Below are 55,005 nucleotides of genomic sequence, written 5' to 3' on the forward strand. Positions count from 1 at the left end.
GGCCCGGGATGAGCACTATCAGACCAGGTCAACCCATCCTGACCAGCACAAACCACGATGAAACAACCCCATTGGGGCGCTCGGGCCCAGCGTCAGCCGCGCTCGCCTGCCGCAGCAGAGCCATGGCCGCCTCCGACGGTGACCCGGCGGGCGTCGTGCACACCACGACGGACTGCCCCGGCGAACGCGCGAGGACGAGGGTCTGCTGGGTGACCGTCACCGTGCCGACGACCGGATGGCGCAGCTCGTAGGTGTCGGCGTCGCACGGCGTCACCCGGTGGTCACGCCACAACGCCACGAATTCCGGGCTCTTCATCGTCAGCTCGCCGATCAGCTCGGCGAGCAGCCGGTCCTCCGGATGACGGCCGACGGCGATCCGCAGGTTGCCCACGACCGCGCGCACCTTGCGCCGCCAGTCCCCGTAGAGCTCCCGGCAGTGCGGGTCCAGGAACAGCATCCGGCTCATGTTCGGCCGGCGCGCGGGGTCCTCCGGGCTCAGCGGGTCGACGTGCCCGGCGAGCAGCGCGTGGCCGAGCGGGTTCCACGCCAGCACGTCCGTGCGCCGGCCGAGGACGAGCGCCGGGACGCCGTCGAAGGAGCGCAGCAGGTCCCGCGTCTCGTCGGCGAGCTTCTCGGGGCGGGGCCTGCGCGCCTGCGGTGCGCGGCGGGAGGCCCCGGCGAGGCGTTCCAGGTGCTCCCGCTCGTGGTCGTCGAGCAGCAGGGCGCCGGCGATCGCGTCGAGCACCTCCGCCGACGCGCCACGGGACAGGCCCTGCTCGAGCCGGGTGTAGTAGGACACGCTGACCCCCGCCAGCTGCGCCAGCTCCTCCCGGCGCAGCCCCGCCACCCGCCGGCGCGGCCCGAGGTCGTGGAGCCCCACGTCTTCCGGGCGCAGCCTGGCCCGCCGTGCCTGCAGGAAGTCGCCGAGCGGGCTTGGTCCGTCCATGACTCCACTATCCACGCCGGCGACACCGCCCAGCCACACCCTGCCGGGGGTAGGACAAGGCGGGGCTGGTTGGCGCGCGCGGACGCGGTCAGGCTCGACGTGGTCAGGGCGGCTGGCGCGACTCACGAGGAGTGATCATGGATCAGATCAAGCTGGGCGACGTGACCGTCACCCGCGTCAAGGAGTACTACGGCTCCGTCGAGATGAGCCCCGCGGAGTTCTTCCCCGACAGCCCCGACGGCGCCTGGGACGAGCACCGGAGCTGGCTCGCCCCGGACTTCCTGGACGACGGCACCGGCGAATGCCGATCGGCCATCCAGTCCTGGCTGCTGCGCAGCGAAGGCCGCACCATCCTCGTCGACACCGGGGTCGGCAACCACAAGGACCGCCCCTACGCGCCCGTCTGGAACCGGCTGGACACGAACTACCTGGACAACCTCGCCGCCGCCGGTGTCCGGCCCGAAGACGTCGACGTCGTCATCAACACCCACCTGCACATCGACCACGTGGGCTGGAACACCTACCTCGACGGCCGGACCTGGGTGCCGACCTTCCCGAACGCGACGTACCTGATGACGCGGCAGGACTTCGACTTCTGGAACCCGGCCAACAACCACGAACCGGTGCTGGGCCGCGGCAACCAGAACGTCTTCGAGGACAGCGTCGCCCCGGTGCACGCGGCCGGGCTGACCCACCTGTGGGACGGCTCGTACCGGATCGACCGGAACCTCCGGCTGGATCTCGCGCCCGGCCACACCCCCGGGTCGTCCGTGCTGACCCTGGAGTCGGGCGGCGACCGCGCGCTGTTCGTCGGCGACCTGGTGCACACCCCGCTGCAGCTCGTGGAGCCGGAGACCAACTCCTGCTTCTGCGAGGACCCGGCCGAGGCCCGGGCGACCCGCCACAAGCTCCTCGGCCGCGCGGCCGAGGACAACGCGCTGGTCTTCCCCGCGCACCTCGCCGGCCAGGGCGGCGCCGAGGTCGAGCGCGACGGGTCGAAGTTCGCCATCAAGGAGTGGGCGGGCTTCTCCCGCATCGCCTGAGCCCACCCCGCAGCAGCCCGAGAGAGGAAGCGTTTCCGTGTCCCAGCAGGCAGATCCGATCGTCGAGACCCCGGCGGGCGCCGTGCGCGGTGTTCGTGACGGCTTCGGCGAGCTCTACCGCGCCGTCCCGTACGCGGCGGCACCCACGGGCGCCGGCCGGTTCGCGCCGCCGGCGGCCCACCCGGGCTGGTCCGGTGTCCGTGACGCCACCGCGCCGTCGCCGACCGCGCCGCAGCCCGCACGGGACTTCGGCCGGCTCGACATGATCCCCTACTTCGGCCCGGGCTGGGTGCGCGGCGAGGAGTACCTGACCGTCGACGTCCGCACGCCCGGCACCGACGGCGGGAAGCGGCCGGTCATGGTCTTCGTGCACGGCGGCGGGTTCGTCACCGGCTCCACCCGCGCAGCGCTCTACGACGGCCGGGCGTTCGCCCGCGACGGCGTGGTGCTGGTGACGGTGAACTACCGCCTCGGCATCCCCGGCTTCCTCGACCTGGACGGCGCCCCCGCCAACCGCGGGCTGCTCGACGTCCTCGCCGCGCTCGGCTGGGTGCGGGACACGATTGCCGCGTTCGGTGGCGATCCCGGAAACGTCACGCTGTTCGGCCAGTCCGCGGGTGCCACCATCACCGGAGCTCTGCTGGCGACGCCGGAAGCCAAGGGACTGTTCCGGCGCGCGATCGTCCAGAGCGGCAGCGGCACCGGCGCCTTCACCCCCGAGCAGGCGCAGCGGGTCACGGCCGTGGCCGCGCGGGCGCTGGGCGTGCCGCCGACAGCGGAGGCCTTCGCCGAGATCCCGGACGAGAAGTTCCTCGAGATCCTGCCGCAGCTCGCGGGGATCGACCTGCGGACCGCGACGGCCACGGACCCGCTCGTCGAGCTGAGCCCGTTCTCCCTGGTCCTGCCCGCGCAGCCGGCCGACGCCCTGGCGGAGGGACCGGCCGGAGAGGTCGACCTGCTCATCGGCACCAACACCGAGGAGGGCCACCTCTACCTGGTACCGCAGGGCAAGCTGGAATCGTCCACGGACGACGACGTGCTCGCCGTCGCGGCGAAGATCGGCGCGGACCCCGCCGCCGTCGTCGCGGCCCAGCGCGCGGCCCGGCCGGGGGCGACCCCGGGCGAGCTGCGCTCCGCGGTGCTGGGCGAAGGCCTTTTCGGGGCCGGCACCGCGCGGCTGACCGAGGCCCACGCCCGGCTGTCCGGTGGCCGCACCCACGCATACTCGTTCGGCTACCGCTCGACGGCGTTGGACGGGCGGCTGGGCGCCACCCACACGGTCGAACTGCCCTTCGTCTTCGACATCGCCGACGAACCGTGGCTGCACGGCGACACCGGTCTGCTTGGTCCCGACCCGGCGCCCGCCGGGCTCGCGGCCCGCGTGCACGGCGCCTGGGTCGCCTTCGCGACCCACGGCGACCCCGGCTGGGCCGCGTACGACCCCGCGGCGGCCGCAGGCGGAAGCCCTGGGTGGCTGAAAGATCCACCGGGTCCGGGGCAATCGATTGCCGTGCACCGGGGCAATCGATTGCGCCGGTAGACTCACCGCCATGCCCACGCTCCAGGACGTCGCCGACGCGGCCGGGGTCTCCCGCTCCGTGGCGTCGCGGGTGCTCACCGGCGACTCGCGGGCCCGGGTCAGCGAGGCCACCCGCACCCGGGTCCGCGAAGCCGCCGAAGCCCTGCAGTACGTGCCGAGCCACCGGGCCCGGGCCCTGCGCTTCCGGCGCTCCGGCGCCGTNCGGCCGGGGTCTCCCGCTCCGTGGCGTCGCGGGTGCTCACCGGCGACTCGCGGGCCCGGGTCAGCGAGGCCACCCGCACCCGGGTCCGCGAAGCCGCCGAAGCCCTGCAGTACGTGCCGAGCCACCGGGCCCGGGCCCTGCGCTTCCGGCGCTCCGGCGCCGTCGGCCTGATCGTCCCGGACGTCACCAACGCCGTCTTCGCGGACATGCTCGGGGGTGTGCAGGACCGGGCCCGGGAAGCCGGCATGTCGGTGCTGCTCGGTCAGGTGGACCCGCCGCCGTCCGGGCACGGGCGCCTGCGCGAGCTGGTCGCCGAAGGCCGGGTCGACGGCGTGCTGCTGCAGCGTCGCGAGGACCTCGACGACGCCGCCCTCGCCGAGGTGCTCGGCGACGACGTCCCCGTCGTGCTGATCAACTCCCGGCTGCCGGGCCGGTCCGGCTCGGTGGTCCTCGACGACGTCGCCGGCGCCCGGCTGGCGACCCGGCACCTGGTCGAGCTCGGCCACGAGCGCATCGGCCACCTCGCCGGCGTGCCGCACCACGACACCGCGGTTCGCCGGCACCAGGGCTACTCGGAGACGATGGCCGAAGCCGGGCTGACGATCGAGCTGGAGTGGGTGGTGCGGGCGGGCTGGGAGGCGGCCGCCGGGGCGGAAGCCGCCCGCCGGATCCTGGGCGCGCCGCGGCGGCCGACCGCCCTCGTCGTGTCCAGTGTGAACGCGGCGGTCGGCGCGGTTTCCGCGCTGGGCCGGGCCGGCGTCCGGGTACCCGACGACATGTCCGTCGTGACCGTGCTGGACACCTGGGTCGCGCAGTCCTGGAACCCGGCACTGACCACGGTGCGGCTGCCGCTGCGGGAACTCGGTCAAGCGGCGTGCGGAGTGCTGATCGAGCACCTCGGCGGCGCACCGCTGCGTGATCTCGTGGTGGCCGACCCGGCGCCGCGGCTCATGCTGCGGGAGTCGACCCGCGCACTCTGACCGCGAACGGCCGGCGATCAGCGTCCGGTGAACCTCGGCGGGCGCTTCTCGACGAAGGCCGTGATGCCCTCGCGGCCGTCGGCGGACGCGAACAGCTCCCCCAGCGCCGCGCGTTCGCGCCGGAAGCCCGGGCCGTCGGATCCTTCGGGCCCACCGTGGACGGCCGCGACGACCGCGTCCCGGATCGCGGCCACGGCCAGCGGCGCCCGCCCGGCGAGCAGGTCCGCGACCTCCAGCGCCCGCGGGACCAGCTCGTCCCCTTCGCACAGGTGGGTCACGATGCCGGCCGCCTCGGCGGCCACGGCGCCCAGGCGGTCGCCGGACATCGTGAGCCAGCGAGCCCGGGTGGGGCCGACGTGCCAGGTCAGCCGCTGGGTGCCGCCCCAGCCCGGCAGCAGCCCCAGGGTGACCTCGGGCAGGCCGAACGCGGCGCCACGCTCGGCAACGACCACGTCGCACGCCAGCACGAGCTCGAACCCCCCGCCGAGGGCCAGGCCGCGCACCGCCGCCACCACGGGTACGCGGCACCGCGCGATCCGATCGCACAAAGCGTTGCAGCGCTTGGTGAAGACAGCGAACTCGCCGTGGTCCGCGCCCGCGTAGAAGGCGATGTCCGCGCCCGCGGCGAAGGCCTTGCCGGCACCGGTGAGCACCACCGCCCGCACGTTCCGGTCGGCCTCGATCCCGTCGAGCGCGACGGTCAGCGCGTCGACGGTGGCGTGGTCGATCGCGTTGTACTTCGCCGGCCGGTTCAGGGTGAGGACCGCGACGGCGCCGCGGCGCTCGACGAGCACCGGGCCGGCGCCGTCTTCAGGACTGGGCACCGAACGCACCCCCCGCGACCAACGCGTCGACGGCGGCCGGGCTGTAGCCGAGCTCGCCGAGCACCTCCCGGGTGTGCTCACCCAGCGCCGGTGGCACCCGGCGCAGCCCTGGGCGCTCCCCGCCGTAGCGGATCGGGTGGGCGGGCACCCGGACGTCGCCGGCCTCCGGGTGCGGGATGGTCAGGATCGTCTCGTTGTGCCGGACCTGCGGATCGGCGGCCACGTCGTCGAAGTCGTGAACCGGCGCGTGCCAGACCCGGAACTCGGTGAACCGCTCGATCCAGTACGCCGTCGGGCGCTCGGCGAGCAGCGCGGCAACCCTCTCGTTGACCTCCTCGCGACGCGCGTACTCGTCGGCAGGCGCGACGCCGGTGAACCACGGCTCGTCGAGCACCTTCGCCAGCACGTCGGTGCTCGTGAGGGAGATCGTCAGGTGCCCGTCAGCGGTGGCGAAGACGCCGTACGGCGCCTTGTAGAACCGTGACGAGACGCCGGAGGGGCTTCGCTCGCCGCGAAACCCGTTGAGGTGGTAGGAAAGCGGCTCGACCTGCAGGTCCAAGGCCGCGCTGAGCAGGTTGCTCTCCACCCGGGTGCCTTCGCCGGTCCGCGCCCGCCCGTGCAACGCGGCCAGGATCCCGAGCGCCCCGAGCGCCGCACCGTGCGCGTCGACCACGGAGGCACCGACCGGGGTGGGCGGCCCGCCCTCGGCCCCGGTCGCCGCGGCGAGGCCGGACAGCGACTGGACCAGGACGTCCTGCCCCGGCCGGTCCTTGTAGGGGCCGTCGGACCCGTAGCCGGAGAGCGAGCAGTAGACCAGCCGCGGGTTGGTGGTCCGCAGCTCCTCGTAGCCGAGCCCGAGCCGGTCCATCACGCCCGGCCGGAAGCTTTCGATCAGGACGTCGGCGCCGTCCAGAAGCCGGCGTAGCACCCGGCGGCCCTCGTCGGACTTGAGGTCGACGACCATGCTGCGCGCGTTGCGGTTCGCGAGCAGGAAGAACACCGAGACGCCGCCGACGAACGCGTCGGGGCCCGACCAGCCACGCTCGAAGGCGCCTTGCGGCGGCTCGATCTTGATCACGTCCGCACCCAGGTCCCCGAGGATCTGGGTGGCGGAGGGGCCCTGCAGGAAGTGCGTGAAGCTCACGACTTTGGTTCCGGAAAGCATGTGTCGTCCCTGTCTGTACGTGCGATGTGGTCTCGGGAACGAGTGAGTGCTCCGGGCACGCTACGTCCGCGGCGGTTCCCCGGTCAAGATGCGCAATCGATTGTTCTTCTGTGAACAATCGGTTGCGCACGACCGCTCCGGTGTGCTTCGATCCTCCGCGTCCCGGTAGGACATCGACAAAGGAGTCGTCCCCGATGCCGAGCACCGAAACCGCGGCCACACCCCCGTTGACCGGGCCCCGCAAGGTCGTGGCCGCGTCCATGGCCGGCACGGTCGCCGAGTGGTACGAGTTCCTGCTGTACTCCGCGTCGTCGGCCCTGGTCTTCGGCACCGTCTTCTTCCCGGACAACGGAAATCCGCTCGACGGTGTCATCAACGCCCTGCTGGTCTACGCAGTCGGCTTCGTCGCCCGCCCGCTCGGCGGGATCGTCTTCGGGCACTTCGGCGATCGGGTCGGCCGGAAGAAGCTCCTTCAGCTCAGCCTGCTGCTGGTCGGCGCCGCCACCTTCCTGATCGGCTGCGTGCCCACCTACTCGAGCATGGGCTTCTGGGCACCGACGATCCTGGTGGTGTTGCGCTTCGTGCAGGGCTTCGCGGTCGGCGGCGAATGGGGCGGCGCGGTCCTGCTCGTCGGCGAGCACAGCCCGGACGCCCGGCGCGCCTACTGGTCGAGCTGGCCCCAAGCGGGCCTGCCGCTCGGCAACCTGCTCGCCACGATCGTCCTGCTGACCTTGTCGTTCTCCCTCACCGAGAGCGCGTTCGCCGCCTGGGGCTGGCGAACGGCGTTCTGGGCGTCGGCGATCGTCGTCCTGATCGGCTACTACATCCGGACCCAGGTGGAGGAAGCGCCGATCTTCCTCGATTCGCTGAAGCGGGCGAAAGAGCGCGAGCCGGAGCGCTCGTCCGTCATCGAGGTCCTGAAGCGCTACCCGCGCGGCGTGCTGATCTCGATGGGGGCGCGGGTCGCCGAGAACATCCTCTACCAGGTCGTGGTGACCTTCTCGATCACCTACCTGGCGCTGCGCGTGGGCAGCGGCACCACCGACATCCTGCTGCTCCTGGTGGCCGCCCACGTCGTGCACCTGGCGATCGTGCCGTGGTTCGGGCACCTCGCGGACCGGTTCGGGCGCCGCCCGGTCTACCTCACCGGCTCGGTCCTGATGATCGGCTGGGGCTTCGTGGGATTCCCGTTGATGGACACCGGGAATCCGGGACTGATCGTGCTGGCGCTCGTCCTCGGCGTGGTCGTGCACGGCCTGATGTACGCGCCCCAGCCGGCGATGATGGCCGAGCTGTTCCCGACGCGGATGCGCTACGCCGGCGTCTCCCTCGCCTACCAGACGACGTCGATCTTCGCCGGGTCCGTCGCCCCGTTCATCACCGCCAGCCTGCTCAAGGCCTACGGTTCCGCAGTCCCGATCGCGGTCTACCTGGCAGGCGCCGCCGTGCTCTCGACGGTCGCGGTGCTGGCCGCCAAGGAGACCCGGGGCATCTCCCTGTCCGCGCTGGACGACGTGGACGAGCGGTCACCCGGCCGCGTCCGATCGCGCTGAACGAGGCCGTACCTCAGGGGACTCGTCGCGCACCGCGCGATTTCTTGACGGGTGGATGAGCGGCGGTGATGCCCTTGAGGACCAGGTCGATGCCGGTGCGGAACTGCCGGCGGTCGTCGTGTTCCCGCATCTGGCCGGCGATGGCCCTGACGAACGGGTAGTCGCCGGGGTCGACGTCCTGCCACGCCCTGGCCGCGGCGTCGAGGAACTCGGCGCGTCCGGCTTCGCCCCCGGGCGCCGCGCCGCCACCGGCGCCCTGGGGGGCCTGGGAGTTCTGCGTGGTGGCGCCGAGGATGTAGTGGACCAGGGTCGAGGTCGTGGCGAACCAGTCGCGTCGCGGCACGCCCAACGCGAGCATCGGCCGGCCGATGCTCTCGAAGACCCGCAGGGTCACCGCCCCCCACGGGTTGCGGGTGATCTGCACGGCGAGCTGGGCAGCGAGCCACGGGTGTTCGGTGACCGCGTCGAACAGGGCGAGCGCGGCGGCGCGGACCTCGTCTTCGGGCGTTCCCCCGGCCCCGGTGCCCGTCGCGGCCAATGCGTCGCCGATGACGGTCTCGATCGCCGCCTGAAGCAGCTCGTTCCGGCGGCCGACGTGGTGGTAGATCGCGCCGGACCCGGTGGCGAGGCGCTCGCTCAGCGTCCGGACCGTCAGCGCGCCCTCTCCGGCCGTGTCCAGCAGCTCGACAGCGGCCACGACGATGCGCTCGCGGGAGAGCACCTGCCTGCACCGCTGTGACTGACGTGTCGGGGTGACCATGCCCCCATCCTGCCAGACTTGGAACAATGCTCCAACTTGGAGTACTGTTCCAATATTGGAGCAGTGCACCAACGTCCGCACCGGACAACGCCGGTGTGCGGCAATGAAGGAGGTTCGACGGTGTTCGACGTCGTGATCGTGGGAGCCGGTCCGGTGGGCCTGTTCCTGGCCGGTGAACTCGCGCTGGCGGACTGCTCGGTCCTTCTACTGGAACGCGATCGGGAGCCGGCCTCGCCGGTGAAGGCGTTACCGCTGGGCTTGCGGGGGTTGAACGCCGGATCGGTCGAGGCGTTCTACCGCCGGGGAATGCTGGACGGGCTGCTGAAGGCATCCGGAGCCGACAAAGACCAGGTCGGCGCCCGGCCCGACGCGCACGAGCCGTTTCTCCCCCGCGACGTGAGCCACTTCGCCGGGATGCGGCTCGACGCCGCGAACATCGACTCCTCCGCGGTGGAAGGCCGACTGCCCGGCCCGGCGATGGAGGGCATGATGACCAGCCTCGAAGCGGTCGGGACGGTGCTGGAGGAGCGGGCAGTCACCCTCGGCGCGCAGATCCTGCGGGCGGCTCCCGCCGAGGCCGTGACCCAGGATGGCGACACCGTCCTCGTGCGGGCCGGCGGGCGCGAGTACCAGGCACGCTGGCTCGTGGGCTGCGACGGCGGCCGCAGCACGGTCCGTCGGCTCGCCGGCTTCGACTTCGCCGGCACCGAGCCGCTGTTCACCGGCTACGCCGCCCACGTCACCTTCGATGACCCTCAGCAGCTGAACCTGGGCTTCACCCTGACACCGACCGGCATGTACCTGCGGACGCCCTTCGAAGGTCACCTGGGCATGATGGACTTCGACGGAGGCGCCTTCGACCGCTCCCAGCCGCTGACGCGCGAACACCTCCAGACAGTCCTGCGCCGGGTTTCCGGTACCGGCACCACGATCAGCGAGGTCCACCTCGCCACCAGCTTCACCGACCGGGCGATGCAGACCACGGCTTACCGCAAGGGCCGCGTCCTGCTCGCCGGCGACTCCGCCCACATCCACTCCCCGCTCGGCGGTCAGGGACTCAACCTCGGTATCGGCGATGCCATGAACCTCGGCTGGAAACTCGCCGCCACCGTTCACCGAACCGCGCCCGAGCACCTGCTCGACACCTACACCGCCGAGCGCCACCCCGTCGGCGCGGCGATCCTCGACTGGTCACGCGCGCAAGTGGCCGCGATGCACCCCGGACCCAACGCCCCGGCCTTGCGGGGGCTGCTCCACGACCTTCTCGACACCCGCGACGGCACCACCCATGTCTTCCGCGCCACCTCCGGCCTGTCCCACCGCTACGACCTGGGCAGCGACCAGCCGCTCGTCGGCGGCACCGCCCCGGACTTCCGCTTCCGTGACGGCACCCACCTCGGCGACCTGCTGCGGGACGGACACGGCGTCACCCTCGACTTCACCCCCGACCAGCGCCTGCGCGACGCGGCGGCGGCCTGGAAAGGCCTGCGCTACGCGGCCGGGCCGGTGAGCGACGACCTCGGGTTCGGCGCCCTGCTGATCCGGCCGGACGGCGTCGTCGCCTGGACCGGCGACCACGACCCCGGCTCCGAGGACTTCGCGCGCGCCGCGAAACGCTGGTTCGGCGAACCGGCCTCCTGACCGGCCGGCATCCGGCACACCACCTTCGCAGCAAAGGAAACCTGTCATGTCGAGTGGGCATCTCACCCAAGCCGAACTGAACAAGGACGTGGTCCGCCGCTTCTACCAGGCCGTCGTCCGGCCGGGCGGCCCGGACTTCGCCACCATCGAGGAACTGGCTGACTAGAAGGAAGTCGAACTCGACTGGGGCCACCCAGACAGCGGCGTTCACAAGGGTGCCGCCGACGGCCCTGCCTCGGCCAGGCTCGGCAACCCCTGCCCAAAGGTCTTGAATGAGTCATTCAGGACCTCCGAAGACCTGAGTGAGTCATTCAAGACGTTGGCACTCGCCGCCCTGTCGACGAACCTCGGACGCGCGACGCTAGCCCGCCATGACAGGAGGATCGAAGGCGGCCCAGTTGTGCAGCTCGTAGCCCTCCCCCGATTTGCGGACCTCGGCGGCACCCCGGCCGGGGAAATGCGCCGGCACGACCAACGCACCGGTTTCGGCGGCCTCGCCGAGCAACCGGAACCGCGTTGCCCGCGCTTCTGCCTGGTTCTCACAGAAGCAGCTGTTGGCCGCCGGCTCGGCCACCTGGACCGGGCTGTGCAGGAGGTCTCCGACGAAGAAGGCCCGGTCCGTGCCGGAACTCAGCTTGAGAACCGACGATCCGGGCGTGTGCCCGGGCGCCGGCGCCAGCGTCAGGTTCCCGTCGATGGTGTACCTGTCCTCCCACAACGTCGCGAGCCCCTGCGCGAGGATCGGTGCGACGCTGTCGGCGAAGACGAGGTGGCTGCCCCGGCGGCGCAAGCGGTCGGCGTCGGTGTGCACCGGGGGACGGCGGTGTTCGTTCTCGGGGTCGAAGTAGTCGCGGTCGACGCGCGGAATGAGGTAGCGGGCGTTGGGGAACGTCGGTGCCCACTCCTCGTTGTCCAACCGGGTGTTCCAGCCGACGTGGTCGTAGTGGACATGGGTGTTCACCACCAGGTCGACGTCCTCGGGCTCGACGCCGGCCCGGCGGAGGTTCTCCAGGAATGGGGTTTCGAGGTGGTCGAACTGCGGGACCTGCGGACGGTCCCGGTCGTTCCCCGCGCCGGTGTCGACGACGATGGTGCGCCCTTCGCTGCGCAACACCCAGCTCTGGATCGCGCAGTGGTACGCGTCGTCGTCCGGGTCGCGGAACTCCGGGGCCAGTGCCGCACGGCCTTCCGGGGTGCTGTCGGGCACGAAGTCGCTCACCGTCCTGATCGACCCGCTCCACTCCACCACCCGGGTCACCGTCACGTCTCCCAGCTGGATCGTGTCGCCGCTCATGCGCCCACCACCGCCAGCGGACGAATCGGCGCGCCGGTGGCACCCACCACGTTGAGCGGTGCGCCGATGAAGAGGAATTCGGCGGTGCCCGCGGAAGCCAGCGCCTCGGACAGGGTTTCCAAAGCCATCACCTCGATCAGGTTGATTCCGTGTTCGTGCAGGAGAAGCCGGTGCACCGGCAGCGGAGCGGGCCCACGGCCGGGTGGGCGGTGTTCCAGGGCGATGGTGTCGGCACCGACGGCGGCGACGCCGTGTCCGGCGAGCCATTCCGCGGCACCGAGATCGATGCCGGGCACGCCGGCCTCGTCGCCGACGTAGGCCCGCGGGTCGTGCCACAGCTGCGCCCACCCCGTCCGGATCAGCGCCACGTCACCGGGTTTCGGCTCGGGTCCGGCCGCGAGGTCCGCCACTCCCACGGCCGTGCCCGGGTCCAGGCGCGTGACCTTCCGGCTGCGTGGCACGTCGTACAGCACCCCGCGGCAGACGAGGGGACGCACGTGGTCGATGCCGTGACTGCGATAGCGGCCAGCGTGCATCGCTTCGGCGACCGGCACCCCGCCGTGGAGCTTGCCGTCCACGGCCACGTGGCTCACCGCGTCCATGTGGGTACCGACGTGTCCGCCCAGCACCATGATCTCGTGCGAACCGGTGAATCCGCCGGGGTAGGCGAAGTCTCCGTGCCGGTGGCGCAGCGCGAACTCGAAGGGCGGGTGGGTCGGCGACGCGGGCATCCCGACCTCGAACGGGTGCGCGAGGTCGACGACCGTGACGCCGTCAGCCAGCATTTCGAGCGGTGTCATGATCTTCAGCCTTCCTCATGCTCTGGGGAGCCGCCTGGTGAAGGGTGGCCAGGTCCGCCCCCCGTCCTTCGCGCAGCGTCAGGACAGTCGCCGCCGACACCAGCAGGAGCAGGACGACGTAACCGGTGAAGAACGCCGGCCCGAACGTCTCGCCGACCCACGTCTGCAGGTAGGGCGCGGTTCCCCCGAAGGCGGCCACCGCCACCGAGTACGGCACGGCCAGCCCGGCTGTGCGGATGCGCGTCGGGAACAGCTCCGCGTAGGCCGCCGGCAGGATCGACACCCCGGCTCCGATGAAGACCATCGCGATCGACATCGCGATCCCCAGCTGGACGGCGTCCCCGAGATCGAGTGCCTGGAGCGGGAACAGGGTCGCGGCGGTGCCCAGGTGGCTGATCAGCATCACCGGCCGCCGGCCGATCCGGTCCGAAAGCGCACCCCAGAACGGCAGCACCGCGATGAGCACGAGGCTGGACAGCACCCCCGTCAGCAGGGCGGAACTCGAGTCCAGGTGCCGGGTCGTGATGGCGTAAGCGGGTGCCGCGATGACCCACGCGTAGTAGACGACGGTCGGTCCGACCGACATGCCGATCACCTGCAGCGCCGCGCGGCGGTGGCGGAGCAGGTCCGGCCAGAAGGGTTGCTTCCGCGCCCTTTCCCGCTCCTTGACGAACACTTCGGACTCGGCGAGCGATCGCCGGACCCACAACGCGACCACCCCCAGCACCCCGCCGACGACGAACGGGATCCGCCAGCCGTAGCCGAGCATTTCCTCGTGCGTCAACGTCAACGACAGCACCAGCCCGAGCAGTACGCCGACCGAATTGCCCCCTACGCTCGCGATGTAGATGAGGCTCGACCAGAGGCCTCGGCGACGGGCGGGCGCTTCTTCCGCCAGGTACGTCTGGGCCGACGGGAGTTCTCCGCCCGTGGCGAGTCCCTGGATCACCCGGCAGGCCAGCAGGATCAAGGAAGCACCCACGCCGGCGGTGGCGTAGGTCGGCGCGACACCGATGAGCAGGCTGGCGACCGCCATGCCGCCGACGGTGAGGCTCATCATCGGGCGCCGGCCGACCCGGTCGGACAGCCGGCCCACGAGCAGGCCGCCGAGCGGCCGGGCCACGAAGCCCACGGCGAAGACCGCGAGTCCGGAAAGGACCGCCGACCCCGGCGCGCCACCGGGGAAGAACTGACCGGCGAAGAACGGGACGAAGATCGTGTAGATGCCCCAGTCGTACCACTCGAGCGCGTGGCCGAGGCAGATGCCGAGCATGGTGCGGCCGGTACCGGCCGGTGAACTCGTTGTCATCGTGAACGCTCCGGAATCTCGGTGGGCGCGGCGGTTCGGGCACGGCGCAACGCAAGCTCCGCGAGGAGGGCCGCGCCGAGGGGAAGCACCGCTTCGTCGAAAATCGCCCGTCCGCTGTGGTTGAACGGCGCCGTGTCCGGATCGGCACCACGGGGCAACGCGCCCAGTGCGATGAACGCACCGGGCACCTCGCCCAAGACCCGCGAGAAGTCCTCCGACCCGGTGAACGGATGCTCCAGCCGGCTCAGCCGGCTCCCCCCGAAGACCTCGGAGATCGTCTGCCCGGCGAACGCGGCCTCGCCGGGATCGTTGACCGTGGCCGGACGCTCACGGTCGAACCGGACGTCGGCCTCGAGCCCGTGCGCCGCGGCGATGCCCTCGACCAGCCGCCGGGCTTCGGCGCCGACCCGGACCGCGGCCGCGTCGGAGAGGGTGCGCAACGTCGCCTCGAACCGGGCCGTCGGCGGGATGACGTTGCGCCGCGTCCCCGCCTCGACGACACCGACCGTGAGGACGACCGGGTCGAACACGTCCACCCGGCGGGTCACCAGTGCCTGCAACGCCGTGATCATCTCGGCGGTGGCCGGCACCGGATCCCGGGCCAGGTGCGGGGTGGCGGCGTGGCCGCCGCGGCCCGACACGCTGACGTCGAGAGACGAGGAAGAGGCCAGCACCACCCCCGGCCGGAGGTGAAAACCCTGGGGCAGGGTCGAGAAAACGTGCAGGGCGAAAGCGGCGCCGACGCGCTCCCCCGCGGCGTCGAGCACCCCCTCCTCGAGCATCGCCCTGGCGCCTTCCCAGCCCTCCTCCCCCGGCTGGAACATCAGCACGACGTCGTTCGCCAGCTCCGCCTGGCGAGCAGCCAGCAGACGGGCCGCCCCCACGAGCATGGCGGTGTGCAGGTCGTGCCCGCACGCGTGGGCCGCACCCGGCACGGTGGAAGCGAACGCCAGCCCGGTCTCCTCCTGGACCGGCACCGCGTCCATGTCCCCTCGCAGCAGGACCGGGCGCCGGCCGGACACGGCACCGCTCGCGCGCAGCACCGCCGTGACGGATGTGCTCGCCCGGCCCGTCGAGATCTCCAGCGGCAAGCCGTCGAGAGCGTCGAGCACCGCTTCCTGCGTGCGCGGCAGGTGCAGGCCGAGCTCCGGCTGGGAGTGCAGCAACCGCCGAAGCCGGACGACCTCTGCACGCATGGCGTGCGCGTCGTCGAGCACAGTCATTTCGTCCTCCGAGCGTCTGAGAGGAGCGAGTATGCGATCCGGCGAGATACGATGGCTTGATTTCGACGGATTCGTGCAACAGAGAGACTGGTTCGATGATTTCCGTGCATCCGGCCCTCGACGAGAAGGAGCTGCGGCTGCTCCACGGTCTCCAGGTCGCGCCGCGGATCCCGTGGGCCGAGGCCGCCCGCATCCTGGGCACCACCGCGGCCGGCGAAGCGGCCAGGTGGGCCCGGCTGCGGGAGCGCGGGCTCGCGTGGATCACCGCCCACCCGGGCGGCAGCTACCGGCGGGTCACGCTCGCCCTGGTCGAGGTGGACTGCCTGCCCGGCGCCCGGCGGGCCGTCGTCGACGCCGCGTGCGCGGACCCGCGCGCCGTCACCGTCGAAGAGTCGACGCGCGGCCGGGACCTCCTCCTGACCGTCATCACCGAGGACCTCGCCGCGCTCACCCGGTACGTGCTCGACGAGCTCGAGACGCTTCCCGGAGTGGCCCGCCAGCGGACCTTCGTCGCGACGGCGGTGCACCGGCACGGCAGCCATTGGCGCCTCGACGCGCTCCGCCCGGTGGAGGAATCCGCGTTCCAGGCGGCGGCCCGCGAACCGGCTCGCGTCCCGGCGGCACCGCCACGGGACGCGTGGCCGCTGATCGAGGCGCTCGCCGTCGACGGCCGCAGCACCGCGGCGGACCTGGCTCGCTCGACGGACCGGAACCCTGCCACCGTGCGCCGGCAGCTCGGCCGGCTGCTCGCCTCGGACCTGCTGTCGTTCCGCTGCGAACTCGCCTCGGAAGTCTCGAGCTGGACGGTGAGCAGCACCTGGACGGCGCACGTCGAGCCCGCCGACCACCGCCGGACCGTGGCGGCGCTCGCCACCTTCCCGGAGTTGCGGATGTGCGTTTCGACCACCGGCGACGCCAACCTCGCCATGACCTTCTGGACGCGGTCGCCGCACGACATGCTCCGCATCGAGCGGAAGCTGGGCGAGCACCTGCCGTGGCTGCGGATCCGGGACAACGCGATCAACCTCCGCACGCCGAAACGCATGGGCTGGCTGCTGGACGGCGCCGGCCGGGCGACCGGAACGGTGATCCCGCCGACCGCGCTCGCGGCCTACTGAGCCGGCCTGCCGGCCATGAAGTCGGGCAGGGTGAGGGCCGAATGGGCCGGTCGCGGCTCGGCGGCGGGCCTGGCGCTGAGCTTGCGGAGCCGGTCGTTGCGCTGATCCAGAGCCTCGGCGGTGGTCGGGAAGAGCGTGGCGCCGCCCGCGCCGACCAGCCCCTGGTTCGCGGCCACGAACGCACGCGTGCTGTCTTCGTAGGCGGCGAACCCGGCGGTGTGGTCCCGGCCGGCCAGGGAACCGGCGAGCATGTACGCGCCGACGAGCGCGAGGCTGGAACCTTGTCCAGTGAGGAAAGAGGGCGCGTACGCGGCGTCACCCGCCAGCGCGACCCGGCCGCGGTGCCAGCGGGGCATGCGGATCTGGCTGACGCCGTCGAAGAACACGTCGTCCGCCTCGCGCATGGCGGCCAGCAGTGCGGGGACCTCCCATCCCGCGTCGGCGAAGACAGCGGCGACGAGATCCCGCTGGGCCTCCGGGTTCGCGAACACGTCGGACGGCGGCTCCGGCCGGGCGAAGTTCAGGAAGGCGTGCACCTCGTCGTCCTCCCCCACGGCGTAGAGCGCCGCCGCCCGGCCCGGGGTGTTCCACATGACGGTCTCGTGGGAGAGCCCGAAGGTGTTGCGCATGGGGAACACGGCGAAGCAGTAGCCGAGGTACCGGTGGAACCGCGCTTCCGAGCCGAACACGAGCTCCCTGGTGCGTGAGTGCGCACCGTCTGCGCCGAACACCAGGTCGTACGTCTGTTGGCCGCCGCCGCGGAACGTGACGTCGACCCCGTCGCCGGACTGGACCAGGGTGTCGATGGAGTCGTCGAACCGGAACTCCACGTCGTCGCGGACCGCCGAGTAGAGCGCGTCGGTCAGATCCCCGCGCCGCACCTCCAGGTCCCGTCCCTCGACACCGCCGGTGACCGCGTGCGGGTGAACCGAGGCCACCTCGCCGCCGTTCCCGTCGAGAAAGGTCAGCCGTTGCAGGTCGATGTGCGCGTCCCGCAGTCGTGGCAGGATCCCCATCCGCCGGACGACCTCCAACGCGGTGCCGCGCACGTCGATGGGATAGCCACCGCTGCGCACCGCGGCCGCCCGCTCCACCACCGTGACCGCGTATCCGTGGCGGGTCAGCCAATACGCGAGCGTAGGACCGGCGATGCTGGCCCCGGAAATCAGGACCCGGCTCTTGGGCGTGGTGCTGGTCATGCCTTGACTCCCTTGTGCATGGTGCGGGTGACGAACAGGGCCAGCGCCGTGACGACGCCGGCGATGACGAATCCGGTGGTGTATGACGATTCGGCCGCGACGTCCGACCCGGCCGGGGTTCCGGCCGCGAGCAGCACGCCACCGAGCATCCCGCCCGAGGCCATGCCGAGCACGCGGGTCACGAGGATCAGGCTGGTGGCGACGCCGGTCTCGGTCGCCGCGACGGAAGTGGCGATGCCGGTCGTCATCGCGGTGACGACCAGGCCGTTGGCCAGTGCGACCAGTGCCTTGCCGACGACGAGGTACCACGCCTCGGAATGCACGACCGCCATGGCGATCAGGGCGACGGACATCAGGACGACCCCGGCGGTGGCCACGGAACGTGCGCCGGAACGCCGCTCCCAGGTCCCGCCCAGTGGTCCGGCCAGTGTCGCGACCACGGTGCTGGGCAACAGGAACAGGCCGATCTCGGTGGCGCCGGCCCCGAAGCCGTACCCGTCACCGGACGCGCTCCACAGCTGGGTGACGAGGAAGATCGCCATCGAGGTACCGACGCAGATCGTGAACGTCAGCACGCTCGACTTCCACATCATGGGCCGGGCCAGCAGGCGCAGATCGATCATCGGCGAGGCCGCGCGACGCTCGACGGCGATCCAGCCGGCCACGAGCGCGGCCAGCAGCACGATGAGGCCGCACAGCAGGAGGGGCTGCGAAGCGAGGTCGGGGGCGAGGTTGAGCACGAGCATGAGCGTGATCAACACCCCGCTCAGCAGGACCAGCCCCGGCCAGTCGACCCCGGCGTCGTCCGACCGGTCCGCCGAATCCGCCGGCACCAGCCGGTTCACGAGGAGGGTGGCCACGATGACGGCGATCGTCGGGAGCGCGAACATCCAGTGCCGGGACAGCTGTTCCGCCACGGGGCCGGCCAGCAGCGTGCCCAGCATCCCGCCGCCCACGAACAGCCCGCTGACCACCCCGATGGCCACCTTCGACTTTCCTGCGGGCAGGTGCTTGCGCACGACGATGAACGACAGGGGCAGCGCGCCCACCATCGCGCCCTGCAGGACCTGGCCGGCCAGCAGCACGGGCAGGCCCGGCGCCAGCGCGGACACCATGCCGCCGACGCACACCACGATCATCAGCCGGACCAGGACTCGTTTTCCGCCGTAGCGGTCGCCGAACCGGCCCGCCAACGGCGTCACGAGCGCGCCGGTGATCGGGAGCAGGATGCTGAGCAGCGCCCCTCCGGTGGGCCCCATGTCCAGTTCGCATTGCAGGAGCGGGAGCGTCGGCTGCACCACCGATTCCAGGGCACCGCTGGCGAGGGCCAGCATGCCCAGCGCGCCGACGGAGGCCTTCCCGATTCGCACCGGGGTAGCCAGGGTTGTGGTCATGAGCGTCCTTTCGGTGATCGCAAGGAAAGCTGGGGGCGCCGGCGCTATTCGACGGCGAGCGCCGCCTCCGCCGGCCGGCCGCGGGTCGCCCGCCAGGCGGGCAGGAGCGCGGCGCCGAGCGTCAGCAGGACGGTCAGCGCGGCCGTCGACACGTAGATCCACGGGGACCCGGCGGGCAGCACCGAGCCGAGGCGCTTGAGGCTGACCGGCACCAGGATCCCGAGCACGGCGACGGTGCCCAGCGCGATGCCGCCGAAGGCCAGGATCGCCCCCTCCAGGCCGGCCATCCGCAGCACCTGGCCCCGAGTCGAGCCCGCGAGCCGCTGCAGCCCGAACTCCCGCCGCCGCGCCGTCATGCTCGACGCCAGCGTGGTGATCACCGTGATCGCCGCGTACCCGGCGATCATGATCACCATGAGGTAGATCGCGAAGCCGGCGGTCGTCTTCTGCTCGTCGAACTCCCGGAGCAGGACGTCGCGGCCGGACACGGTCAGACCGCTCCCGGCTGACGTCACCGTGGTCAGGTCCGCCACCAGCTTTTCGGGGTCGGTGTTCTCGTCGGCTTTGACCAGGATGCGCGTCGCGTGTCCCTCGGTGGTGTGCGCGGCCAGGGTGTCGGCGGGGAGCAAGAGGGTGTCGTAGCCGTCCGGGGCGGAGAACAGTGCCGCCACCCGCACGTCGAGGGTGGTGTTGTCGCCCATCCGCAGCGTGATGGTGCCGCCGACGCCGACGCCCAGCTGCTCGGCGTGCCGGTCCCCGATCGCGATCGTGTCGTCGTGCAGGTCGGCCAGCCGGCCCGCGGTGACCCGGACCGGGGTGGTGGCGTCGGCGCCCTCGGCGGTGACGCCCTGGAGGGTCCAGCCTTCGTTCGTCGGCGAGCTGTCCGCCGGCTTCTCGATGAAGCCGACGCTGGTGACGTACTCCGAGGCGCCGGCGACGTGCGGCAGGTCGTCGATCAGGCCCACCAGGCCCGGGTCGAAACGGTCCTGTGTGGTCACCACGGCGTCGGCGACCAGGTTGCCGGCGAAGGCCTGCCGATCGGCCTCGTCATTGGTCGTCTGCAGGTACAGCATGCCGGTCGACACCGCGGTCAGCAGGATGACCGGCCCCAGCACGGCCGCCATCCGGCCGCCGCGGCCGCGTGCGTTGAGCACGGCGAGCTGGCCGGTCACGCCACCCAGCGCGCGCACGGGCCACTGCACGGCGAAGGTCGTGACCTTCGTCAGCACGGGGGCGAGCACGGCCAGCCCGATGGCGAGCAGGATCACGGCGGGCGCGGCGGTGGCCGGCGTGAGGGGTCCGCTCATCACGGCGATGGTCACGATGGTCATGGCGATGCCACCGGCGAGGAGGGAGGCAGCCAGCAGCACGCGTCCGCGGCCGATCAGCCCGCCCTCGACGGAGACCTCCGCGAGCGCCTGCGCCGGCTTGACGCGCGACGCCCTCCGGCCGGCGCCCAGCGCACCGGCCAGTGCCGCGAGGATCGCCATCGCCATGGCGGCCACGGTCGGGATCCAGCCTTGCCGGAACGCCAGGCCCTCGGCGGCGATCCCGCGCTCGGTCAGCCGGTCGAACACGAACCCGCCCAGCCACCGGCCCGGGAAGTACGCCAGCGCGGTGGCGACCACCGCCAGCAGCAGCGTCTCACGGGAGATCAGCCGGCGCAGGTGCCGAGGTGTCGCTCCCACGGCTCGTAGCAACGCCAGATCCCGCTGCCGCTGGGCGATCGAAAGGCCGAGCATAGAAGCCACGCCGAAGATGGACACCAGGACTGCGAAGGCGGTGAGGACGCCGGCCAGTGCCATCACGGTGACGCCGCTCGACTTGGCCTCGCGCAGTTCGGCCTGTCCCCGCTCGTCACCGACGAGGGTGACGGTTCCGTTGCCCAGCTTGGCGTCGATTCGCTCCTGGAGCTCGTCGACGGCCACTCCCGGCTCGGCCAGCACGCCGATCGCGTCGACCGTCCCCGGCGGCGGCGCTCCCTCGAAGACGAAGCTCTCGGTCTCCCGCACGCCCGGCAGCGCCGCGATCGTGTCCGCCAGCCCCGCGTCGACGCGAACCCGCTCGGGCAGGATCGGCGGCTCGTCGGAGTCGCCACCCGAGTCGTGGTACTCCTGGTCGCCGGTGACGACGACGTCGGCCGAGGCCAGCCGTTGTGGCGGCACCGCCGTGCGGATGCCGGTCTCGATCAGGCCGCCGCAGGCCATCATGATGGCCGCCGCGAAGAACACGGCGAGAAAGGCCGCCACGAACAGGCCCGCGCGGAACCGCAGGGTGCGCAGTGCGAGCTGCAGCATCAGCGCTGCCCTCCCCGGTTCCCCGCCGGCTGCGGGCGGAGGCTTTCGCCGGCGAAGGCGCCCAGGCGGGTCATCCGGTCGGCCACGGATTCGGCGGTCGGCGAGTGCAGCTCACCGGCCAGCCGCCCGTCGGCGAGGAACAGGACACGATCGGCGTACGACGCCGCGACCGGATCGTGGGTCACCATCACGATCGTCTGACCGGCCGCCCGCGACGAGTGCCGCAGCAGGCTGAGGATGTCCCGCGCGGTCTTGGTGTCCAGGGCGCCGGTCGGCTCGTCGGCGAAGATGACGGCGGGATCGCTGATCAGCGCCCTGGCGATGGCGACCCGCTGCTGCTGCCCGCCGGAGAGCTCCGACGGACGGTGGTTGCTCCGCTGGGCGAGGCCGACCTGGTCGAGGATCCGCGCGACCCGGTCCCGGTCCGGTTTGCGCCCGGCGAGCCGCAGCGGCAACGTCACGTTCTGCCGCACGGTCAGGACCGGAAGCAGGTTGAACGACTGGAAGACGAACCCGATTCGGTCCCGCCGCAGCTTGGTCAACTCGGTCTCGCTCAGCTCGCTGAGTTCGTGCTCCTCGAGCAGCACCGAGCCGGACGTCGGCTGGTCGAGCCCGGCCGCGCACTGCAACAGGGTGCTCTTGCCGGAACCCGACGGCCCCATGATCGCCGTGAACGTTCCGCGGCCGAACCGCGTCGTCACCTCCTCCAGCGCGACCACTTGGTTGTCGCGCCTTCCGTAGAGCTTGCGAACGGCCGTCAGCCGAATCGCGTCGCTGCTTTCTCCGGTGTTCATCAACGCTTCTTTCCTGCCGCTTCGCCGCCCGAGCCGGTGCCGGACGATTCCGCCACCAACTCTGTCGCGCACCGCGGCGGCGAACATCGTTTGCCGAGACCGTCTTCGCCTGGTGCGTCCGCACCGGTCCGGCCCGCTTCTGGTGCGAACGCACTACGCGTAGGCGGGTCCCCTCGATCGATGCGATGATCGACTCGTGGAGTTGCGTCAGCTGGAGTGCTTCGTCGCCGTCGTGGAGGAGCCCGGCTTCACCCGCGCCGCGGCCCGGTTGCACGTCGTCCAGTCCGCCGTGTCCGCGACGATCGCTTCCCTGGAACGGGAACTGGGTGCTCCGTTGCTGGTGCGCGCCGGCCGGCAGATCACGCTGACCGATGCCGGCCGGCAACTGCTGCCGAAGGCACGGGTGACGCTGGACGCCGCTCGCGCCGCCCGAGACGCCGTGCACGAGGTCATCGGTGGCCTCCGCGGCACGTTGCGCGTCGGCACCATGAGTTCCTTGGGAATGATCGACCTGCCCGCCGTGCTGGGCCAGTTCCACCGTGAGTACCCCGAGGTGTCCGTGCAACTGGCGATCGTGGGCACCGGATCCCCGGGACTCGTGACCGAGCTGACGGAGGGCCGGCTCGACTTGGCCTTCATCTCCCTTCCGGGCCGGCGTCCGGCCGGGGTGCGCGTGCGGGACCTCACGTCCGTCCCGCTGGATCTGGTCGTCCGGCGAGATCACGCGCTCGCGGCACGAACGGACGTGGCGATCTCGGAACTGGCCGACGAGTCCTTTGTCGACTTTCCGCTCGGCTACGGCAACCGCGTGGTGACCGATCAAGCGTTCGCCGCCGCCGGGCTCGAGCGCCACGTCGCGATCGAGATCGCCGACATCACCGCCGGCAGGGACTTCGTCCGCCACGGCCTCGGCGTCGCCCTGCTCCCGCGCGTGGTCCTGGTGCCCGACGAGGAGCTGGCCGTGGTGCGTGTCACCGGCGCCGACCTGGACTGGCCCATCTCACTGGCCACGGCCGCCGGCCGTGCTCCGGGTGCCGCCGCCCGGGCCTTCGAACGTGTTGCGCGGCAGTACCTGAACGCGCACAACTGAACGCACCCACCCATCTGCCGGAGCGATCCGCGCCATCGAAATACGTCGTTGGACACGGCGAGATTGCCGCGACACAGTATTCCTGTGACGAAAACCAGCGATGTTCTCGGCGGACGCCTGCCCTTGATCGACCCGTCCGCAATGACGCCGGAGCAGCAAAAACTGTTCGATTCGGTAATGGCGAACCAATTGCCGTGGGCGAATGACTCGGGATTCGAGATCAGCACCGAGGACCGCCGGTTGATCGGCCCGTTCAACACGTTCCTGCGCCACCCGGAGATCGCCCTGCGGTTCCTCGAATTCGCGGCCGCGGAGTCCGAACACACGTCACTGACCGAACGCGTGCGCGAGGTCGTGATCGTCGCCGTCGGCGCCGTGTGGGGCACCGGTGCCCAGTACGAGGTGTACGCGCACAGAATCGTCGCCGCGCGAATGGGCCTCTCGCCGGATGTCATCCACGCCATCGCAGAGGGCGAAGTGCCCGGCGAACTGGGCGACGAAGAGAAGCTCGCGATCCGGGTCACGCGGCAACTGCTGACCGAACACCGGCTCGACGACGATCTGTACCGCGCCGCCGAACAGGCTTTCGGCCAGCGGGGCCTTTATGACATCGGCGCGGTCATGGGTCAGTACCAGACGGTGTGCACGTTGCTGGCCATGTTCCAGGTGCCCGCTCCCGAATGACCACTATCAAGGAGAACCAAATGACAGTTGTGGACAAGCCGACACTGACGACCGTCGCGACCTTCCCGGAGCACTACTTCCTGGAGAACCTCGCGGTCCGAGCGGACGGTTCGATGCTGGTGACCGCGCTCAATCGACGGGAACTCTGGTGGGTGCCCGCGCCGGCCGAGGACGCGACCATCGGCGCCGTGCTGGTGGACCGGCTCGACGGCCTGCCCATGAGCATCGTCGAGGCCGAGCCCGACGTGTTCTACGTCTCCTCCATGGCCCCGGCCACCCTGGACCGCTACGACCTGCGCGGCTGGACCCCCGGCGCGCCGGTGAACCGGACCCGGACGCTGTCCTTCCCCGCGGAGGCGGCGGGGCTGAACGGCAGTGCCGTGCTGGCTCCCGGCGTCCTCCTGATCGCGGACTGCGCGGCCGGCCTGATCTGGCGGGTCGACCTGACCGAAGACGGCCTCGCCGGGAAGGCCAGTGTCTGGCTGCAGCACGACACCATGGTGCCGGGCCAGGACGCGGACAAGGCCGTCCACCTGACCCAGACCTTCGCCATCCCCTACCCGGGCGTCAACGGGGTCCGGGTCGCCGAGAAGTCCGGCTACGTGTACTACACCGGCTCGTGGGAGCAGGTTTTCGCCCGCGTGGCCGTCGACCCGGTGACCCACCAGCCGGCCGGCGAGCCGGAGGTGGTGACGAAGGGCATTCACGCGGTCGACGACTTCTGCGTCGACGAGACCGCCGGCGTCGCGTACATCACGACCCACATCGACAACACCCTGTGGCGCGTCCCCCTCGATCCGGTGGTCGCGGCGACGGAAAGCGAACTGGTCATCGGCGAGCCGATCGACCACCGGTTCCTCGGGCCCTCCAGTGCCGCCTGGGGCCGTCAGGACGGTGACCACGGCCGGGTCGCCTACTTCACCACCGACGGCGGACACACACCGCCGAATCCGGCCGGCGTCATCAAGCCCGCCGCGGTCGTGCGCGTCGAATTTCGCGCTTCTCAAGCAACGTCGGAGCTAAGCTGATCTTGTGCTGCGGTCGAGGGACATGTCGTGGTGGCGGGAGGGAACGGTCGTCGCGGTGGCGTTCGCGCTCTGCCTGCTCGGCGGCGCGCTGCGGGTGGACGACACGGTGACACCGCCGCCGGTGGCCGCCTACCTCCTCGCCGCGGTGTCGTCCGGGTTGCTCCCGGCGCGGCACCGCGCGCCGGTGGCCACGGTGATCGCCACGACCGTGTGCGGCATGCTCGTCGCGCCGATCGGTCTGCTGTCGACCCCGTTCACGGTGGCCCCGGTCGTCATCGGCGCCTACTCGCTCGCCGTCGGCGCCGAACGGCGGGTGGCGCTCGCGGCCCTGCTCCCGGCGGCGGCGCTGCTGGTCACCGTCCCCCCGTTCTTCGAAACGGACTTCTCGTGGGCGGACACCAGCAGGCTGGCGACGGTGGCCGCGGCGCCGCTCGTGGCCGCCGTGTTCGGTCGCTCGACGCGGCACCGGCGGGCCTACCTGACGATCATGGAGGAGCGGGCGCGCCGGGCCGAGGAAAGCCGGGACGAGGAGGCCCGCCGGAGGGTCGCCGGGGAACGGCTTCGCATCGCCCGCGAGCTGCACGACCTGGTGGCCCACCAGATCACCCTGGCCAACGCGCAGGCCACCGTCGCCGCCCACCTGTTCGCGACCCGGCCGGAGCAGGCCCGCAAGAGCCTGGACGAACTGGTCGGGACCACCCGCCAGGCCCTCGACGAACTGCGGGCCACGGTCGGCCTGCTGCGCCACCCCGAAGAAGACACCTCCGGCACCTCCGCGCTCACCGAGCCGGCGCCCGGGCTGGCGCAGGTTCCCGAGCTGCTGAGCACCTTCCACCGCGCTGGCCTGGCGGTGTCGATCCACGAGGACGGCACGGCCGGACCGCTACCGCCGGCCGTGGACCTCACCGCCTACCGCGTCATCCAAGAGGCCCTGACGAACGTGGCCAAGCACGCCGCCACGGGTGGCGCCGAGGTGCGCCTGGTCCGGGACCGCGACCAGGTGACCATCACGGTCACCGACGACGGCGGGGGCGCCCGCGAGACTCAGGAGCGCCCGCCCGGCTACGGTCTGATCGGGATGCGTGAACGGGTGGCCGCGGTCGGCGGGACCCTCGACGCCGGCGCGCGTCCCGAAGGGGGTTTCCGCGTCTCCGCCCGCCTGCCTCTTCCCGCCGCCGGCAAGACAGCGCGGAAAACCGACGGAGCGACCGATGGCGAGGGCCGATGATCCACGACACCCCAGGCGACGGACCGGAAACCGGGGATGACGCTGCGCCGCTGCGGGTCCTCCTCGCCGACGATCAGGCGTTGCTGCGCGGCGCTTTCCGCACTCTCCTCGACAGCGCCGACGACATCGCCGTGGTCGGCGAGGCGGGCGACGGCAAGGAGGCGGTGGCCCTGGCCCGCAAGCTGCGCCCGGACGTGGTGATCACGGACATCCGGATGCCCGGCACCGACGGCCTCGCCGCCACCGCGGAGATCTGCGCCGATCCGGATCTGCGGGCCACCCGCGTCCTGATCCTCACCACCTACGAGACCGACGAGTACATCGCCCAGGCCCTGCGCGCCGGGGCCAGCGGCTTCATCGGCAAGGGGATCGAGGCGCAGGGCCTGCTCGACGCCGTGCGCACGATCGCCGCCGGCGACACCCTCCTGTCCCCGGCGGCGACCCGCTCCCTGGTGGCCCGTTTCCTCGCCACACCGGCCGACACCCCGCCACGCCATCCCGAACGGCTCGCCGCACTCACCCCGCGCGAACGCGAGATGGTCGAACTCGTCGCGACCGGCCTGTCCAATGTGGAGATCGCCGATCGGATGTACCTCAGCCCCTTCACCGTCCGCGCCCACGTGCAGCGCGCCATGTCCAAACTGGACGCACGCGACCGCGCGCAACTCGTCGTCATCGCCTACCAGACCGGGCTCGTGGCCGCTGACTGATCGTCAGGCTCGACGGGGCGGGCGTCTCCAGCCGGAAGGCCGTACCGCCGCGGCTGCGTGCTTCGCTGCGGTAGCGCCCGGGCGTGCGTCCGTGGGCCCGGGTGAAGGCGCGGGTGAACGCCGGCACCGACCCGTAACCGACCGCCTCGGCGATGGTCTCGAGGGAGCCGTGGCTGTCGCGCAACTGCACGGCGGCCAGATCCATGCGCCAGTTCGCCAGGTACGCCGCGGGGGTGTACCCCGTCGCCGCCGGGAAACGGCGGGCGAGGGTCGCGCGGGAGACCGAGATGGCTTCCGCGAGCGTCGAGGTCGTCCAGGGAATGGCGGGATTCTCGTGCAGGTGCCGCAGTGCCTTGCCGATGACCGGGTCGTAGAGCGCCCCGAGCCAGGTGCCGAAGCACTCGGGGGGATTCACCTCGAGCCAGGCACGCAGCATCTGCACGAGCACGATGTCGACGAGGCTCTTCAGCACGGCGGACGTGGCGAGCTGCGGATGGGCGAGTTCCCGGGCGAGCATGCGCACCGCATCGGCCAGCCCCGGCGTCCCCGCCTCGGCCCGCACGTGCACGAGTCCGGGCAGCAGGGTCAGGATCTGGGTGAGCGCCGCCGGGTCGCAATCGTAGTGAATGGTGACGATCCGCGTAGTCGCGGGCTGCGTCCCGAGGCTGATCACCTCACCGGTCCCGCGCCCGCGAGCGACCACGTGCTCGCACCGGCCGCGTCCGGCGCCGCCCGTGTCCGTGGGGTCGTCGGTGAGGCCGTGCGGGGTGCCGGCGGGCAGCAGGACCACGTCGCCGGCCACCAGTTCCACCGGTTCGCGGCCGGGGACCGTGAGCCAGGCACTGCCCGCGGTCACGGCGTGCAGGGCCGTCCCGGGAAAGTCGTCCAGGGCGACCGCCCAACGGCCGCCCGCCTCGACCCGGGTGCTCAGTGCTCCTTTGACGCCGGAGATCGCCAGGGCGTCGGCCAGTGGATCCACAAGGTGACATTAGCACTTGGATCAGGCGCCAGATGAGACAGGTAATCAATTTTCTGAGCTGCGTGGGCATGGTCTGCCTCATCGATTGCTACATATGGTCTTGGGAGCCGGAGCCTTCGATCCGGCATCACCGAGAAGGAGTCACCATGGACTACGGCAACTGGCCAGGCCTCGAGATCACCGTCGCGGCCGGGGTGGCCACCGTGACGCTCGACCACCCGCCCCTCAATCTGATGGACGGCGTGCTGCTGCCGTCATTGCGCGGGTTCGCGCATCAGGTGCGCACCGACGCGGACGTCCGGGTGATCGTGTTCCAGAGCGCCGATCCGGAGTTCTTCAGCGCGCACGGCGACATGGCCTACGTCACCGACCCGGAGGCCCTGCCCGCCGCGACCCAGGCCGCTATCGACGCCGCACCGGGGGCGGTGCTCCCCGACGGCCTGAACATCCTGCAGGCCTTGAGCCTGGAGATCCGTGACCTTCCGCAGGTCACCATCGGCAAGGTGGCCGGGTTCGCCCGGGGCGCCGGCAACGAGTTTCTGATGTCCCTCGACATGCGGTTCGCCGCGATCGGCAAATCCGGTCAGGCCCAGCCGGAATCCACCCTGGCGATTATTCCCGGCGGCGGCGGCACGGTGAACATGACCCGGCTGCTCGGCCCGGCCCGCGCCCTGGAACTGCTCATCGGCGGCCAGCTCGTCGGCGCCGAAGTGGCCGAGCGCTACGGCCTGGTGAACCGGGCGCTGCCCGCCGACGAGATCGACGCCTTCGTCGACACCCTGGCCCGGCGGATGGCGGGAGTGCGCCCCGAGGTCGTCGCCGCGATCAAGACCACCGTCCGAGCCGCGACCCCGCCCGCCCCCGACGAGGCCTACGCCGTCGAAAACGCCGCCCTGTACTCGCTGTTCACCGAGGACATGGTCGAGGTCGCCCGGAAGCAGCTGGCAGCGGGCGTGCAGACCCGTGCGGGCGAGCGCGATCTCGAGGGGCTCGTCGACAGCCTGTCACCCGGCTTCCGGCCCGTGGCTCAGCGGTAGGGCCGCACGTCCCGGTCACCGCGCGGTTCCGGTGTTGTTGTGCTCGTGGATCAGCCGCCGGGTAGCGCGCGGCGACGTAGTCGGGCAGGGGCTGCGTCGCCGTGCCACCGACCCCGCGGGTGTGCGCCTGGATCAGTTCCAGGAGGGAGATGTGGACCGAGCGCACGATCGCGCTCGGACTGACCTCCGCGATCCGCCGGTGCAGCGCCCAGTTGGCGTGGACGAACGCGACGGCATCGCCGCCGTCTCGCGCGGCGGCCAGCTCCTCGAGACACCCGCGCATTTTGCGGATGTCGGTGGCCGAGGAGTGCCAGAGCGCGTCGTCGACCAGGAGCGGGTCGAGCGCGTCGCGCATGCGCACGGCTATCGTCGTGATCTCAAGAAGAAAACCCGCGGTTCGCTTTCCCGCTATTCGGCTCGTGACGCCAGAACCTACGAACGCTGCAAGGCCATTTGCCGACCGGTTCACGCCCGCGTTGTCCGGGCTGTTCTTCCCGTCGCCCCGCGCGGCGGCGTTCGCCGGCTACCTCGACCGGATCTCGACGGCGTTCCGCGGCCTGGTCGATCCGGAGAGTCTCGGGCGGTTTTCCGCACGGGACCTGATCGACCGGCTCTTCGAAACCGACGAGGTCCGCACCCTGTTCTACCTGCTCGCCACAGAGTTCTCCGGAGACCTCGACGAGCCGGGCGGGGACGTCGGCCTGCTCGGCTACTGGACCGCGATTCGGTGTCCGCGTCCGAACGGTCGGCACTGTCCCGGTTCCAGGACACGAGCACGAGCGTGCTGGGGAGCTACGCGGCGTGCCTCGACCGAGCACCCGAGTACAAGAGCGGCGCGCACAACCCGGACATCAACACCTGCGCAAGATGCTGGTGCGGGAGGGCGACGCCCAGTACCGAAGTGGCGTCCGGGGCATCTACTTCGGTGGTTCCTCGACACATCCCGGCGGCGGAGCGCACGGCGCCTGCGGCGGCAACGCCTTCCGGGTCATGATGGCGGACCGGGCGAGCCGATGACGGCCACCGTCATCTCCCGGCGAGCTCGGCGAGCCGGCTCCGGACCGTCTCGATGACCGCGTCCACCGCCGGTGCGGACTTGCGTCCCGCGCGGGTCACCGCCACCAGCTCCCGCGTCAGCGCGGGCTCGAAACCCACCGCCGACAGGGTGCCCGCTTCGAGATCTTCCCTGACGAACGCGTACGGCAGGACCGACCGGTACTCACCCCGCGCCACCAGATCCCGGACCATGTGGATGGAATCGGTTCGCGAACCCATGCCATCCGGTACCTGCCGGGGTTCGAGGCTTGTGCGCAGGAGGTCCCGGAAGCCGGGCGTCAACACCAGCCGCAGGGACGGAAGCAGGTCCGGGGTGACGCGCTCTCCGACGTCGGGGAGCGTGCCCGGCTTCGCGACCAGCAGCAATTCGTCGGCACCGACCGTGGTGACGGACAGACTCGGATATCCGCGAGTCGGCTGGTGGGTGAAGACGCCGAGGTCCAGCCGCCCCTCCTCGACCCATTCCGCCAAGAACATCGGCAGGGCCTCGACGATCTCGACGCGCAGCCGCGGGTGCTTCTCGGCGAAACTCTCCTCCAGGTGACCGGCCAGCGCGGAGACGAGCGATGGCGACATACCGAGCCGCACCGTCCCCGTCAGCGACGCGGCCGCGTCCCGGACCGCCGATCGGATGTCGTCCAGGTAACCGAGGAGAGCGGGGCCCATCTCCGCCATGCGGGCGCCCGCGGCCGTGGGACGGACCCCGCCGGGCAGCCGGACCAGCAGCTCGGCACCCAGCTCACGCTCGAGCGCCTGGATCTGCTTGCTGAGTGCCGGCTGGCCGATGTGCAGCTTGCGGGCCGCCCGGCTGAAGCTTCCCTCGCGGACGATCACCGAGAAGTACTCGATCTGCCTGATGTCCATGGCGCCGCCCGCTTCCGACCCGTGGGCCGTACGACCGCACTCCGCCACCGTAGCAGACCTATTCCACAAAGGAATGTCACGGCACAGCGCACCGCGGGCTCGCGACGTTCGCTTCGGGCGAGGCGTACTCGCTCAGCCGGCCTCGGCCGACGTCCGCCTCGAGTCGGGGTGCTCGGCCACCGGCAGGCCGAGGAAGGTGAGGGCGTTGGGCACCTCGACGGCGCGGCGCGGCGCGCTCGGCAGGACGCCGGCGATCCGGGCGGCGTCCGCGAAGTGCTCCGGCAGGAAGGGGCTGTCGGTACCGAGGAGCAGCCGGTCCGGTCCGAACCGGTGCGCCAGCAGGGGCAGGTGCGCGGCGTCGAGGACGAGCGTGTCCACGAACAGCCGCCGGACCAGGGCGTCCCACTGCTCGCCGGGCCCTTCGGCGGCCATGCGCAGCCGCGGGTAGACCCACGGGAAGGCACCGCCGCCGTGGGCGAGCAGGACGCGCAGGCCGGGGTACCGCGCCAGGACACCGCCGAACACGAGCGCGGTCGCCGCCACGGCCGTGTCGGCCGGCATGCCCAGTCCGATCTCCACCTGCGGCCCCGACCGGCACAGCACGCCCCGTCCGTGGTCGACGGGATGGACGAAGACGCACGCCCCGGCCTCCGCGCAGCTCGCCCACAGCGGGGAGAGTCCGGGGACGTCCAAGCCGTCCCCGGCCATCCGGGTGCCGACCAGCACGCCGCGCAAACCGAGGCTCAAACACCGGGCCAGCTCGGTCGCCGGATCCGTCCGGGGCAGGCACCCCAGGCCGAGCAGCCGCCCGCCCGATTCCCGGCAGGCCCGCGCGATCGAGTCGTTCACCGCGCGGGCGTAGGCGGGATCCTCCGGCCACGCCCGCGTCATGATCTCCGGGACCGGCGAGATCACCTGGTGCGACAGCCCGGCCGAGTCCATGGCGCGCAGTCGTTCCCGCACGTCCCACAACGCGGATGGGACAGCGCGAGCGCTGCCGTCACCCCGGACGATCCGGCCGTCCACCAGCCGCGGCGCTCCGCTGGGCAGGGACGGCAGTCCCGGCCCCAGGTAGTGGGCGTGGGCGTCCACCGCGCGATAGGGCGTCACGGACGGTCGCCGCCCGGCGGCATGGGCGACACCTCTCCGCTCAGCATCGACAGGTCCTCGCCGAGGACGACGTCGCCGACGCGGACGGGCTGCGCGTCGATGAGCACGAACAGCACCCGGACCGGCTCGTCGCCCCGGGGAACCCAGGAGTGCATGGTGCCGCGCTGGACCAGGACGTCGCCCGCGGCCAGCTGCTCGACGACCTCACCGCTGTCGAGGACCATGTCCAGCCGGCCCGAAAGCACCACGGCGACGTCCTGGGTCTCCGTGCGGTGCATGTTCGTGTGCTCGGCCACCGCCGGGTCGAACTCCGCGACGCGGAAGAGCACGCGGGATCCCTTCGGACCGGGCGCGCCGTCGTCGAACCGGTCGTCGTCGTTGCTCGCCGGGAACTGCCCCGTGCACCACACGACCCGCGCCTCGTACCCCGGCAGCCGCGGGGCCGAACCGACGACCGCGTCCGAGCGGACGACCGCCTTCCCGTCCGCGGCGTGGCCGGTGACGACCCGCCGGAAGCGGAAGCTCATCGTGGTGTCCCCCCTTGCGCGGCCGGCCGCAGCGGGATCACGTCGATCCCGCGCGTCACCGTCTGCCGGGTCTCCCCCAGCCCTGTTCCGCTGAGGCTCACCACGTCCCCCGGTCGCAGCCAGCGTGCGAAGTCGGCCGGATCGGGGGTGTCGACGTGTTCCAGCAGGCAGCCGCCGGGCACCGTGCCGGACCCGATCACCGCCCCGGGCGTGAGGTCGGCCCCGCGCGAGACGTACGCGAGGAGCTCGCCGAAGGTCCAGTCCATCCGGTCGAGACTGCCGCGGGTCAGCTCGGCACCGTTGACCGTCGCGGACAGTTCGAGGGCCAGGCGCCCGTCGCGGCGGTACGGCTCGAGTTCGTCGACGGTGACCAGCGCCGGCCCCAGCGTGATCGCGCCGTCCTTGCTCTTCGCCATTCCGATGCCCTGCGCCAGATCCACGAGCTGGTGGTCCCGCGCGGTCCAGTCGTTGAAGAGGGTGAAGCCGGCGATGTGTGCCTCGGCGCGGTCCGGGTGCAGGTCGCGGCCGCCCCGCCCGATCACGGCGCCGACCTCGAGCTCGAGGTCGAACATCGTGGAGCCCGGCGAAATCGGGACGTCGTCGTACGGTCCGGCGATCGCGTCCGCGTTGGCGAAGTAGAACGCCGGGCTCCGCGACCACACCTCGGCCAGCTCGACGTCCCGGCCGAGGGCCCGGTAGCACCCGCGGAGGTGGTCGAGGAAGCACAGTCCGTCACGCACCGAAGGCGGACGACGGAGCGGGGCGAGCAGGCGGACTTCGGCCAGGGGCCGCACTTCCGCGGGCGCACGCGAGGCGTCCTCTCCGGCCTCCGTGAGACGACCGCTCGCCAGCAACCCTTCCAAGGTCGTGCCCGCGGCGAGGCCGCGGACGGACTCGCCGTCGAGGACACCGGTGCGGACGTCGGCACCCGCTTGGTAGGTAACCCACTTCACGGCAATCGCTCCTTCGTCTTCGGGACGCTTCCGGTCGTCAGGGCACCCGGACCGAGGTAGGTGCGGATCCGGGGGACGACGGCCGCGGCGACGACCGTCAGGCCGCACGCGAGCAGCACGACGTACATCGGCGCACCGAAGCCGACGGTCGTCACCAGCCACACCAGGATCAGGTTGAGGAAGCCGCCGAGCACCGCGACGACGACGTTGTACGGCAGCGAAAAGCCGGTCTGCCGGACTTCGGTCGGGAAGATCGCCGAGAGCAGGCCCGGGACGGCGGCGGGAATCCCGGCCGCGGCCAAGGCGGCCGGCAACTGGATCCACACGGCGAGGCCGGAGCCCGCGGGGAGAGCGGGAAGAACCACCAGCAGCAGCGCCGTGGTCGCCGCGGTCGCCAGCCCCGCCCAGAGCAGCATCCGGCGCCAGCCGTGCCGGTCGGCGACGCGGCCCCAGGCGGGCATGGCCGCCATCGCGCCCGCGATCGAGATCAGGCTCGCGACCAGCGACGCCGTCGGGGAATACCCGAGGACCGTCTGCAGGTACGTCGGCCAGTAGTTGAAGTAGGTGACGTTCACCAGGGTCAGCGCGACCGCGAGGAGCACCGCGAACAGGACCGGGCGACGGTGGCCGGCGAGCACCTCGCGGACCGGCGCGGACCGGCGGTTGCCCGCCGCTTCGGTCTCGCGCACGAAGGCGGGTGTCTCGTCGATCTTGCGGCGCAAGTAGAGCGACACGACTCCGAGCACTCCGCCGGCGAGGAACGGCAGCCGCCACGCCAGCGAGGGCACGCCGGGCGTCAGGTGCGTGGCCACCAGGCCGGCGCCGAAGGCCGCGCCCGCGCCGAGCAGGAATCCGCTGTAGGCCGTCAACTGCTGGAACGCGCCGGCACGCGCGACGCCGCCCGGCCGGGCGTGCTCGGTGACGAAGACCGCGGCGGCGGGGATCTCCCCGCCCACCGCGCAGCCTTGGGCGACCCGCATCAGCACCAGCAGGACCGGCGCGGGCCAGCCGATCTGGGCGTACGTCGGCAGCAGCCCGGTGACCAGCGTGGCCGCGGACATGACGACGACGGTCAGGATGAACAACCGCTTCCGGCCCACGCGGTCGGCGACCCTGGCGATGAGGATGCCGGCGAGCGGCCGGATCAGGAGACCGGTCGAGTAGACGGAAAGGGTCTGGACCAGCCGCACGGCCGGCGAGGTGTCCGCGGGGAAGAAAGCTTGCCCGATCAGGGTGGCCACGTAGAGGTAGACCACGAAGTCGTAGTACTCGAGAGCCGCGCCCAGCGAACCCAGGCGGATGTTCCGCCTGGCTCTGCGTTCGAGGTCGGCCGGTGATGGTTGCGTCATTGCAGAACATCCTTCGAGGTCGAGCGGCCCGCTTCTAGTCGTCGAAGTCGACCGCGGCGTGCGGCCAGTCCACTTCGGAGAGCAGGTGGTCGTGGCTTTCCCGCACGCGCCGCCGGACCTGGTCGAGGTCGACGCCGAGCAGCCGGCCGTCCCACTTGGCGAAGCGGCCGTTCACCAGCACGGCGGTGACGGACTCGACGCCGGCGCCCTGGACGACGGAGGCCAGGACGTTGTTGCGGGGAAACAGATGTGGCGCGGAAGTGTCGACGAGGATGACGTCGGCCTTCTTGCCCGGCGTCAGGGATCCGGTGACGTCCCCCACCCCGCAGTTGTCCGCGCCGTGGCGGGTGGCGGACCGCAGGATCTCCCGCAGCGTCGCCGAAGTGCTTCCGGACCGGTGGTGGTCGATCCGCTGAACCAGGTGCAGCGCCCGCATCTCGGCGAACATGTCGATCGCGTAGGTCATCGGGTTGTCGTTGCTCAAGCCCGGCCGCAGCCCCTGCTCGACCCACTCGGTGTAGGGCACCCGCCCGTAGCGGAACTGGGTTTCGATGCGCGGGCAGACGTTCACCTGGGCGCCGTTGTCGATCACGATCCGCCGTTGTTCGGGCGAAAGGAAGTTCGCGTGGTTGATCGCCTCGCGCCCGTCGAAGGATCCGTCGGCGTACAGCCGCGCGAGGTCCTGCTTCTCGATCCCGCTGTCGAAGGAAAACCACAGATCGAGGTCCCGGCGAACCGGCAGGAGATCGGTGAGGTCGTCGAAGCCGGGGGCGTAGAGGCGCAGCGAACACAGGTCGTCGTCACCGCGGAAGTACTGGTCCCGCAAGCGCCGGACGTCCGCCGGGAACGAGCCGGCCCACCGGCCCGCGCGAGGGCGCCCGACGGCGTGCACGCCCCGCACCCCGGAGGCGAAGAGCGCCTCGACCGCGGCGTCCGAATGCTCGGGCGAGCGGGCGTTGTGCATGTTGTCGACCACCGTGGTGATCCCGCCGTTGAGGGCGGCCAGCAGGGTGTTCAGCGTTCCCGCGTAGATGTCTTCGGGCCGGCAGGCCGGGGCGAACGCCCGGTGGGCGGCGTACATGTAGCTGCGGCCCGAGACCGGGGCCCCGCCGATGGCGTCCTCGGTCGACTGGGCGACGTTCTCCGGGATGATCCGGCCGAGCGCGCCCTCCCAGCAGTGGATGTGCGGATCGCAGAAGCCCGGCATGACGACGTGGTCCCGCGCGTCGACGACGACCGCGTCCGGAGCGGAGATCGACGGCCCCACCTCGGCGATCCGGTCACCGTCGATCAGCACGTCGCCGACGGCGAAGTCACCCACCCGGTCGTCCATCGACAGCACCGATCCGCCGCGCAGGAGGATCCGCCCGGCCGTCGCCTCCCGGGCGGCGTGCCGCTCGAGGAGAGCCTCGAGCCGGTGCTCGGTCATCCCCATTTGCCACCGCCCGCGCCGGGCGCGAAGTAGTGCCCTCGGTCCAGGTCCTCGAGCAGACCCGGCTCGCGTGGCGCCCAGCCGGTCAGCTCGCGGGTGAGGACGGCCGAGGCCGGACCGTCGATGCGGAGGAACGTCCCGAGGAACCCGAAGTGCTCGTCCACCTGCCGGTCCGGGATCGAGCGCACCGGGACGCCGAGGTGGCCTCCGATGACTTCGGCGATGTCGCGCACCGCGATGCTTTCGTCGGCGACGCCGTGCAGCACCGACCCCGCCGGTGCCTTTTCGATCGCCAGCCGGAACAGGCGCGCGGCGTCGCGGAGGTGCACGGCGGTCCAGCGGGCGGTCCCGGCACCGGGATAGCCGGAAACGCCGTGCTTGCGGGCGAGGTCGACGAGAGTGGCCATGAACCCGGCGTCGCCTTCGCCGTGGACGGTCGGCGACAGCCGCACGACCGACGATCGCAGCCCGCGCCCGGCGAGGGCGAGGGCGGCCTCGCTCGGCGGTCGCCGGGCTTCGCCCACCCCGCCGGGCGTGGCGCCGTCCCGCTCCGTGGTGGGACGGCCACCGGGCCCGTGCCCGAGCATGCCCGCCGCGACGGCGATCGCCCCGCCGGGCGGCAGCCCCGAACCGAGGGCTTCGATCGCCGCGACGTCGGACGCCACCGCGTCGGCGAAGCCGCCGTCGAAAGCGATGTCGTGCCGGAAGGCGAGGTGCACGACCGCGTCGGCCTTCTCGGCCGCCTCGTGCAGCACGTCGAGCTCCTCGACCGAGCCGCGGACCACCGTGGCGCCCCGCGCCCCGACGACGGCGGCCGAGGCGGCCGACCGGGCGAGCCCGGTGACCTCGTGCCCCGCGTCGATCAGCTCGGGGACGACCGCGGAGCCGATCCAGCCCGACGCGCCCGTGACGAACACGCGCAAAACAGCACCTCCAGCACTGAAGCCGGCTCCCGTCGTGAACGGGAATCGCCGGCACGAAACGGTTTCCCGCTCGCGGAATTCGCGTTTCGACGCTAACAGAGGTTGCCGCCGCCATCCCCATACGAATGCGGCATGCGAGTCATTCTTGCCGGGAATACCCGATCTCGACCGTCCACAAGGGAATCAGCCGCCGAGGGCGGCCGCGGTCAGGGTGAGGTGCCGGGCGAGCAGCTCGGCCGCGGCGTCGGCGTCGCGGTTCAGGGCCGCTTCTTCCAGGCGGAGGTGCTCGCCGGCCGCGTCCCGCTCAGGGGTGCGGCGCGCCGACCACCGGCGTGCCAGTTCGCTCGCGGCCCACATCCGGTCGAAGGTCTCGAGCAGGGCGGCGTTGCCACATCCCTCCAGCAGGGTGCGGTGGAAAACCCGGTGGGCTTCGGACCAGGCGGCGCCGTAGTACTCGCCGGCTCCCGGCGGATACGGCTCCGTGCGGGCCAAGCGGTGGTGCGCGGCCCGCACGCGGGCCTCCCAGTCCACGTCACCACGCTCGATCGACAGGCGCAGCACGACCGGCTCGACGGTCCGGCGCGCCTCCGTGATCTCCTGCCAGCGCCGATCGGAGAACGCCGGCACGGCGAAGCCGCGGTTCGGCAGCCGGTCGGCCAGGCCCTCCCCGACCACCCGCACGAGCGCCTCACGCACCACGGCCAGGCTGACGCCCTGGTCCCGGGCGAGGTCCTGGGGCTTGAGCGCTTCGCCGGGGGCGTAGTCCCCGCGCATGATCGCGTCCCGCAGGTGTGCGTAGACCTGCTCCGACAGCATCTGACCCATGACCGGAGTATAGATGTTGCGGAGGATAATCGATTATCTGTACTATCATCGATGAAGCACTTCATGGAAGGACCACCAGATGACCGTCAACGACCCGTTCGCCCGGCTCCCCGAAGCGGCCGCCTTCTCCGTCACCAGCAGGACGGTCGCCGACGGGGCCGCCTGGCCCCTCGCGCAGCGCTCGGGAACCACGGGCGGCAAGGACATCTCCCCGCACCTGTCCTGGAGCGGTGCGCCGGAAGGAACCAAGAGCTACGCCGTCACCGTCTACGACCCCGACGCCCCCACCGGCTCCGGGTTCTGGCACTGGGCGGTCGCCGACATCCCCGCCACCGTCACCGAGCTGCCCGAAGGAGCCGGCGATGACACCGGCGCCGGCCTGCCGGAAGGCGCTTTCCAGCTGCCCAACGACGCCCGCGCGACCCGCTTCCTGGGCGCCGCCCCGCCCGCCGGGCACGGACCGCACCGCTACTTCGTCGTGGTGCACGCCCTCGACGTCGACACCATCGGCGTCCCCGCCGACGCCACCCCGGCCGTCCTCGGCTTCACCATGGCGAGCCACATCCTCGGCCGCGCGGTCTTGACCGCCACCGCCGAAACGACCGGCTGAGCCCCAGCACTCCATTGTGGACGGCACCGCGGTCCCGGCGGGCCACCTGGTCCCGAGGCTGGGAAGGCGTCCTCCGAGCCCGGCGTGACCGCCCCCGAGCCCCCATCGCCTGACCGACGGCACAGCGTCGGCGAAGGGGCTACTCGGGGCAGGAGGAAATGGCGAACCGCCCGGTGTGGAGGAATTCCACGGGTCGCGGACGGTGGTCCGGTCGGCGGCCGGCAGTTCGCGGCGTGCCCGATCGAGCCGGGTCGGGCGGCCGGGCGGTGGCCGTCACGCGGTCGTTCTGGTGATCGCCGCGAACCGGGCCTGACCTTCCTGGCCGATGTCGGGCACCCGGGCCACGCACAGCGCGCCGGCCGCGCTGAACGCGGCCAAGCACGCGAACATCGCGAAGAACCCTCCCGCCGCGAGGAGCGCCGGGGCCACGAACGGCACCACCGCGACCGGCAGCGTGCTCGCGATGTTGAGCACCGCGAAATCCTTGCCCGCCGAGCCGGGGCCGGGCAGCACGCGCAAGCAGAGCGCGAAGTCCGTGGCCAGGAAGGCGCCGTAGCCCAGCGACATGACCGCCGTGCCCGGGTACACGACCGGAATGCCCGGCGAGAGCGCCACCAGGACCAGTCCGCCGGCGAGCACCAGGCCACCGGTGACCACGAACGGCTTCTGGCGCCGGATCCGGCCCGACAGCCAACCGGTCAACCAGGCCGTGACGGCGACGCACACGATACCGATCAGGGTCACCAGGAAGATCAACCCCGGAACCGCGCCGGCCGGGACCGCGAACCGCTGCGTGAACACGAAAGCCAGGTAGCTGTTCGACGCCCACGCCGCGGTGATCAGGAAGCGCACCGCCCACGCCCAGCCGAACGCGGGGTGCCGGCGCGGGCTGACCCAGTACGACCGCAGAATGATCGCCAGGCTGAGCCGGGGTTCGTCCGCCGGGATCCGGTGGCGGGGATCGCGCACCAGCAGCACGGCCAGGAGCACGCCCGCGGCGCTCAGCACGCCCACCAAACCCCACTGCAACCCGGGAACCGCCGGCAGCACGCTCACCACGGCGAAACCCACGGCCGGGCCGGCCAGGGCCACGAACGCCACCACGCCCGACACCACCCCTCGCCGCTCCGCCGCCACCTGGTCCGCGGCGAGTGCGGCGCTCGCGGCGAGTTGGACCATGACCAGCGTCGTGATGAGGGCCCAGCCGAGCGCCACCTGCCAGACCTCGGTCGTCCAGCCCAGCACCGCGAGCAGGATCGCCGCGCCGAGGCCGCCGGTGAGGATCCACGTGCGGCGCCGGCCGAACCGCGCGGCCGTCCGGTCGCTGATCCGCCCGCCGAGCGGGTTCGCCAGCAGCCCCACCACGCCGCCGATGCCGGTCACCAGGCTGAACGCGGAGGTCGCGCCGGCGTCGGCGATCGCCGTGAGGTGGGTGACCAGCAACAGGTTCATCGGCACCGCGATGCTGATGTAGCCGGCCGCGTTCGTGCCGACCAGCGCGCCGATGAGACGCCCCTGCCCGGTGGCCGGCACCGCGGGGGACGTCCCGGTCGGCGCCGCGACCGCGTCGGGGATCACCGCCGGCCTGCCGAAGATCCGACGACCTCGAGGATCGCGTCGCGCACGACCGCGGGATTCTCCTGCGGGATGAGGTGCCCGGTGTCCTCGGCGACGACCACCCGCCCGTTCGGCACGGCCGCCATGAGCTCGGCCGCGACCCGGTTGAACCGCGGACGTGCCCGGGACATCCCGCGGTCGATCCGCCCGGCCTGCAGGCAGATCGTCGGGACGTCCGGGGTTCCGGCGGCCTGGAGCCGTCGCATCGTCGCCAGCGCCGGGACCACCTGAGCCGCTTCACGGCGCGCCGCACGCATCGCCCGGGCGCACGCGTAGTCGCGCACGATGATGTCCACATCGGACGCCGCGATGGCGCGGGACACGTGCGGCACCGTCAGTTTCACGACCAGCTTCCGCCCGCCCAGGCGCGCGAGCACGGCCAGCACCCCGAACGACCAGGAGAGGATGTGTGCGCCGCGGCCGCTCATGACCTCGGCGACGGTCGCGTCGACGAAGACCAGGCCCGCGACGCGGTGCGGGTGGCGCTCGGCGAACAGCCGGATGACGGGCCCGCCCCAGCTGTGCCCGACCAGGACGACGGGTCCGGTCTCGCCGAGACCGTCGAGGAGACCGGTGAGGTCGTCCGCGAGCCGCTCGAGCGTGCGGTCGTGCGGGTCCGGGTCGCTCCCGCCGTAGCCGGCCCGGTCGTAGGACACCGTGCGGGTACGCGCGGCGATCTCGCGCTGGGTGTGCACCCAGGACGCGGCCGGCGCGCTCATGCCGGCCTCGAACACGACCGGCGGCCCGTCCCCTTCGCCGGCGGTGACGGCTCGCAGCCGCCGCCCGTCGGGCAGCGCGACGGACTTCTCGGTCAACCCGGGACCCGGGTGGAGATCGCTCGTTGTCATCGGGCGCTGCCTTTCACTCATCCCAGCAGGACGGATGGACGTCGTTCCACAGAGCGGAGGTTTCGAGCTGGGCGGCCAGGGCGAGCAGCGACGCGTCGTCGCGCCGGCGTCCGACGAGCTGCACGCCGTACGGCAGACCGTCGCCGTCCAGGTGCGACGGCAGGGCCACCGCGGGCTGGCCGGTCCAGTTGGCCCACGGGGTCGGGGCCGACCAAGCCAGCATCGCGTCGGCGATCCCCGCCACCCCACCGGCCTCGAAGTGCCCGAGCGGCACGGGCGGCCCGTTCGTCACCGGGGTCAGCGCGACGTCGAAGCTCGCCAAGGCGGTCAGGAAAGCGCTTGCGTAGTGGGCCAGCACCCGGTTCGCCGCGAAGAGATCGCCGCCGGAAAGCGCTTCCCCTTCGGCGCACAGGTACCGGGTGTGCGGCAGGAGCAGCTCCCGTCGAGCGGGTGGGACCAGCGACCGCACGGCAGCGTGGACGGATGCGGCGAAGTGCGTGCGCAGCGTCGAGCGCACCGGGTCGTCGCACGTGGCCGGAATCCGCACCTCCCGCACGTCGTGCCCCAGCTCCTGGAGCAGGATCGCCGTGCGCTCGACGGCGCGGACCACCTCCGGGTGCCGCGGAAGGTCGCCCGTGTCCGGCTCGGTCCACACGGCGACGCGCAGCGGCCGCGCGGGTGCCCTCCCGATGGCGTCGGCGAAGCCGCCGTCCGGTCGCCAGCCGTCGGGATCGCCGCTCCAGGGCCGCGCCATCACGTCCAGCAGCAGCGCCGCGTCCCCGACGGTCCGGGCGATGGGCCCTTCGATCGTCGTGCCGGTCAACGACGTCAACGGCACCGAGAAGCTGACCAGCCCCCGGCTCGGCTTCACGCCGACGAGGTGGCAGGTCGCCGCGGGCGTGCGGGTCGACCCGGCCCCGTCGCCCGCGTGCGCCAGCGGCAGCAGCCCCGCGGCGACGGCGGCGGCCGCGCCTCCGCTGGAACCGCTCGCATATCGCGTCCGGTCGTACGGGGTGACGGTCGGCCGCCCCGTCACGCCGGTGTCGGTGTAGCAGGTGGCGCCGAACTCCGCGGTGGTGGTCTTGCCGACGAGGACCGCGCCGGCTCTGCGCAGCAACCCGACTGTCCAGCTGTCGGCGGGCGGGCGGAACCCGGCCAGCGCGGCGGAGCCGAAGGTCGTCCGCACGCCCGCTGCCGGATACAGGTCCTTGACACCCAAGGGAAGTCCCAGCAGGGGCGCCCACTCCCCGCGGGCGATGCGCTGGTCCGCGCGAGCGGCTTCGTCGAGGGCGAGGTCCGGCGCGACGGTGGTGAACGCGCCGAGTCCGCCGTCGAACTTCTCGATGCGGCCCAGGTGGTGTTCCGTGAGCTCCCGGGAGCTCACGTCGCCCCCGCGCAGAGCCGCGAGTTGCGCCGCGGCGGACAGTTCGTGCGGTTCACTCACGGCGCCACCGTGGTCCCGGTCAGCACCCCGTGCGCCAAGGCGGCGAGGGCGTCGAGGTACTCCGGTGTCAGCGGTTGCCGGCCCAGCATCCGGCGGTGCATCAGCGGCCCCTCGATCAGATCGCCGACGAGGGACAGGTCCGGCTGCTCGCCGATCTCGCCTCGGCGCACGGCCCGGGTGATGGCGTTGCGCAGTGGTTCGCCGCGGCCTTCGGCCATCCGCCGGAACCCGAGCTCGGCGTCGGGGTCCCGGTGCAGGTCGGCGACGAGCCCCATGAGCCCGTCGACCCAGGACGAGGACCAGGAAGCCGCGAAGTCCTCGACGATCGCCCGCAGGTCCGAGCGGAGGGTCCCGGTGTCGGGATCCGAAACCGGCGGCAGGTGCCGGGCGAGCACGTCGACGACGAGCTGCGCTTTGCCCGTCCACCGCCGGTAGACATCGGTGCGGTGGGCCTGGGCCCGCGCCGCGACCTCGGTCAGCTTCAGCGCGTCGTAGCCCTCGCTCTGCAGCAGCGACCACGCAGCCGCGGTGAGCCGCCCTTCGAGCTCCGGATCCCGGCGACGACCGGCCATACCGCCTCCATTGCACTACAAGCTGTAGTGCAATGGAGGGTAGGCGCCCTCCGAGCCCGGCACAAGAAGCGGTTTCCGGCGCCGAGCACCCACCGGCCAAGGCCGGTCCGGGTGCCGTCCAGCACGGTGCCGCCGGAGCTACTCCTCCGGAGCGGAGTTCCCCGGTTCACCGGTCGCGCCGAGCAGCCGGGTGAGGTAGTCGAGGTCTTGCTGCAGCAGCGCGACGGCCCCGAGCGGAGTCGGCGCCTGCGGGGTGCGCCCGGCTTCTCTGCTCACCATGTGCACCGCGTTGTCCGCGATCTGGTCGGCCACCGGCTCGGCGGGGTGCGCCGGAGACGGGTGGAACCACCAGGCCACCCAGTTGCACATGCCGATGATCGACAGCGCCGTGACGCGCGCGTCGACGGGCCGGAAGAACCCGCCGGTGACGCCCTCCTCGATGAGTGCGGTGATCTCGCGGAGCACGGCCCGCCGGCTCTGGAGGTGCTTCTTCGCGATCTCCGGCGGCAGCGACTGGTCGCTGCGGTCGAGCGTGCGGAACTGCTCCGGCCGTTCGGCGCGGCGCAGGACCAGGGTGCGCACGAGCATGCGCAGCTTCTCGGCCGGGTCGAGATCGGTGCGCCGCCGGACCTCGCGCAACGAGTCCGCCGCGCTCCGGGCCGTCGCCTCGACCATCGCGACCAGCAGCTCGTCCTTGCTCTTGACGTAGTTGTAGAGGTTGGGGCGGCTCAGCCCGACCGCGTCCGCGACGTCCTGCAGGGTCGTTCCGTCGTAGCCGCGTTCGGCGAACAGCCGCATCGCCTGGTCGACGATCTCGCTCATGAGCAGCTTGCGCCGGGGCGTCGTGCGCCCGCCGGATCGCCCCCGCTGCCCGGCGCCCTCCGCGGTCACCACAACCACCCCTCGCTGCCCGGCCGGTGCCCGGTCGCCGGTCATCCTAGCCGCGCCCCGCACTCGGCCGCGAAAGCCAGCTGCCGCAGGTGCAGCGCGCGGGAGAGCCGGTGGTGGTCGAGGTTGTGCCCGGCGCCGCCCTGGAGCCGGACGTCCACCCACGGGGCGGCCCGGAAGTACTCCGCGAACGCCGTCACGCGGCTCTCGTCCACCACCCACAGGCCGTCGTGCTCGGCGAGCGTGTACTGCACCGGAACGGTCACCGCGGCGGCGAGCCGCGCCACCTCCGCCGGCCACTCCCTCACGATCTCGAGCATCTCCGCCTGCGGAACGGGCTCCACTGCGGCCTTCGCCGATTCCACCGCGGCGGCGTCGACGGTCCCTTCCGGGCCGTAGAGCAGAGCGCGTCGCCGCTCGGGCGGCAGTTCCACCGGCGCACCCGCGGGCAGGGCGTGCCACGCGTCGGTGATGTGCGCGGGAGACCGGTCCCCCACCCCGTGGATCGAAAGGCCCAGCAACGGCCAGCGCGGACGACGCGCGGCGACGTGCACCGCGACGGCCCCGCCGATGGAGTGGCCGAACAGGACCACGCCCGGACGGCCCTCCCCGTGCTCCGTCCACAAGGCACCGATCGTGGCGTCGAGAGCTTCGGCTTGGCGGGCGAAGGTCGCCTCACCGCCGGGAAGCGGTTCACTCGCGCCGTAGCCGGGACGGTCCGGGGTGAACACCCGGAATCCGGCCGCCGCGCCCAGCTCGAGCAGCGAGTGGCCGGGCACGTCGAAGTACCCGCGGTGGTAGCCGCCGCCGTGCAGGGCCACGACGAGCGGTGTGCCCGCCACGTCCGTGATCGCCATGCCCACAACCCTTCCGACGCAAGGTCCTAACAGGAACGTCCTAATGCTGACGACTCAGTACTGGTTCGTCAACTCATCGATACTCATTCGTCAGAATATTGACGAGTGCGCCAACTCGGGCTTACGCTCGGCGCCACAGAGTTCATCGCGAGAGGAGCGCGGAAATGTCATCCCCGGAACGGAACTCCCCGGCGCACACGGTGCGGGGCGTCGACCACGCGGCGTTCCCGACGTTCGACCCGCAGGCCACCATCACCTTCTACCGGGACGTCCTCGGCTTCCCCGTCGTCCACGCGACCTGCGCGCTCGGCTGGGGACCCGGTGAGCACCCGGACTTCATCCACTTCTTCTTCGACATCGGCAACGGCGATCGGCTCGCGTTCTTCTACTACTTCGGGGTGGCGCCCTACCGCGACGCCGACCTGCCCGATCTGCTGCACCGCGCCCGGCACCTCGCCATCCACGTGGACGGCGAGGAGGACCTCCTGGAGTACCGGCGCCGGCTGGACGCCAGCGACTGGCCGTGCGAGCTGCAGGTGCGGCACGAAACCGTCGAGTCGATCTACGTCACCGACCCCAACGGGTACCTGATGGAGATCACCCGGCCGCTGCGCGCGATCACCGCCGAAGACGACATCGACGCGAACCTGAGCGTCGACGCGCTCATGGAGGTGGCCGGCGAACCCGAACCGTCCCTGGAGAAGTTCTACGCGCGGAAGGCGAAGCTGATCGCCGAGCGCTACGAGGGCGAGCCGGAACTGGTGACGTTCGCATGACGACGCTGTTCGTCCTCGACGTCGACGACTTCCGCCCGCTGGCCGAAGTCGCGGCCGAGGACCCGGACACGGCGGTCCGACGGCGGGGCCCCTACCTCGAAGTCTCCGCCCCCGGCGAGATCCGCGTCGAGCGCGACGCCACCGGCTGCCGCAACGCCATCTGGTACAGCTCGGTCGCCGCCGTCCGGGACGGCCGGGTCAGCCGCTGGGACAAGGCCGAGCTGGTGGTCGTGCCCACCGGAACCGGCGCATGAGCGCGCTGGCGGTGGACCGGCTCGGCGCGGGCCGGGACGTCCACACCGAGCCGGCGCCGCCCGGTGTCACCGTGAGCACGCACCAGCTCACCACCTTCGACGGCGCCAAGGTCGAGGGTGTCCTGCACGCCCTCGACGGCGCGACGGCAGTGGTCACCCTCGTGCACCCGCGGCAATCGGTGACGCACCACCCGATGATCCCGCTGTTGCTGCGCGGCGGGGTCTCGGTCTGGACGCAGGGCACCCGCTCGCCGAACTACGACATCGCCCTGGTCCACGAGCAGGCGCTGCTGGACGCCGCGGCGGGACACGTGTTCCTGCGGGACAAGGGGTTCGAGGCGGTCCTGACGTTCGGCCATTCCGGTGGCGGAGCGCTCTCGGCGTTCTACATCGAGCAGGCCTCCCTCGAACCCGAACTGCGGTTGGACGTGACACCGGCGGGCCGGCCGATCGCGCTGGCGGGCGCCCGGATGCCGGTGCCGGACGGCGCGATCTTCCTCGCGCCGCACCCCGGGCAGGGAAAAGTGCTGCTGAACTGCATCGACCCCGCCGTCACCGACGAGTCGGACCCGATGTCGGCCGATCCCGCGCTCGACATGTACTCGCCGCGCAACGGGTTCGCGCGGCCCCCGGCGCCGAGCCGCTACCCGCCGGATTTCCTGCGCGCCTACCGCGCGGCCCAGCGGGACCGGATCGCGCGGATCGACGCCCGCGCCGTCGAGCTCGCGGCCGAGGCTTCGCAGGCCCGCACCCGCTTCGCCCGCACCGGGGACCGCGCCGACCGGCGGGCCTCCCTCGCGCCACGGCTGATCACGACCTACCGCACCGACGCCGACCCCGCGTCCGTGGACCTGTCGATCGACCCGAACGACCGCCACTACGGCTCGCTGTTCGGCGGGCGGCCCGACCTGGTCAACTACGGCCTGGTGGGGTTCGGCCGGCTGACCACCCCCGACGCGTGGTTGTCGACCTGGTCGGCCAACCACTCCAACGCGGCTTTCACGCGCTGCGCACCCGGGGTGCGGCTGCCGACGCTCTACCTGGAGTTCAGCGGCGACCAAGCCGCGCTCCCGGGCGTCAGCGGCCGGATGTTCGCCGCGCTGGCCGCCGAGGACAAGAGCCACCACGTCGTCCGGGGACAGCACTTCGGGCAACCGGTCGCCGACGGCGAACCCACGGGGTACGCCTCGGCTGCCGTCCACGTCGAACGCTGGCTGGCCGACCGGTTCGCCACCGCGGCACCACAGAAGAAAACGAGGTGAAGGAAGTGGGCTCCATCGGAGTCGTCTACGACAGCGGCTACGGCCACACGGCCGCCCAAGCCCGGGCAGTGGGAGAAGGGGCAGCCTCGGTGGCGGGGGCCGACGTCGCGCTGTACTTCGCCGAGGAAGTCGCCGCCGACCCCCGGCAGCTCGACCCCTGCGACGCGCTGATCTTCGGCACCCCGACCTACATGGGCAGCGGGTCGGCGGTCTTCAAGACGTTCATGGAGAGCAGCGCAAAGATCTGGACCGGCCAGGGCTGGAAGGGCAAGCTCGCGGCGGGCTTCACCAACTCCAGCGGCCATTCCGGGGACAAGCTCAACACCCTCACCCAGCTCTGGCTCTTCGCCATGCAGCACGGCATGGTCTGGATCGGGCTCGGCCTGCTCGACGGCAACGGCCGCAGCACGGGCTCGCACGACGAGCTGAACCGGCTCGGCGCCTACGCCGGCGCCATGGCACAGTCCAATTCGGACCAGGGGCTGGAAGGCATGCGGGACAGCGATCTGCGCACGGCGTCGGCCCTGGGCCGGCGCGTCGCGCAGCACGTCGCGCAGTGGCAAGGAGGTGGACAGTGACGTCCGGAAAGATCCTGATCGTCGGCGGTGGCCCGGCCGGGTTGTTCTTCTCGATCCTCGCCCGGCGGGCGCTCCCGTCCGCCGTCGTCCACGTCCGCGAGCGGAACCCGCGCGGGGTGACCTACGGCTGGGGCGTCGCGTTCACCGAAAGCGCGGCCGCCGCGCTCCGGCCGGCCGCGCCGGACGTGGTCGACGCGCTCACCACCAACACCCGGCACGACCGGATGGTCATCAGCCTGGACGGCACCGGCGTGCCGGTCCAGGTGGGCGGCAGCCACCTGAACGCGCGGTGGACCCTGCTGGACACCCTGGAGAAGTTCGCGCTCGACGCCGGCGTCACCGTCGAACACGACTGCGACACGGCCGTGACCGAGGACGACCTGACCGAGTGGGATCTCGTCATCGGTGCCGACGGCGTCAACAGCACCACCCGCGAGCGCTTCGCGGGGCACTTCCGGCCCAGCGTCGAGCTGGGGAGCAACTGGCTGGCCTGGTACGGCACCCCGAAGCCCTTCCCGCCGTCGATCATCCTCCAGAACAGCGAGCACGGGATCCTCATGGTCCACGCCTCGGGGTTCTCGGCCGACCTGAGCAACTTCACCGTCGAGGTCGGCCAGGAGACGTTCGACAAGCTCGGCTTCGCCGACCTGACCGAGGACGAGTCCCGCGAGCTGTGCGAGCGGCTCTTCGCCGGAACGCTGGACGGCGCGCCGCTGCACAGCGACCACTCCCCCTGGTTCCGGACGAAGTTCGTCCGCTGCGCGCACTGGACGCATCGCAACCTCGTGCTGATCGGCGACGCGCTGCACACCGTCCACCCGTCGATCGGGTCCGGCACCCGGTTCGCGATGCGGGACGCGGTCTACCTCACCGAGGCGCTGGCCGGGGCGGGGTGGGACGTCGAAGTCGGCCTCAAGGAGTTCGAGCGGGTGCGCAAGCCCGTCGCGGACGCCTTCCAGGCCGCCGCGAAACGCAGCATCGACTGGTACGAAGGACTTCCGTCGCGCACCATCACCCACCCCACGAAGTTCGCGCTCGAGTACCTGATGCGCACGGGCCGGGTCTCCTACCGGGACTTCCGGCGGGAGAACCGCGAAGTGGTCCTCGGCTACGAACGGGAACTGCGATGACCGCGCCCGGGAAGCTCGTCCGCTATCCGGCCGACGACGAGGCTCGCTACGTCCGCGAAGGACTGTGGGAATCACCCACGATCGCCGAGCACCTGCACGCCGTCGCTCAGGAACACGGTGACCGGGACGCCCTGGTCTGCGGCCGGGACCGGCTGACCTTCGCGGAGCTGGACCGCGTCACCGACCAGCGCGCGGCCGGGCTCCACCGGCTCGGGCTGGCCCCCGGCGGGGCGGTCCTGCTGCAGGTGCACAACACCGCCAACACCGTCATCGCGTGGTACGCGCTGCTCAAGGCCGGTCTCGTCCCCGTGTGCACGCTGCCGCTGCACCGCGGGCACGAGGTCGGCGAGATCGCGCGGCAGACGGCCCCGGTGGCCCACCTCGTCGCCGCCCGCGATCCTCGCTTCGACCTCGTCGGATTCGCCTTCCAGCAGGCCGAGTCGGCCGGGGTGGAGCGCACGGTCCTGGTTTCCGACGGGCGGTCGGCCGACCCGCGGGCCGTCGAGCTGGACACCTTGGGCAGCGACATCGACGCCGCCGAGGCCCGCGCGGTCGTCGAGGGCATCCAAGCCGGTCTCGGCCGGCAGTCGCTAGCGGTGTTCCAGCTGTCGGGCGGCACCACGGGAGTGCCCAAGGTCATCCCGTGCCTGCACGCGCCCTACTGGCACTACGGAGCGAGCCTCGCCCGCGCCATGGGCTGGGCGCCCGGGGACCGGATCGCGTTCCTGATGCCGATCGTGCACAACGCGGGCGTCATCATCGGCCTGCACGGCCCGCACAGCGTGGGAGCGACCCTCGTGCTGGGGGTCCCCGACGCCGCGGCCGCGCTCGACCTCGTCGCCCGCACCGCGGCCACCGACGTGGTGCTCGGCCCGTTCGCCTTCGACCTGGCGCTGGAGCCGGGCCTGGCCGCGACCGCCCTGCGAAGGGTGCTGTTCAGCGGCAAGAAGGTACCCGCCCAGCACATGGAAACGCTGGCGGCGCACGGGATCTGGGCCGGGCAGATCTTCGGCATGAGCGAAGGACTCTGCCTCACCACCCCGCTCGCCTTCCCACCCGAGGCCCGCGCGGCGAGCGTCGGCGTGCCGATCTCCCCCGCGGACGAGATCCGGCTGTACGAGCCGGGGACCGAAGTGGAAGTGGCCCCCGGCGAGGTCGGGGAGCTCTGCGCCCGCGGCCCGTACACCCTGCGCGGCTACTACGACGCCGCCGAGCACAACCGGCGCGCCTTCACCGCCGACGGGTTCTACCGGACCGGCGACCTCATGGCGGAACGCACGATCGGCGGCGTCCGGTGCTACACCGTCGAAGGCCGGATCAAGAACATGATCAGCCGCGGCGGCGAGAAGATCAACACCGAGGAGGTCGAGCTCCTCCTCGGTTCCCACGACGCCGTCGCCGAGGCGGCCCTGGTGGCGATGCCCGACCCGCGGCTCGGTGAGCGGGCGTGCGCCTTCGTCGTCACCCGGAACGGCCGGCCGCTCGACCTCGCCGAGGTCCGCGCCCACTTCGAACGCCTCGAAGTCGCGAAGTACAAGTGGCCGGAACGGGTCGTCGTGCTGCCGGAGATGCCACGCGTCAGTCAGGTCGGCAAGATCGACCGCCGCCGGCTGCGGCAGCTCGCGGAAACGCTCGCCGCCGAGGCGCCCTGAGCAGTCGCCCGTGCGAACGGAGGATCGTGATGAGGACTCCGGTACCCCTGCACCGGTACGCGAAACTGCGGACCGCCGACGTCGAGGAGGCTCGCTCCGCGGCCGGGCGGGTGATGTCGCCGCACCGGCTCCGCGCGGCCCGGCCGCGGGAGTTCGGTGCCCGGCTGCACGCGGTCGAGATCGGCTCGTCGACGCTGCTTTACGCCGTGTACCACGGCGAGGCCGAGGTGACCGCGCTCGCCCCGATGGAGTACTACACCCTCCAGCTGTTCCTGGCCGGGGCGGCGGACGTGGTCACCGGCTTCGGCCACCGCCGAGCCGGAGCCGGGCAGGCGTGCGTCATCTCGCCCGGCGAGCGGCTGCGGCTGCGGTTCGCACCGGGAACCGTGCAGGTCGCGGCGAAGCTGCCGCGTGACGTCGTCGAACGGGGGTGCTCCCGGCTCGGTGCCGAGCCCGCCGGGCCGCTCGAGTTCGGCCTCGCGGTCCCCGACGGCGCCCCGTGGCCCGCGCTGCTGCGGCTGGCCGTGGACACAGTGGACCGGTTCGACACGGGCATCCTGCCCCCGGCAACGGGTCTCGAGCTGGAGCGCGTGCTCGTTTCGGCGCTCCTGCTCGGCCAGCACCACGACCTGCGGTTCCGCGGCGGCGCCGCCCGCGGCTACCGCGCGGCGGGCATCGCCGCCGAGGTCCTCGAAGCCGACCCCGCGTCACCGGCCACGCCCGGGCAGCTGGCCCGTACGGCCGGGGTCAGCGTGCGCACGCTGCAGGAAGGGTTCCGCTCGCGGTTCGGCACGACGCTGACCGCCTACCAGCGCGGGGTGCGGCTGGAGCGCGCGCACCGGATGCTGTCCGCGGCCGGGGAAAGCCGCACCGTCGCCGAGATCGCCGTGGAGTGCGGGTTCCTCCACCTCGGCCGGTTCGCGCGCGACTACCGGCTGCGCTACGGGCAGACGCCGTCGACCACGCTGCACGCCTCGCGCACGGCGGACACCGCCGCGCCGACCGGATAGACCGCGCCGCCGCCGGAACACAGACTTGGCGCAGCGTCAGCGCAGACGAAGGAGCGTCATGAGCCAAGAGATCCCCGCACTCGACCACCTCGACCGCGCACTGTCCACAGCGGACGTCCGGCGGGCGCACACGGAAATGCGCGAAGCCTGCCCGGTGGTGCACAGTGACCGCCACGGCGGGTTCGCCTTCCTGACCCGGTACGCGGACATCCGCGGGGCGCTGACCGACACCGCCGCGTTCTCCTCGGCCGACGGTGTGCACCTCCCCGCCGACCCGTCGCGGCCGCCGGTGCCGGCCCTGGAGTTCGACGAACCGGAGCACGCCGAGTGGCGCAAGGTCCTCGACGGCCCGCTGACTCCGCGCGCCGTCCGCGCTTTCGAGCCGGTCATCACCGAGGTCGCCGACCTCCTGATCGACGACTTCGCGAGCGACGGCGAGGCCGACCTGGCCGACCGGCTGACGGAACCGCTGCCGGCCATCGTGATCGGCCGGATGATCGGGCTCGGCCAGCCGGAAGCGGTGCGGGCCCGCGGTCTCGCGGCGGCGTTGTTCGCCGCAACGGGTTCCGCGGACTTCCCGGCGCGGTTCGCGGAGTTCTCCGAGCACACGGAACGCTGGCTGGCCGACCGCCGCGAGAATCCCCGAGACGACCTGCTCACCGAAATGGCGAGCGGTGTCGTGCAGGGCAAGAAGATCGACGCGGCGGGCGCGACCGGGCTCCTGCTGGCCTACATCGTCGGCGGCCACCACTCGACGGGCTCGGCGCTCGGCGGCCTCATCCGGCACGTGCTGACCGTCCCGGGCCTGCGCGACGAGCTGCTCGCCGACCGGAGCGGGCTGCCCCGGGTGATCGAGGAAAGCCTGCGGCTGACCACCCCGCTGCAGTTGTTCGCGCGCACGCTCCGCTGCCCGGTCCGGGTCGGCGACGAGGAACTGGCCGGGGGCGGCCGGGTGCTGCTCGACCTCGCGGCCGCCAACCGGGATCCGCGGGAGTTCGACGCCCCGGAGGCGTTCGACCGCCGCCGGACCCGCAACCGGCACCTCAGCTTCGGCGCGGGCCCCCACGTCTGCCAGGGGCAGCACCTCGCCCGGGCGGAGCTGCGGATCACCGTCGGCCGCCTCCTGGACCGGCTGCCGGACCTGCGCCTGGCCGGGGAACCGGTCGAGAGCGGCCTGGTCGGCGGCTCCCTGATGACCCACTTCGCGCTGCCTGTGGCCTTCACACCGGAGCGGGCCGCATGACCGGATCACCATCGCTGCACCTCACTGTCGGACGGCGGAGGGCGATCGCGCGAGACGTGGTCGAGTTCGAGCTGCGGCCGCCCGACGGCGGTGAGCTCCCGGACTGGCGGCCCGGCGCGCACATCGACGTCGTGGCCGGCTCCGGGGCGGTCCGCCAGTACTCGCTGTGCGGTGACCCCGGCGACCGCACGAGCTACCGGATCGCCGTCCTGCGCGAGTCCGGCGGCCGGGGCGGATCCGCGTGGCTGCACGACCACCTCCGCGAGGGTGACCGGGTCGCGGTCGGCGGTCCTCGCAACCACTTCGCGCTGGAACCGGCGCCGCACTACGTGTTCCTCGCGGGCGGGATCGGGATCACCCCGCTGCTGACCATGGTCCGTGCGGTCTCCGGCGAGGGCGCCGGCTGGTCGCTGCACTACGGCGGCCGCACCCGGGCTTCCATGGCCTACGCCAGAGAACTGCGGGACCTCGACGCGAGCCGGGTGCGCGTGGTGCCGTTCGACGAGTGCGGACTGATCGACCTCGAGGCCGCACTCGGTGAAGCGACGCCGGAGACCCACGTCTACTGCTGCGGGCCCGAGCCGCTGATCGCCGCGGCCGAGGCGGCGTGCGCCCGGCGCGGGCTACGACTGCGTACCGAACGGTTCTCGCCGAAGCGAACCGGCTCTTCCCGTGCGGACACGCCGTTCACGGTCCGGCTCGCTTCGACCGGAGCCGAGCTGACGGTACCCGCCGATCGATCCATTGTGGACAGCCTGGTCGAGGCGGGCGTGGATGTCCTCACCTCCTGCGAGGAAGGCACCTGCGGCACGTGCGAGATCGCCGTCCTCGACGGCCGTCCGGACCATCGCGACTCGGTGCTGACCGACGAAGAACAGGCGGCGGGCGACCGCATCCTGCCGTGCGTTTCGCGATCCCGCACTCCCCGGCTCGTGCTCGACCTGTGACCAGCTCATCCCTTGGAGGACAACGATGTCCCGATCCGAATCCGCGGCCAGACCGGTGCCGCCGTGGCGCGTGGCGGTGGCCGGGCTCATCGGCACGACCATCGAGTGGTACGACTTCTTCGTCTACGCCCTCGCCGCGACACCCGTCTTCGCGCCCCAGTTCTTCCCCAGCACCTCGACCGTGGCGAGCACCCTCGCGGCCCTCTCGACGTTCGCGATCGGCTTCGTCGCCCGGCCGATCGGCGGCGCCCTCATCGGTCACTTCGGGGATCGGGTCGGGCGCAAGCGCATGCTCGTGCTGTCCCTGCTCGTCATGGGCGTCGGCACCGCCCTCATCGGGGTGCTGCCGACCTATGCCTCGATCGGCGCGGCCGCCCCGGTCGCCCTGGTACTGATCCGCGTGGCCCAGGGGCTCGCCGTCGGCGGCGAGTGGGGCGGCGCGACGCTGCTCGCCCTCGAGCACGCGCGGACCCGCACCGAACGCACACTGCTCAGCTCCCTGCCCCAGGTCGGCCTGCCCCTCGGCGTCGTGCTGGCCAGCCTGGTCTTCCTGGTCGTCCGGCTCGGCGCCGGGGACGCGGGGTTCGTGAGCTGGGCATGGCGCATCCCGTTCCTGGCGAGCGCCGCGTTGGTCGTCGTCGGTCTGCTGATCCGGCTCAAGCTGGCCGAAAGCCCCGAGTTCGAGCGCGTCCGGCGGCAGCACACCGTGCGCCGCGCGCCGATCGCCGACGTGCTCCGCGCCCCACGGATCTGGGTGCCCGCGTCCGGCATCACCATCGGCAGTTCCACGCTCGGGAACCTCCTGCTGGCGTTCATGCTCGGCTACGCGGCCAAGGCGAAGCTGTTCAGCGCGTCGACGATGCTCACGGTCACCATCGTGGCCGCGCTCCTCTGGTGCGTGGCGCTTCCCACCGCCGCGCTGCTCGCGGGACGGGTGGGGCGCCAACGTGTTCTCGTCGCCGGCACGGTGGGCACGATCGTCTGGGCGTACCCGTACTTCGCGTTGGTCGAGTCCGGGTCCGGCCCGGGTCTGTTCCTCGGAACGATGGTCGCGGCGGCGTGCATCGCCGTGGCGACGGGGCCGTACGGCGCCTACCTGAGTGAGGCGTTCCCGGCCGAAATCAGGTACAGCGGCGCGTCGATCGCGTACGGCATCGGCGGCGTACTCGGCGGCGCGATCGCCCCGATCGCCGCCACGCTGCTCGTCACCTCGACCGGCGGTCTCGGCGCTGTCGCGGGCTACGTCGCGGCCGCTTCCGTCGTCAGCCTGATCGCCGCGCTCACCCTCCGCAGCCCGTATCCCACGGAGGAGCCTGTCGAATCGGTGGCCGACGAGACCGCCCGGCACGGGTAGTCTCGTCAGGTCGCCGGGCGCAGCCGCCGTACCTTCGCCGGGCCGTCGACCGCGCCGCGGGCGATGCGGTTGGCCAGCTCCTCGAG

50 protein-coding genes and 2 pseudogenes are annotated in these 55,005 nt (G+C 72.0%); 24 read left to right on the forward strand and 28 right to left on the reverse strand.

Annotated features, from left to right (window positions below):
- Positions 1–28: 28 nt before the first annotated feature.
- The gene (locus ABFJ78_RS49280) at positions 29–946 is read right to left on the reverse strand and encodes a helix-turn-helix domain-containing protein (RefSeq protein ID WP_436394539.1); all 918 of its coding nucleotides are present in this window, start codon (positions 944–946) and stop codon (positions 29–31) included.
- A 137-nt stretch (positions 947–1,083) separates the two neighbouring features.
- On the opposite strand from ABFJ78_RS49280, the gene ABFJ78_RS49285 reads away from it, so the two are divergent.
- From ABFJ78_RS49285 to ABFJ78_RS49300, 4 genes and pseudogenes are all read left to right on the forward strand, one after another.
- Complete coding sequence (locus tag ABFJ78_RS49285) at positions 1,084–1,989, forward strand: MBL fold metallo-hydrolase (protein WP_436394540.1); 906 nt, start codon at positions 1,084–1,086, stop codon at positions 1,987–1,989.
- Positions 1,990–2,026: 37 nt separating this feature from the next.
- Positions 2,027–3,529, forward strand: a complete 1,503-nt coding sequence (locus ABFJ78_RS49290) for a carboxylesterase/lipase family protein (protein ID WP_436394541.1) — start codon at positions 2,027–2,029, stop codon at positions 3,527–3,529.
- Positions 3,530–3,539: 10 nt separating this feature from the next.
- Positions 3,540–3,629 (forward strand): annotated as a pseudogene (locus tag ABFJ78_RS49295) (LacI family DNA-binding transcriptional regulator); the annotation flags it as partial.
- 122 nt (positions 3,630–3,751) lie between these two features.
- On the forward strand, positions 3,752–4,711 hold the full coding sequence (locus ABFJ78_RS49300; protein ID WP_436394542.1) for a LacI family DNA-binding transcriptional regulator: 960 nt from the start codon (positions 3,752–3,754) through the stop codon (positions 4,709–4,711).
- 17 nt (positions 4,712–4,728) lie between these two features.
- Here ABFJ78_RS49300 and ABFJ78_RS49305 read toward each other — a convergent pair whose 3' ends face one another.
- Both ABFJ78_RS49305 and ABFJ78_RS49310 read right to left on the reverse strand, forming a co-directional pair.
- Positions 4,729–5,535, reverse strand: coding sequence for an enoyl-CoA hydratase/isomerase family protein (locus ABFJ78_RS49305; RefSeq protein WP_436394543.1), 807 nt, complete (start codon positions 5,533–5,535; stop codon positions 4,729–4,731).
- Positions 5,522–6,700 (reverse strand): CaiB/BaiF CoA transferase family protein, encoded by a 1,179-nt coding sequence (locus tag ABFJ78_RS49310; protein WP_436394544.1) that lies wholly within the window; start codon positions 6,698–6,700, stop codon positions 5,522–5,524. Before ABFJ78_RS49310 ends, ABFJ78_RS49305 begins: the two co-directional genes overlap by 14 nt.
- A gap of 194 nt (positions 6,701–6,894) precedes the next feature.
- Here ABFJ78_RS49310 and ABFJ78_RS49315 point away from each other — a divergent pair, with 194 nt between their 5' ends.
- Complete coding sequence (locus tag ABFJ78_RS49315; RefSeq protein WP_436394545.1) at positions 6,895–8,253, forward strand: MFS transporter; 1,359 nt, start codon at positions 6,895–6,897, stop codon at positions 8,251–8,253.
- A gap of 13 nt (positions 8,254–8,266) precedes the next feature.
- Here the strand turns inward: ABFJ78_RS49315 and ABFJ78_RS49320 are convergent, their stop codons facing one another.
- Positions 8,267–8,974: a TetR/AcrR family transcriptional regulator gene (locus ABFJ78_RS49320; protein ID WP_436394546.1), complete on the reverse strand. Its 708-nt coding sequence runs from the start codon at positions 8,972–8,974 to the stop codon at positions 8,267–8,269.
- 75 nt (positions 8,975–9,049) lie between these two features.
- Between ABFJ78_RS49320 and ABFJ78_RS49325 the strand changes: the two genes are divergently transcribed.
- Positions 9,050–10,654, forward strand: a complete 1,605-nt coding sequence (locus ABFJ78_RS49325; protein ID WP_436394547.1) for an FAD-dependent monooxygenase — start codon at positions 9,050–9,052, stop codon at positions 10,652–10,654.
- 361 nt (positions 10,655–11,015) lie between these two features.
- Here the strand turns inward: ABFJ78_RS49325 and ABFJ78_RS49330 are convergent, their stop codons facing one another.
- The 4 genes from ABFJ78_RS49330 to ABFJ78_RS49345 are packed head-to-tail and all read right to left on the reverse strand — an operon-like array spanning position 11,016 to position 15,280.
- Positions 11,016–11,948 carry an MBL fold metallo-hydrolase gene (locus tag ABFJ78_RS49330; protein WP_436394548.1) on the reverse strand — a complete coding sequence of 311 codons (933 nt, stop codon included), beginning with the start codon at positions 11,946–11,948 and terminating at the stop codon, positions 11,016–11,018.
- Positions 11,945–12,748 (reverse strand): cyclase family protein, encoded by an 804-nt coding sequence (locus ABFJ78_RS49335; protein WP_436394549.1) that lies wholly within the window; start codon positions 12,746–12,748, stop codon positions 11,945–11,947. Before ABFJ78_RS49335 ends, ABFJ78_RS49330 begins: the two co-directional genes overlap by 4 nt.
- Positions 12,723–14,057 carry an MFS transporter gene (locus ABFJ78_RS49340; protein ID WP_436394550.1) on the reverse strand — a complete coding sequence of 445 codons (1,335 nt, stop codon included), beginning with the start codon at positions 14,055–14,057 and terminating at the stop codon, positions 12,723–12,725. The genes ABFJ78_RS49335 and ABFJ78_RS49340 overlap by 26 nt, the downstream gene beginning before the upstream one ends.
- A complete protein-coding gene (locus ABFJ78_RS49345; protein WP_436394551.1) occupies positions 14,054–15,280 on the reverse strand; it encodes a M20 metallopeptidase family protein in 1,227 nt (408 codons plus the stop codon). Before ABFJ78_RS49345 ends, ABFJ78_RS49340 begins: the two co-directional genes overlap by 4 nt.
- A gap of 95 nt (positions 15,281–15,375) precedes the next feature.
- On the opposite strand from ABFJ78_RS49345, the gene ABFJ78_RS49350 reads away from it, so the two are divergent.
- Positions 15,376–16,398, forward strand: coding sequence for an Lrp/AsnC family transcriptional regulator (locus tag ABFJ78_RS49350; RefSeq protein WP_436394552.1), 1,023 nt, complete (start codon positions 15,376–15,378; stop codon positions 16,396–16,398).
- Here ABFJ78_RS49350 and ABFJ78_RS49355 read toward each other — a convergent pair.
- Genes ABFJ78_RS49355 through ABFJ78_RS49370 form a run of 4 tightly spaced genes read right to left on the reverse strand, consistent with a single transcriptional unit; the run spans position 16,392 to position 22,082 of the window.
- Positions 16,392–17,597: an FAD-dependent monooxygenase gene (locus ABFJ78_RS49355; RefSeq protein WP_436394553.1), complete on the reverse strand. Its 1,206-nt coding sequence runs from the start codon at positions 17,595–17,597 to the stop codon at positions 16,392–16,394. The genes ABFJ78_RS49350 and ABFJ78_RS49355 overlap by 7 nt on opposite strands.
- Positions 17,594–18,991 (reverse strand): MFS transporter, encoded by a 1,398-nt coding sequence (locus ABFJ78_RS49360; RefSeq protein ID WP_436394554.1) that lies wholly within the window; start codon positions 18,989–18,991, stop codon positions 17,594–17,596. The genes ABFJ78_RS49355 and ABFJ78_RS49360 overlap by 4 nt, the downstream gene beginning before the upstream one ends.
- 44 nt (positions 18,992–19,035) lie before the next feature.
- A complete protein-coding gene (locus ABFJ78_RS49365; protein WP_436394555.1) occupies positions 19,036–21,288 on the reverse strand; it encodes an FtsX-like permease family protein in 2,253 nt (750 codons plus the stop codon).
- Positions 21,288–22,082 carry an ABC transporter ATP-binding protein gene (locus ABFJ78_RS49370; RefSeq protein WP_436394556.1) on the reverse strand — a complete coding sequence of 265 codons (795 nt, stop codon included), beginning with the start codon at positions 22,080–22,082 and terminating at the stop codon, positions 21,288–21,290. Before ABFJ78_RS49370 ends, ABFJ78_RS49365 begins: the two co-directional genes overlap by 1 nt.
- 196 nt (positions 22,083–22,278) lie before the next feature.
- Between ABFJ78_RS49370 and ABFJ78_RS49375 the strand changes: the two genes are divergently transcribed.
- The 5 genes from ABFJ78_RS49375 (at position 22,279) to ABFJ78_RS49395 (ending at position 26,822) form a co-directional block, all read left to right on the forward strand.
- Entirely contained in the window at positions 22,279–23,172 is an 894-nt protein-coding gene (locus ABFJ78_RS49375; protein ID WP_436394557.1) for a LysR family transcriptional regulator, read from the forward strand.
- 84 nt (positions 23,173–23,256) lie between these two features.
- Entirely contained in the window at positions 23,257–23,856 is a 600-nt protein-coding gene (locus ABFJ78_RS49380) for a carboxymuconolactone decarboxylase family protein (protein ID WP_436394558.1), read from the forward strand.
- Positions 23,857–23,876: 20 nt separating this feature from the next.
- The gene (locus tag ABFJ78_RS49385; RefSeq protein ID WP_436394559.1) at positions 23,877–24,884 is read left to right on the forward strand and encodes a hypothetical protein; all 1,008 of its coding nucleotides are present in this window, start codon (positions 23,877–23,879) and stop codon (positions 24,882–24,884) included.
- Positions 24,885–24,888: 4 nt separating this feature from the next.
- Positions 24,889–26,112: a sensor histidine kinase gene (locus tag ABFJ78_RS49390; protein ID WP_436394560.1), complete on the forward strand. Its 1,224-nt coding sequence runs from the start codon at positions 24,889–24,891 to the stop codon at positions 26,110–26,112.
- Positions 26,109–26,822: a response regulator gene (locus ABFJ78_RS49395; protein WP_436394561.1), complete on the forward strand. Its 714-nt coding sequence runs from the start codon at positions 26,109–26,111 to the stop codon at positions 26,820–26,822. The genes ABFJ78_RS49390 and ABFJ78_RS49395 overlap by 4 nt, the downstream gene beginning before the upstream one ends.
- On the opposite strand, the gene ABFJ78_RS49400 is transcribed toward ABFJ78_RS49395, so the two are convergent.
- Positions 26,785–27,801: a cupin domain-containing protein gene (locus ABFJ78_RS49400; protein ID WP_436394562.1), complete on the reverse strand. Its 1,017-nt coding sequence runs from the start codon at positions 27,799–27,801 to the stop codon at positions 26,785–26,787. The genes ABFJ78_RS49395 and ABFJ78_RS49400 overlap by 38 nt on opposite strands.
- Before the next feature lie 146 nt (positions 27,802–27,947).
- On the opposite strand from ABFJ78_RS49400, the gene ABFJ78_RS49405 reads away from it, so the two are divergent.
- The gene (locus ABFJ78_RS49405) at positions 27,948–28,838 is read left to right on the forward strand and encodes an enoyl-CoA hydratase/isomerase family protein (protein ID WP_436394563.1); all 891 of its coding nucleotides are present in this window, start codon (positions 27,948–27,950) and stop codon (positions 28,836–28,838) included.
- Positions 28,839–28,974: 136 nt separating this feature from the next.
- Here ABFJ78_RS49405 and ABFJ78_RS49410 read toward each other — a convergent pair.
- From ABFJ78_RS49410 to ABFJ78_RS49450, 9 genes and pseudogenes are all read right to left on the reverse strand, one after another.
- Positions 28,975–29,193 (reverse strand): annotated as a pseudogene (locus ABFJ78_RS49410) (FCD domain-containing protein); the annotation flags it as partial.
- A 671-nt stretch (positions 29,194–29,864) separates the two neighbouring features.
- Entirely contained in the window at positions 29,865–30,758 is an 894-nt protein-coding gene (locus ABFJ78_RS49415; RefSeq protein ID WP_436394564.1) for a LysR family transcriptional regulator, read from the reverse strand.
- 132 nt (positions 30,759–30,890) lie between these two features.
- Positions 30,891–31,868 carry an amidohydrolase family protein gene (locus ABFJ78_RS49420; protein WP_436394565.1) on the reverse strand — a complete coding sequence of 326 codons (978 nt, stop codon included), beginning with the start codon at positions 31,866–31,868 and terminating at the stop codon, positions 30,891–30,893.
- Complete coding sequence (locus ABFJ78_RS49425) at positions 31,865–32,395, reverse strand: cupin domain-containing protein (protein ID WP_436394566.1); 531 nt, start codon at positions 32,393–32,395, stop codon at positions 31,865–31,867. The genes ABFJ78_RS49420 and ABFJ78_RS49425 overlap by 4 nt, the downstream gene beginning before the upstream one ends.
- Positions 32,392–33,348, reverse strand: a complete 957-nt coding sequence (locus tag ABFJ78_RS49430) for a fumarylacetoacetate hydrolase family protein (RefSeq protein ID WP_436394567.1) — start codon at positions 33,346–33,348, stop codon at positions 32,392–32,394. Before ABFJ78_RS49430 ends, ABFJ78_RS49425 begins: the two co-directional genes overlap by 4 nt.
- Positions 33,345–34,697: an MFS transporter gene (locus tag ABFJ78_RS49435; protein WP_436394568.1), complete on the reverse strand. Its 1,353-nt coding sequence runs from the start codon at positions 34,695–34,697 to the stop codon at positions 33,345–33,347. Before ABFJ78_RS49435 ends, ABFJ78_RS49430 begins: the two co-directional genes overlap by 4 nt.
- A 34-nt stretch (positions 34,698–34,731) precedes the next feature.
- On the reverse strand, positions 34,732–36,126 hold the full coding sequence (locus ABFJ78_RS49440) for an amidohydrolase family protein (RefSeq protein ID WP_436394569.1): 1,395 nt from the start codon (positions 36,124–36,126) through the stop codon (positions 34,732–34,734).
- Positions 36,123–37,052, reverse strand: coding sequence for an SDR family oxidoreductase (locus ABFJ78_RS49445; protein ID WP_436394570.1), 930 nt, complete (start codon positions 37,050–37,052; stop codon positions 36,123–36,125). Before ABFJ78_RS49445 ends, ABFJ78_RS49440 begins: the two co-directional genes overlap by 4 nt.
- A 183-nt stretch (positions 37,053–37,235) precedes the next feature.
- Positions 37,236–37,868 carry a GntR family transcriptional regulator gene (locus tag ABFJ78_RS49450; RefSeq protein WP_436394588.1) on the reverse strand — a complete coding sequence of 211 codons (633 nt, stop codon included), beginning with the start codon at positions 37,866–37,868 and terminating at the stop codon, positions 37,236–37,238.
- 88 nt (positions 37,869–37,956) lie between these two features.
- On the opposite strand from ABFJ78_RS49450, the gene ABFJ78_RS49455 reads away from it, so the two are divergent.
- Complete coding sequence (locus ABFJ78_RS49455; protein WP_436394571.1) at positions 37,957–38,487, forward strand: YbhB/YbcL family Raf kinase inhibitor-like protein; 531 nt, start codon at positions 37,957–37,959, stop codon at positions 38,485–38,487.
- 273 nt (positions 38,488–38,760) lie between these two features.
- On the opposite strand, the gene ABFJ78_RS49460 is transcribed toward ABFJ78_RS49455, so the two are convergent.
- From ABFJ78_RS49460 to ABFJ78_RS49485, 6 genes are all read right to left on the reverse strand, one after another.
- A complete protein-coding gene (locus tag ABFJ78_RS49460; RefSeq protein ID WP_436394572.1) occupies positions 38,761–40,065 on the reverse strand; it encodes an MFS transporter in 1,305 nt (434 codons plus the stop codon).
- Positions 40,062–40,952, reverse strand: a complete 891-nt coding sequence (locus tag ABFJ78_RS49465) for an alpha/beta fold hydrolase (RefSeq protein WP_436394573.1) — start codon at positions 40,950–40,952, stop codon at positions 40,062–40,064. The genes ABFJ78_RS49460 and ABFJ78_RS49465 overlap by 4 nt, the downstream gene beginning before the upstream one ends.
- Positions 40,953–40,965: 13 nt before the next feature.
- Positions 40,966–42,396: an amidase gene (locus ABFJ78_RS49470; protein WP_436394574.1), complete on the reverse strand. Its 1,431-nt coding sequence runs from the start codon at positions 42,394–42,396 to the stop codon at positions 40,966–40,968.
- Positions 42,393–42,968 (reverse strand): TetR/AcrR family transcriptional regulator, encoded by a 576-nt coding sequence (locus ABFJ78_RS49475; protein ID WP_436394575.1) that lies wholly within the window; start codon positions 42,966–42,968, stop codon positions 42,393–42,395. Before ABFJ78_RS49475 ends, ABFJ78_RS49470 begins: the two co-directional genes overlap by 4 nt.
- A gap of 138 nt (positions 42,969–43,106) precedes the next feature.
- Positions 43,107–43,859: a TetR/AcrR family transcriptional regulator gene (locus ABFJ78_RS49480; protein ID WP_436394576.1), complete on the reverse strand. Its 753-nt coding sequence runs from the start codon at positions 43,857–43,859 to the stop codon at positions 43,107–43,109.
- Between the two features lie 41 nt (positions 43,860–43,900).
- Complete coding sequence (locus tag ABFJ78_RS49485; RefSeq protein ID WP_436394577.1) at positions 43,901–44,713, reverse strand: alpha/beta hydrolase; 813 nt, start codon at positions 44,711–44,713, stop codon at positions 43,901–43,903.
- 164 nt (positions 44,714–44,877) lie between these two features.
- Here ABFJ78_RS49485 and ABFJ78_RS49490 point away from each other — a divergent pair, with 164 nt between their 5' ends.
- Genes ABFJ78_RS49490 through ABFJ78_RS49535 form a run of 10 tightly spaced genes read left to right on the forward strand, consistent with a single transcriptional unit; the run spans position 44,878 to position 54,919 of the window.
- Positions 44,878–45,489 carry a VOC family protein gene (locus tag ABFJ78_RS49490; protein WP_436394578.1) on the forward strand — a complete coding sequence of 204 codons (612 nt, stop codon included), beginning with the start codon at positions 44,878–44,880 and terminating at the stop codon, positions 45,487–45,489.
- On the forward strand, positions 45,486–45,743 hold the full coding sequence (locus ABFJ78_RS49495; RefSeq protein WP_436394579.1) for a hypothetical protein: 258 nt from the start codon (positions 45,486–45,488) through the stop codon (positions 45,741–45,743). The genes ABFJ78_RS49490 and ABFJ78_RS49495 overlap by 4 nt, the downstream gene beginning before the upstream one ends.
- Positions 45,740–47,005 carry an alpha/beta hydrolase gene (locus ABFJ78_RS49500; RefSeq protein ID WP_436394580.1) on the forward strand — a complete coding sequence of 422 codons (1,266 nt, stop codon included), beginning with the start codon at positions 45,740–45,742 and terminating at the stop codon, positions 47,003–47,005. Before ABFJ78_RS49495 ends, ABFJ78_RS49500 begins: the two co-directional genes overlap by 4 nt.
- A 5-nt stretch (positions 47,006–47,010) precedes the next feature.
- The gene (locus ABFJ78_RS49505; protein WP_436394581.1) at positions 47,011–47,583 is read left to right on the forward strand and encodes a flavodoxin family protein; all 573 of its coding nucleotides are present in this window, start codon (positions 47,011–47,013) and stop codon (positions 47,581–47,583) included.
- Positions 47,580–48,713, forward strand: coding sequence for an FAD-dependent monooxygenase (locus ABFJ78_RS49510; RefSeq protein ID WP_436394582.1), 1,134 nt, complete (start codon positions 47,580–47,582; stop codon positions 48,711–48,713). The genes ABFJ78_RS49505 and ABFJ78_RS49510 overlap by 4 nt, the downstream gene beginning before the upstream one ends.
- Positions 48,710–50,365, forward strand: coding sequence for an AMP-binding protein (locus tag ABFJ78_RS49515; protein WP_436394583.1), 1,656 nt, complete (start codon positions 48,710–48,712; stop codon positions 50,363–50,365). The genes ABFJ78_RS49510 and ABFJ78_RS49515 overlap by 4 nt, the downstream gene beginning before the upstream one ends.
- 29 nt (positions 50,366–50,394) lie before the next feature.
- Entirely contained in the window at positions 50,395–51,375 is a 981-nt protein-coding gene (locus ABFJ78_RS49520; protein WP_436394584.1) for an AraC family transcriptional regulator, read from the forward strand.
- 58 nt (positions 51,376–51,433) lie between these two features.
- The gene (locus ABFJ78_RS49525) at positions 51,434–52,618 is read left to right on the forward strand and encodes a cytochrome P450 (protein ID WP_436394585.1); all 1,185 of its coding nucleotides are present in this window, start codon (positions 51,434–51,436) and stop codon (positions 52,616–52,618) included.
- A complete protein-coding gene (locus ABFJ78_RS49530) occupies positions 52,615–53,565 on the forward strand; it encodes a PDR/VanB family oxidoreductase (RefSeq protein WP_436394586.1) in 951 nt (316 codons plus the stop codon). The genes ABFJ78_RS49525 and ABFJ78_RS49530 overlap by 4 nt, the downstream gene beginning before the upstream one ends.
- 25 nt (positions 53,566–53,590) lie before the next feature.
- Positions 53,591–54,919, forward strand: coding sequence for an MFS transporter (locus tag ABFJ78_RS49535; protein WP_436394587.1), 1,329 nt, complete (start codon positions 53,591–53,593; stop codon positions 54,917–54,919).
- The last annotated feature ends 86 nt before the right edge of the window (positions 54,920–55,005 follow it).

This window comes from Amycolatopsis sp. MEPSY49, assembly GCF_051337345.1.
Taxonomy (GTDB): Bacteria; Actinomycetota; Actinomycetes; order Mycobacteriales; family Pseudonocardiaceae; genus Amycolatopsis.

Coding starts and splice junctions, on each gene's coding strand:
- ABFJ78_RS49280 (WP_436394539.1), bottom strand. CDS start 946: ATGGACGGACCAAGCCCGCTCGGCGACTTCCTGCAGGCACGGCGGGCC.
- ABFJ78_RS49285 (WP_436394540.1), top strand. CDS start 1,084: ATGGATCAGATCAAGCTGGGCGACGTGACCGTCACCCGCGTCAAGGAG.
- ABFJ78_RS49310 (WP_436394544.1), bottom strand. CDS start 6,700: ATGCTTTCCGGAACCAAAGTCGTGAGCTTCACGCACTTCCTGCAGGGC.
- ABFJ78_RS49315 (WP_436394545.1), top strand. CDS start 6,895: ATGCCGAGCACCGAAACCGCGGCCACACCCCCGTTGACCGGGCCCCGC.
- ABFJ78_RS49330 (WP_436394548.1), bottom strand. CDS start 11,948: ATGAGCGGCGACACGATCCAGCTGGGAGACGTGACGGTGACCCGGGTG.
- ABFJ78_RS49335 (WP_436394549.1), bottom strand. CDS start 12,748: ATGACACCGCTCGAAATGCTGGCTGACGGCGTCACGGTCGTCGACCTC.
- ABFJ78_RS49340 (WP_436394550.1), bottom strand. CDS start 14,057: ATGACAACGAGTTCACCGGCCGGTACCGGCCGCACCATGCTCGGCATC.
- ABFJ78_RS49345 (WP_436394551.1), bottom strand. CDS start 15,280: ATGACTGTGCTCGACGACGCGCACGCCATGCGTGCAGAGGTCGTCCGG.
- ABFJ78_RS49350 (WP_436394552.1), top strand. CDS start 15,376: ATGATTTCCGTGCATCCGGCCCTCGACGAGAAGGAGCTGCGGCTGCTC.
- ABFJ78_RS49355 (WP_436394553.1), bottom strand. CDS start 17,597: ATGACCAGCACCACGCCCAAGAGCCGGGTCCTGATTTCCGGGGCCAGC.
- ABFJ78_RS49360 (WP_436394554.1), bottom strand. CDS start 18,991: ATGACCACAACCCTGGCTACCCCGGTGCGAATCGGGAAGGCCTCCGTC.
- ABFJ78_RS49365 (WP_436394555.1), bottom strand. CDS start 21,288: ATGCTGCAGCTCGCACTGCGCACCCTGCGGTTCCGCGCGGGCCTGTTC.
- ABFJ78_RS49370 (WP_436394556.1), bottom strand. CDS start 22,082: ATGAACACCGGAGAAAGCAGCGACGCGATTCGGCTGACGGCCGTTCGC.
- ABFJ78_RS49385 (WP_436394559.1), top strand. CDS start 23,877: ATGACAGTTGTGGACAAGCCGACACTGACGACCGTCGCGACCTTCCCG.
- ABFJ78_RS49395 (WP_436394561.1), top strand. CDS start 26,109: ATGATCCACGACACCCCAGGCGACGGACCGGAAACCGGGGATGACGCT.
- ABFJ78_RS49405 (WP_436394563.1), top strand. CDS start 27,948: ATGGACTACGGCAACTGGCCAGGCCTCGAGATCACCGTCGCGGCCGGG.
- ABFJ78_RS49415 (WP_436394564.1), bottom strand. CDS start 30,758: ATGGACATCAGGCAGATCGAGTACTTCTCGGTGATCGTCCGCGAGGGA.
- ABFJ78_RS49425 (WP_436394566.1), bottom strand. CDS start 32,395: ATGAGCTTCCGCTTCCGGCGGGTCGTCACCGGCCACGCCGCGGACGGG.
- ABFJ78_RS49435 (WP_436394568.1), bottom strand. CDS start 34,697: ATGACGCAACCATCACCGGCCGACCTCGAACGCAGAGCCAGGCGGAAC.
- ABFJ78_RS49440 (WP_436394569.1), bottom strand. CDS start 36,126: ATGACCGAGCACCGGCTCGAGGCTCTCCTCGAGCGGCACGCCGCCCGG.
- ABFJ78_RS49450 (WP_436394588.1), bottom strand. CDS start 37,868: ATGCTGTCGGAGCAGGTCTACGCACACCTGCGGGACGCGATCATGCGC.
- ABFJ78_RS49455 (WP_436394571.1), top strand. CDS start 37,957: ATGACCGTCAACGACCCGTTCGCCCGGCTCCCCGAAGCGGCCGCCTTC.
- ABFJ78_RS49465 (WP_436394573.1), bottom strand. CDS start 40,952: ATGACAACGAGCGATCTCCACCCGGGTCCCGGGTTGACCGAGAAGTCC.
- ABFJ78_RS49475 (WP_436394575.1), bottom strand. CDS start 42,968: ATGGCCGGTCGTCGCCGGGATCCGGAGCTCGAAGGGCGGCTCACCGCG.
- ABFJ78_RS49485 (WP_436394577.1), bottom strand. CDS start 44,713: ATGGCGATCACGGACGTGGCGGGCACACCGCTCGTCGTGGCCCTGCAC.
- ABFJ78_RS49490 (WP_436394578.1), top strand. CDS start 44,878: ATGTCATCCCCGGAACGGAACTCCCCGGCGCACACGGTGCGGGGCGTC.
- ABFJ78_RS49495 (WP_436394579.1), top strand. CDS start 45,486: ATGACGACGCTGTTCGTCCTCGACGTCGACGACTTCCGCCCGCTGGCC.
- ABFJ78_RS49500 (WP_436394580.1), top strand. CDS start 45,740: ATGAGCGCGCTGGCGGTGGACCGGCTCGGCGCGGGCCGGGACGTCCAC.
- ABFJ78_RS49515 (WP_436394583.1), top strand. CDS start 48,710: ATGACCGCGCCCGGGAAGCTCGTCCGCTATCCGGCCGACGACGAGGCT.
- ABFJ78_RS49520 (WP_436394584.1), top strand. CDS start 50,395: ATGAGGACTCCGGTACCCCTGCACCGGTACGCGAAACTGCGGACCGCC.
- ABFJ78_RS49525 (WP_436394585.1), top strand. CDS start 51,434: ATGAGCCAAGAGATCCCCGCACTCGACCACCTCGACCGCGCACTGTCC.
- ABFJ78_RS49530 (WP_436394586.1), top strand. CDS start 52,615: ATGACCGGATCACCATCGCTGCACCTCACTGTCGGACGGCGGAGGGCG.
- ABFJ78_RS49535 (WP_436394587.1), top strand. CDS start 53,591: ATGTCCCGATCCGAATCCGCGGCCAGACCGGTGCCGCCGTGGCGCGTG.